The organism is Streptococcus sp. SP8, from assembly GCF_030440045.1.
In the GTDB taxonomy this organism is placed as follows: domain Bacteria; phylum Bacillota; class Bacilli; order Lactobacillales; family Streptococcaceae; genus Streptococcus; species Streptococcus parasanguinis_I.
In genome coordinates this window covers 1-57,671 of the sequence record NZ_JAQFJL010000008.1, presented here as the reverse complement: position 1 = coordinate 57,671, position 57,671 = coordinate 1, and the positions used below count along the sequence as shown (strand labels likewise).

Sequence of the window (57,671 nt, the reverse complement as noted above, 5' to 3'; positions counted from 1 at the left end):
TCTTCACATCTTTTAAAAGGACAGACGTTACTTTTGGTTCCCCCTTAATTTCTTCAACAACCGTATTCCAAGCAAAGTGAATTTTATCATTGGCAAAGGCACGGTCTTGAAGAACTTTTTGGGCACGCAACTGATCACGACGATGGGCAATGGTCACTGTTTTTGCAAACTGAGTCAAAAAGACAGCTTCTTCTACCGCAGAATCGCCACCACCAACGACCAAGAGATCCTCGTCTCTAAAGAAAGCTCCATCACAAACAGCACAGTAGGAAACCCCTCTACTATTCAGCTCCTCTTCACCAGGGACATTCAATGAACGGTGGTTAGACCCTGTTGCAATCACCACGGTTTTAGCTTCAAATTCCCCATCATCTGTGACAATCTTTTTGGTTGCTCCGAGGTCTTCGATGCGCTCTACCTGACCAAACAAATGTTCCACACCAAGATTTTCTAAAGGCTCAAACATTTTTTCAGCCAAGTCTGGGCCACTAATATTCGCATAGCCAGGATAGTTTTCAATGTCAGACGTATTGTTCATTTGACCGCCTGGAATTCCTCTCTCAATCAATGCGACCTTTAAATTGCTTCGTGCTGCATAAAGGGCAGCAGTCATCCCTGCAGGACCTGCTCCAATAATCACTGTATCAAACATACTCAACCTCTTTCTGTTTTGTTGTAACCATTATAATTCTAACACGGTCTTTTTGCAATTATCGTGCTTGAAAGATAAACAAAATCCCTATGACCGCAAAGGTTAAAATAGGAATCGTCATGATATCAATTAAGAGGATATCATACAAATGGGCTTGTCGTTGCTTGGCTGTTTTATCTTTCTTCTTAAGGGCACGGTAGCCAATCCAAATACAAGAAGCGATCCCAACTAAAATCGTTGTCGTCACTAAACTTTGTAAATATAAGGACAATAATTTATTTAACATCACGACTCCAAATATTTTTACATTTTCAGAAAACAAACCCAGCTAGCATCGCCAGCTGAGTCTTACCTCTCCTCTATTATATCAAACATAGGTCCGTTTGTAACTAGCAAAGAATTCTTTTGTCCGTTCTTCTTTTGGATGTTGCATGATTTCCTCTGGTGTTCCAGATTCAATAATCCGTCCTTTATCCAAAAATAGGACCTTATCTGCTACTTGCGCTACAAAAGACATATCATGGCTGACCAGTACCATGGTTTGTCCTGATTTTGCTGCATTGGCAATGGATTTTTCAACTTCTCCAACCAATTCTGGATCCAAGGCCGAAGTCGGTTCATCCAGCAAAAGAACCTCTGGTTTCATGGCCAAGGCACGGGCCAAAGCCACCCGTTGTTTTTGTCCACCTGAGAGGTGACGAGGATAGTGATTTTCACGATCCGATAAGCCGACTTTTGCCAGTTCTTCTCGAGCAATTTTCGTTGCTTCTTGGTCGGATAAGCCCTTCACAACAATGAGCCCTTCTTTCACATTTTCAAGAGCTGTTTTTCTACCAAACAAATTAAACTGTTGGAACACCATGGCCAATTTTCTTCTTAAGGTCAAGATTTGATCTTGGGTAATGTGCTCAAAATCAACCTCGAAATCATCAATCTTAATTCTACCACTGTCTGGAGCTTCCAAATAGTTTAAACTGCGTAAGAAGGTTGATTTACCAGCTCCCGAAGACCCGATTAAGGCCACGACTTCCCCTTTTTGAATTTCCAAACTTAGATTATTTAAAACCTTTTGACCTGAAAATGTCTTTGATAATTCTGAAATATAAATCATTAGATCCGGACCTCCTGATCTGGTAAATCAATTGCTACGGGAGTCTCAATATCCAGTCGACGTTCAATGTGACGGCCTAGTATTTCAATGAGAATGTTCACAATCCAGTAAACAATCGATACCGTGATAAAGCGTTCAAAGTACTTCAAATCGCTCCCCCCAATAATCCGTGCTTGGGCAAAAATTTCAACTACACTGGCACTAAAGGCTAGCGAGGTCCCCTTGGTCAAGCCAATGAGAGAGTTGATTAAAGTAGGAGTTGCAACGACTGCTGCATTGGGAATAATAATCCGGCGATAAACTTGACGGTTGGTCATTCCAAGACTACGCGCTGCCTCAATTTCACCAGGATCCACTGATAAAATGGCTGCCCGGATGGTCTCACTCGCATAAGCCGCCTCATTAAAGGCAAGAGCCACAATTGCAAATAACTCAGCTGGAATGGCATTAATATTAAAAGCTGTTCCATAAGACTGATTGATCGCTTTTAAAATAAGAGGAATCCCATAATAGGTCAACATCAACTGAACCAACAAAGGAGTCCCCCGCAAAAAACTGACAAAAACAGCTTGAATCGGGTAAAGAATTCGTACACGATTAATTTTGACCAGAGCAAAAATCATGGCAAAAATAATCCCAAAAAATGCGCCTCCTAGGGCTAATAAAATCGTCACAGGCAATTTCCCAATGACTGCCGGAAATGCATCCAATACGGCTCTCAAACTAAACAGCTTGCTATCTGGAACGTGTTTTAAAAAGTCAGCATACCAGTTGGCAGCTAAAAGATTAGTTGTAAACATTTTTGTTACTTCCTTTCTCGAACATAAACATTCTATCACATTCACTATCGGAATTCCAAAAATTGCTACAGAAATAGAAAAATGATAGACTACTCAAATTTAGTCTATCATAATTTTAGACAAGTTCCTAATAGTTTTTCTTTATGGAGTTCATAAAGAAAATCTATGTTTTCTTCTGAACATTTGAAAGAAGGGGTTAGAAAGTTTGGCGTTTGGCCTTACGTTCCGCCCGACCACGCGCACGGTTTTCAGCTCGCTTAGCTTTTCTCCGCTTTTCATCAACTGCCCATTTGATTTTTTTCTTGTAGCCTGGTTTGATTTTTTTCTTTTTCTTCTTCACCAGACCAATCATTTCGATGTCGAGTTTCTCTTGCTTTTTCTCACGATTCGCCCGTCTGTCCCGATCATAAGTATCTTCAATAACCCCATTTTTCAACACTTTCGGTACGAAACGAATGCCCATTTTTTCTAGTTCACGGATATCTGAATCATCACTCGGTTGATAAAGAGTAATAGCGACACCTGGTAGACCATTGCGTCCTGTCCGACCGACACGGTGGACAAAGAAAGAAAGATCTTGTGGAATAGCATCGTTGATGACATGACTCACCCCTTCGATATCAATTCCACGAGCCGCTAAATCTGTGGCCACAATATACTCAAAATCAAGATTTTTAACCTGATTCATGATCCGTTTCCGTTCACGTGGTGGGATATCTCCGTGAATCTTTGCCACTTTCAATCCCTGAGCCACCAAATAGGCATGGAGATCATCTGCTCTCGTTTTGGTATTAACGAAAATCATGGCCAAATAAGGTTGCAAGGTCTTGGTCAATTGGTAAATTTGCTCATTTTTATCCCGACCCTTGGTGGAAACCAGCCAATTATCGATGGTATCTGAAATCACCGTCTTAGTCTTAATTTGCTCCATGACTGGGTTTGAGAGATATTTTTTCAAGAAAGGCTGCAATTTTTGCGGAATGGTGGCTGAAAAAACTAAAAATTGCAGTTGTTGCGGAAGCCTTGAAGCAATCTTATCCACGGTAGACAAGAATCCCATGTCCAGTGTCATATCTGCCTCATCTACCACAAAAGTATGGGCCTTATGAATAGCAAAATCACCAGATGCAACTAGATCATAGATCCGGCCTGGAGTTCCAATCACGATATGTGGTTGTTTGACCTGCAGTTTTTCAATCTGACGGCTTTTATCCGTTCCTCCAACATAATTCACAATCCGAATCTCTTTGTCAGAATGACTAGCGATTTGACGAGCAGCTTGGTAAATTTGCGTCGCCAACTCCCGACTAGGAGCCGTGATGACCGCTTCAACTTGTTGGCTGTCTTCATTTAGAGTTTGAAAAATTGGCAAGAGGAAAGTATGGGTTTTCCCAGAACCAGTCTTTGACTCTCCTACCAAATCATTTCCAGCTAGGACAATCGGAATTAGTTTTTCCTGTACTTCAGTTGCTTCTCTAAAATTGATTTCTTTCAGTGCCTCTTGAATATAGGGCTTAAAATTAAACTCTGTAAATTTCATTTTCTCATTTCCTTTCATGATCTCTATTATTATATCAGAAAAGCTGTCTTCTTGCCTCTCTTATGAGTCATTTTTCCTAACCCGCAAAGTCTCTCTGAGTCAGCAAAAAAACGATGGGCAAGCCCACCGTCGTTTTATAGGTAGAGAAGGACTAGAGTCACGACACTTGTCACCAAGGCAATGCTCCACATAAAGGCATCCACTTTCCATTCTGACCAGTTTTGACCATTGCCAGAAAGGCCACCCAGTTCTAAATGATGGTGGAAAGGAGTCATTCGGAAAATCCGACGTCCTTCCCCGTACCGTTTCTTGGTCCATTTGAAATAGGTCACTTGTAGCATCACTGAACCTGTTTCAATGACATAGACCAGACCAATCAAGAGCAACGTCCACTCGACATGCAGAGCCATTGACAAGGCTGCAAGCATCCCTCCAAGAGCTAGACTACCGACATCGCCCATAAAGATTTTAGCCGGCTTGTGGTTGAAGACAAAGAATCCGAGCAAAGCCCCAATCATACTCAAAGTCACAAAGAGAATGTCCCATTTTCCTTGCATATAGGCAATAAAGGAATAGGCACTCAGGCTAATAGCAACGGAGATGCTGGCTAATCCATCAATTCCATCTGTTAAATTGACCGCGTTTGAAAATCCAACCAACCAAAACAAAGCAAAGAGAATGTAGAAATGGCCCAAGTAAAGATCGTAACCAAAGACATTTAAAAGGCTTCCTGCACCGTGGCGTTCAGAAAAAATATAGAAGATGATTCCACCAACAAGTTGAAGGGCCAGTTTTTGTTTTGGGTTGAGACCTTCATTAATCTTACGAAAAACTTTTAAAAAGTCATCCAAAAATCCAACAATTCCATATAGAATCAAGATAAATAGAATCAGTTGAACAGGGCGCGTGAAATTTCCAGTCAATACGGTAACGACAAAACTAACTAGAACGGCTGTAATGAGAAATACAACTCCACCCATGGTAGGAGTGCCCGCCTTGGCTTGGTGTTGCTTCACATCTTCGTGCATTTGTTGCCCTGAAATATGGGCTCGTTGATAGAAACGGATGAAGGCCGGAATGCCAATAACCGTCAGTATAAATGATACTACTAGGGTAGCAAGTAACATATCAATCTCCTAATGTAATTGTTATTTTCTTCGTCTTCTTTAAAGCAGTTTCTACTTTGACGTTTTGTTTGCTCACACGAGAACCTTCCCCTTTATAGGTGATCTCAATGCCCGTCCATTCTGCAAATTTATCAACATTTTCCTTGGTCCATCCGTACATATCCGGAACTGAATCCAAATCATCTGTCAACAATAACACTTGCTCATTTGCTTTTAATTTCGTTCCTGCTGAAACAGACATCTTTTTAATATTTTTTCCAGTACCTAGGACGACAGGCTGGATCAGATTGCGCCGCAGTTCATCTGCGAAGCCACCTGGGCTGATGGTCTGCTTCAACTTCAATTCTTTCGACAAGGATTCTGCCGACGGCATCTTATAGGTGGCCTCTTTGGTGACCCCATCCAAGGCCTTGGTTTCCGTTACTAGATTCAATTCATCCTTCAAAGCAACTGCATCTTCCAAAATAGGATTGACCAGCTCTTCCCAGCTGGTGAATGAGAATTTCACTTCTGGTTGTTGGACCGTCACATACATGATGAATTCAGGATCTTCTGCAGGTGTCATGGCTACAACCGAGTAGATATAATCATTTTCTCCTTGCAAGTATCCTTGATCTGTCGCCATTTGGGCAGTCCCTGATTTCACCGCAACGTTTTGACCGGGTACCTGAATGATGGGTCCATCACTGTACAAGGTTCCATACTCTGGATCTGTTCCGACGGTGATCATATAGTTCCGTGTCTGTTGTGCAGCTGATCCTGAAACTGGTTTTCCAACAACTTCTTTTTTTGATTTGCGGGCTGTGTCTGATTTTTTATCGTAAATAGCACTAATAAACTTCGGCTCCAACATTTGTCCATCATTAGCGATGGCACTAAAGGCCCGTAACATTTGAGTTTGACTGACGGAAATCCCTTGACCAAAGGCAGACATAGCTTGAGTAACATAGTTATCACCCGGAAGGCTTCCAAAACTCTCATCGCCCATGCCAAAACGGGTAGGGAGACCAAATTTGAAGCGGTGGAGGTAATTCATCCAGACGTTATTTCCCATCTTCTGCTCTAGCTTGGTCATCCCAATATTACTAGAAAAGGCAAAGCCCTGTGCAATATTCATATAGCGACCTTCAGACAGTCCCATATTGACATCCCAGTCACGGATGGTCGCATCTTTTACTTGTAGTTCGTTATTATAGTATCCCTCATTATAAGCTGGGAAGGTTCCATGATCAATCGCCGAAGCTAATAACATGACCTTCATGGTTGAACCCGGTTCATATTGATCTTGATAAAGGATGGTATTCCAGGTTTTCAAGTTTTTCAGATCCAGCCCTTGTTTGGTATCCGCATTATAGGAAGGACGTTGCGTTGTCGCAAGGATTTCTCCTGTTTTTGCACTCACAAGAGTCGCACTAACATACTTTCCTTTTACTTTTTCTTGGAAAACATCCATTCGCGTCTCAAGGTAGGTTTGTAATTCTGCTGAAATGGTCGTATAGACATCTTTTCCATCTTCTGTTTTGACAGAAACCTTATCTGAACCAGGAACGATATTGCCGTTTCGGTCTTTGTCATAGGTGATAACCCCATTTTGACCAGCGAGAATACGATCGAGGGATTTCTCCATCCCTGATTGTCCCTTCAGGGTTTTATTCCCCTCTTTATCTTCTTGAAGAGAGGCCTGACCTATAAATTGAGAGGCAAAAACTCCATTTTTATAGCTTCGATTTGGACTAGTTGTAAAGGCAACCCCTTCAATCTTCGCCGCTTCCATGGCCTCACGGATGGCTGTCATATTACTATAAGTAATGCCATTTCCGTTCGAGCCAAAAGAAACCTGTTTCAATTTCTTTTGCGACAACTGTTGAATGACGTAATCCTCATCCATCCCTAAGTACTGCTTAAAGATTTCTGCTACTTTTTTAAATTGGCTCTCTTCTACATAGAGGACTTTCCCAGTTGCTGATTTGTACTTTTTATCAATAACGGCATAAACGTTATAGGTCGTCGCATCTTCAGCAATTACTGCTCCATTTCGATCATAGATCGTTCCACGTTTTGCAGGAACAATGACCGTCTGCTCATGGACTTTTTTGGCTTGATCCGATAAGGTTACACCAAATTTTTTGTCAGTCCCAATGATCATTGCAAAATTAATCAGAAAGAGAAAAAAGAGGAAAATCGCCAGTACACTGAGATTTTTCCCAACTTGTTTTCGATTCTGATCCGGCAAGCGACGTTTCTTTATCGAATACCCGATCAAAAATTTTTTGAATTTATTCATCACTACTTGCACTCACTGTTTTTCGATTTTCTTTTTGCAGCTTCATTCCTTGGGAGCTAGCCAACTGTGATAAGCGGTCATAACGTGTTAATTCATTGACCTCTTGACGAACATCTGCTAATTCCGTCTTTTTGGCTTCTAGTTCCGTATTCAAATCCGTCAATTCACTCTGAACTTGTAAAATCCGTGTCTGCATAAAGACGATACTAATGGCTAAAATAACAGCTGTTAGGACAATCGACCCATAAAAAGCCTTTTCTACTCTAGAGAAACGGCGAAAGCGGTCTTGCAGTAGCTGTGTTCTTGTTCTCTCATCTCTTGCTGCCATATCAATTCCTCTTACTTGTGTATTTTTCGAGCAACCCGTAGTTTTGCTGAATGGGATCGATTATTATCCTCAAGCTCTTCATCACTTGGCAAAATAGGTTTCCGGTTGACTAACTCCATCTTTGGTTTCAAATCATCTGGAATAAAGGGAAGCCCCTTTGGAACCTCAACTGTCGAAGCTTCTTTAAACAATTGTTTGGTCAATCGATCCTCTAACGAATGAAAGGTAATCACAGAAATACGACCATCGAGGGCCAACAAATCCATGGCTTGCTGAATTGATTCATCTGCAGCTCCCAGTTCATCATTGACTTCGATACGAATGGCTTGGAAAATCTGTTTAGCAGGATGGCCCTTTTTCTTGAGCTCCTTAGCTGGTTTAGCAGATTTAATAATCTCTGCTAATTCAGTCGTCGTTTCAATCGGTTTAATTGCTCGTGCTTGCTCAATTTTCCGCGCAATTTGCTTGGAAAATTTGTCCTCTCCATATTTGAAAAAAATACGGACTAGATCATGGTAATCGTAGCTATTTACGACCTCATAGGCTGTCAAGGAAGCTTCTTGATTCATCCGCATGTCCAGTGGCGCATCTTTCTTGTAAGAAAATCCGCGTTCCCGTTCATCTAACTGAGGACTAGACACACCTAGGTCATAACAGATTCCATCAATTTCAGTCACACCCAATTCGTTTAGACGTTCCTTCAAATGACGAAAGTTATCCTTAATGAAGGTCACCATGCCTTTCTCGATGAAAGGTGCCAAACGAATCTTAGCATTCTCAATCGCATGCTGATCTTGGTCAAAGGCATAAAGATGGCCCGATTCATTTAATTTTGTTAACAAATATTCGCTGTGGCCTGCCCCACCCAATGTGGCGTCTACATAGATACCATCTGGCTTAACATCCAGCATATCGATCGTTTCATGAAGCAAAACCGTTACATGATGAAATTCTTTACTCATATCTTTACTATTTTACCACAAATGGGACCAAGATGCACTCCTGAAAGAAAATTCACTAACTAATCCTATCGGACCTTTTCGGATCCTTCAAAATACCTAGAAAGGCTTGATTTTATTTGTTTCCTCTAGGATTTATGATACAATATTCTTATGAAAATAAGAAAACAGATTCTCATCCCACTTTTATTGGTCGATGCTATCGCTCTCTACTTTTTTCTAACCACTATTGAGGCTTGGATTTTTTGGCTTGCTGCCCTGATCCTAGCCGGCTCACTTTGGTGGCTCAAAAAAGCCATTCAAGGACAAAAAACAGAGATGGAAGAAAAATAATTTCTTCCATCTCTGTTTTTCTTTTAATCACTCCAAGAAATTCCTTAAAAGAAAGCAAACTAGCTCTGAAATAATAAAGAGGCTGGGACAAAAGTCCTAGCCTCTTTATTGTTTTTGGATTGTCGAGCAAGACGCAGTAGTTGAGTGGGCTCTACTACGCTGATTTCATCAGCTTTTACAGCCCTACTCAACTGTGCGGAGGTGGGACGACGAAATCGAATTCTAACGAATTACCGATTTCTGTCCCACTCTCTTGCGGTTTATTTACTATGTTTCCAATTGCTGTAAATCCCAAAAAGAATGATCCAGATGGTTGCTCCAATCGCTCCAATGTATGTTGATTCTTGCAAAAAGAGACAAACGAATACGAAGAGGAAGAAAACAATGGTCAATGGATTCAACACTTTATAGGCTGGCATGACAAAACCATCTGGCATAAATTCTTTCGATTTACGGTACTTAAGATGGGCAAGCATAGTCAAAATGTAAATAGCAATGTAGACACCAGAAGAAGATGCTGTAATCAAGGCAAAGGCATCTGAGACACCTGGCAACACATTGATAAAGGCTGAAACAGCAACCACAATCGCAGAAAAAATAATCGCGCGACTTGGAATCCCCATACGAGATAAGCTATTCAGCTTCAAACGATTCATCACTTTACTGTTTGGAGTTTCTTTTGCAATCTGATACAAGTGACGCCCTGTTGAATAGAGGGTGGAATTCAAGGAAGATGCAGCAGCTGTCAGTACAACAAAATTAATCAATCCTGCTGCCCACTTGATTCCTACCATCTGAAAGACAGTTACAAACGGTGACTTATTGACAGGAAGCTGTTGCCAAGGGAAAATAGCCATAATCGCCAACAAAGCTCCTACATAAAAGATTACAATTCGGATTGGAATTTCTTTAATGGCTTTTGGCAATACTTGGCGGGGATTAGCTGTTTCAGAAGTAGTAATTCCGACAAACTCGATCGCTTGATAAGCAAAGAAGACCATTTGGAAGGCCATGACAAACTTGACCCAACCATTTGGAAACATTTGAAAACCACTGGTAATATTGGTTAAGCTAGCGTGTCCAGCTGGTGTTTCAAAATTCGTCGTCACCATAAAGATCCCTGTTGCGATCAAGGCTAAAATAGTGACAATCTTGATCATTCCAAACCAGAATTCAACCTCTCCAAAAACCTTCACAGCGATCAAGTTTACACAACTTAAGAGCGCTAAAAAGATAATTTGAATCTGCCAGGCTGGCCAATTTGGAAACCAAAGCTGGACATAGTTGGAAACAGCGGTGATCTCTGCCATTCCCAAAAATACCAAGGAGACCCAATAGGACCATCCTGAAAAATAACCCCAACCTTTTCCTATATACTTGGTGATAAAGTTGATAAAGGTGTGTTGATCAGGGTCCATATAGAGCATTTCTCCGATCGCCCGCATCATCAAGTACATGAAGGCGCCAGTCAGCATATAGACTAAAATAATAGAGGGACCTGTCAAAGAAAGGGAACGACCAGCTCCAAGAAAGAGCCCTGTCCCGATGGTTCCTGCAATAGCGATCAGCTGAACATGCCGATTTTGCAGACCACGAACCATCCCATTTTCGGTTTCTTGACTAGGATGATGTTTTTTTGACATATGATTACTCCAATTCTTTTTCTGTACATTTTCAGAAAAGTATACTTTAAATTTTCACACAATCTACTATACCATGTTTTTAAAAATTGGTCAATCTAGTCCAGAATATTCTGAATTTTATAGATTAAAAAGACTGCTGGAGTCTCTTCCAGCACTCTTTTGCTTATGAATTAGGGTCATCGAGGCTACGGCCATGCAAACCTTTTTCCCGTTGCACTTGGCGTAGTTTCTCAGGTGTTACATCGTTACCTTCTTCATCCACAATTTTGATCCCTTCAATGTGGTGACGAACCGAACGACGATAACCTTCAATATATTCTTCACGAAGTTTTGCTTGCTCCACTGTTTCTTCTGGCGTCAAACCTTCTGTTTTTTTCTTTTTAGCAAGCTCATTGATTCGAGCGATTTTTTCAGGTGTCATAATAAAACCTACTTTCTACCTGTCATCAGGTACTTATTTTGTGTTCAATTGATTAAAGGCTGCAACAGCATTAGCTTTCGCTACAAGGCCTGCAAGAAGGGTCAAACGGTTGTTTTTAACAGCCTCATTTTCTGCCATCACCATGGTATTGTCAAAGAAAGCATCAATGACTGGGCTAAGAGCAAAGAGTTGAGCCAATTTATCACTAGCTGAACCAGTCAATTCAAGCTCTTCAATCGCTTTAGAAAGGGCTTTTTCTTGATCATTTTCAAAGAGACTAGCATCGACCGCTACTGAAGCATCTGCTTTTTCTGCCAAGTTAAAGGCACGAGAGAGGGATTCAACAGCTGCCTTGTAACCATCCGTCTTCGCAGCTTCTGAAAGAGCTTCAGCTGCTTCCAGCATATCTGCCACGACAAAGTTTGAACTAGCAAGAACAGCTTCTTTGATATCTTTTGGTGTGCGTCCCATCATCTTGTCCACGCGCGCCTTGATGAAGTTGAGCACTTCTGCTTGATTGTCATAGGAAAGGCTATCAAATGAAAGTCCGTAGAGGCTGTCAATCAACTCATCCATAGGGATATGCCAACCAAAGGCATCCAAGATACGAACAATCCCTTGTGTTGCACGACGAAGCGCATAAGGGTCATTTGAACCTGATGGAATCAAGCCAACTGAGAAGAAGGAAAGGAGGGTATCCAATTTATCTGCAAGGGCAAGAATGGCACCAACCTTAGTCTCTGGAAGGGCTCCGTCTGCTGAATCAGGAAGGTAGTGCTCACGGATAGCTGTCGCAACCGCAGCATCTTCACCAGCAAGGAGGGCGTATTTTTCACCCATGATTCCTTGCAATTCATCGAACTCTCCGACCATACCCGTCAAGAGGTCAAATTTGTAGATTTCAGCTGCACGAGCGACGGCTGCCGTTTCTTCAGCAGTCAAACCAGCTTGCTCAGCTAGTGACGCTGCAATGACACCCGCACGCGCCATGTGTTCTGAAAGAGAACCAATTTTTTCATGGAAGGTCACGTTGGCCAATTTAGCAACGAGGTCTTCAATCTTAAGTTTTTGGTCTTCACGCCAGAAGAATTCACCATCTTCAAGACGCGCCACCAAGACTTTTTCATTTCCTCGGATAACATTTTCCAAGTGCTCAGCGTTCCCATTACGGACGGAGATGAAGTTTGGTTTCAGCTGACCATCAAGGTCGCGTACAACAAAGTACCGTTGGTGTGTTTCCATTGAGGTCACCAAGACTTCTTCTGGAACGTCCAAATATTTGGTGTCGAAGCTTCCCATAAAGGCAGTTGGGTATTCGACCAAGTTCAAGACTTCATTCAAAAGTCCTTCTTCGATTTGGACTTGAACACCTTGTTCTGCTTCGATGGCTTTAATTTGCTCACGAATCATGTTTTCACGTTCTTTGCTATCCGCAATCACGTAAACCGTGCGAAGGTCTTCTTCATACGAATCCGCATTGGTAATTTCTACTTCATGTCCAAGGAAACGGTGCCCACGACTCACACGACCCGACTTAATATCCAAGAAATCAAGGTCGAGTGCTTCGTCGCCCAAAAGAACGATCAAGGTGTGAACTGGGCGAATGTATTCAAAGGTGTTGTTAGCCCAGTGCATGCTAACAGGAAAGGTCAATGAAGCAAGCACCTCTGGAACGCCAGCCAAGACTTCTTTAGCTGGTTTTCCAGCTTCGTGCTTCGTAACATAAACGTACTCTTCCCCTTTGACTTCACGGAATTCGATATCATCAACCGTCAAGCCTTTCCCACGGACGAATCCTTGAGCCGCTTTTGAGAAGTTTCCATCTGCATCCAAGGCGATTTTCTTAGAAGGTCCTTTAAAATCTTCAGTCAAATCAGATTGTTGATCTGCTAAACCAATGACACGGACTGCCAAACGGCGTGGTGTTGAAAAGGTTTGAATGCTCTCGTATGAAAGACGGTTGTCATCCAAGAAGGCTGCCATTTTCTCACCGAGTTGTTTTTCACTTGGTGTGACAACGTAGGCTGGCAACTCTTCAAGTCCAAGTTCTACTAATAAGTTTTTTGTCATGTTTTTTCTCCGAAAAATATCTTTTTTTCCAGTTTGCCTTATGTGATTGGCACGCAAGCAACCGACTGCGTCGTTTCATTGCTAAAATCGGAGCCTAAGGTCTCCAATTTTGCCTGGTATCGTTAGTTTCTCTAACGATACCTCTATCACTGCGGCAACTGGTTCTGTAGGATCCCTCTATAACCCAATCCTATTTAATATACTCTCTTTATTCTTCCTCTTCTGCTAGGAGTTTGGCGCGTGTGGCTTCGTCAAGAAGTGGGTAACCGAGTTTCTTACGTTCTGCAACGAAGGTCTTAGCTACGACACGGGCCAAGTTACGGATGCGGGCAATGTAACCGGCACGTTCTGTAACGGATACTGCTCCACGTGCATCAAGCAAGTTGAAGGTGTGTGAACATTTCAAAACGTAGTCATAGGCAGGGTGAACAAGGCCTAATTCCAAAGCACGCCCTGCTTCTTTTTCAAATTTTTCGAAGTTTTCAAGAAGCATATCTTGGTCAGAAACTTCAAAGCTATATTTTGAGTGTTCATATTCTGGTTGAAGGAAGATTTCTCCGTATTTAACGCCTGGAGCCCACTCAATATCATAAACTGAGTCTACTTCTTGGATGTAAGAAGCCAAACGTTCCAATCCGTAAGTGACCTCAGAAGTTACTGGGCCAGTTGCCAAACCACCAACTTGTTGGAAGTAGGTGAACTGAGTGATTTCCATACCGTCCAACCAAACTTCCCAACCAAGACCAGCTGAACCAGTTGATGGATTTTCCCAGTTATCTTCAACGAAACGGATATCGTGCTCCAAAGGATTGATCCCCAATTTTTCCAATGACTCAAGGTAGAGCTCTTGGATGTTTGATGGTGATGGTTTCATCACCACTTGGAATTGGTGGTGTTGGTAAAGACGGTTTGGGTTTTCCCCGTAACGACCGTCCGCTGGACGACGAGATGGCTCTACATAAGCCGCATTCCATGGCTCAGGACCAATGGCACGAAGGAAAGTGTAAGGACTCATGGTTCCCGCACCTTTTTCATTATCATAAGCCTGCATGAGCATACAACCCTGGTCATTCCAGTATTGTTGCAAAGTAAGGATGATTTCCTGGAAAGTCAATTTTTTAGACATTATTTACTCCTTTTTCTATAATTTCTTGCGACACGAGTCTGCCTCGTCAATCGTACGGGGCAAGACGAGTTAGTACTGCGTTTAGCTCAGGCACCCTAGTGCTGAGCGTGGGGCAGTCCGACTGTAAGGAGCTCTCTGCCACTGACGCAGTGAAAGGTTAGTTTTTTTGACATTGAATACTCCTTATTCATAAAGTTTCTTGTGACTTAGGATACAAAAAGAACCGTGTCTCTGCTCCTAAGTCTATGACCTAGGGGCGTTAGAAACGCGGTTCCACCCTAATTTATTACTTCATTTTATTTTACTTTACTCAGCTTTTTACTGAGAGAAAGCGCCACTTGCTTACCTTGCTCTACTTGGCTCTCACTATCCCAAGCTCGCTAGAAAAACGCCGTAAGCCCTTCTTTCTTGACTAGTATTATAGCAGATTTTTAGTGACTTGTAAATTAAAATCCGCATGAAACAATCGTTTCATACGGATTTTAGGCTAACAAACAAGGTTGTTTTTCTTATGGACGTCTTGCAGCTTTTGGTTTTTTACCATGAAGTTTTTTCTTGGCATTCTTCAAGGCTGTCAAAGCATCTTTCACATCTTGTTGGCTTGCTCCTGGATTTGAAAGGATGGTTTGTGCATCCTTGAAGGCTACTAGGTAAGCTTCTTTTTCTTCATTTCCTGCATAGATGAATTTAGCATTCTTTTCTTGGAACTTCAATTCTTCCTTGATGTATTTTTCAAGACTTGAAAAATCAGTTGCTTTCCCGTTTAATTTTCCTTCTGCACGGCTAAGCTCAGCAAGTGCTTGATTGATTTGTTCTTGTTTCACAGTTGGATCAACTGCAAGCAAGGCTACTGTTTGGAAAGCACGATCGTAGTCGCGACGTACTTTTTCTTTGGCATTGGCATAACGACCAGTTTTTGTCGTAGCATCGTAAGCCTGCATAGCTTCTTTCAAGGCCGCAACGTTTGAATCTTTCCCATCCAAAGCTTGGCTGGCAGCTTCAAGACTAGCTAGAGCTTGGTTGACTTGCTCTTGACTAACCTTGTTGGTCAAGGCTGCTTGGGCCGCTTGCAAGGCTTGATCATAGGCTTCCTTCTTATCCGCACTGGCATTGAAGTATTGCGCTGTCTTTGTAATATCTGCTTGGTTGTTCAAAGCAGCTAAGAGATCCACTTTTGAGATCACTCCAATACGATAATTGTTGTTGCGTCCTGCGACAACTGAGATCACTGGTGCTTCCTCAGCTAGTTCATAGCCTGTAGGAAGAGTTGCAACCAAGGTATATTGACCAGTTGCTACAGATTTACCAAAGCCATTTTTACCATATTTTTCAGCTGGCAAGACAAAGTTTTCACCATCTGCCCCTTTTAATACGATCGTAGCTGCTTTTGAAACCGGTTGATCAAAGCTGATGCTAACTGGCGCGTATTCTAAAGTATTGGCAAGAAAAGCAATCGTTTGGAAACTATTATCCTCTGTCAAATCAAATTCTTGCGTCAAGCTGCTGACAAATTTCACTTCTGTACGATCATACGTAAAGATTTCAGCAGTATAATGACCAAAGTTCAAGAAGTTAATATCTTTTGTCTTATCAACTGACACGTATTGGCCCTTGCTATCTTTGATTCGGTAAACATACATAGTATCCAAATCTTTGTTCGTTTTAGCGTCACGAACTGCAATTTGAACCCGACCACTATTTTGATCCCGAACTAAATCAGCTAGTGAAACATAATCTACGTTCCCCGCAAAGTCTTCTACATAGTAGTAGATATTCTTCTTATCGATGTTTTCAGGAAGATCGAAGCTACCATCTGCATTGGCCTTGATCACATGGTAATTTTCAAGCGCACGTGTACCATTCTTATCTTCACTGGTTTGGACCATTGTCCCCTGATCATCAAATGGAGTCACATAGACGAGTTTTTCAGTTAAGATACCACCATCGCCAACATCTTTGGCTTTACGTGCTACAAACTGTTGAGCCCCATCTTTGAAACGGATATATCCAGATGTGATCACTGGTTTTTGAGTATCGACTTGAACCTTGAAGGTTGTTGATTGCTCCTCAGCTCCAGGAACCATTGGGGTGTAACGAATGACATAATCATATACACCATCTGCTACTGCTTTCCCATTTGCATCGGTACCATTCCAAGCAGTGTTATCTAGTGTATAGCTGCGTGGGTTCTTTTCATTGCCATCAAAGAAGTTCTTACGATGATCAGATGGAGTTCCTTCCCACAGTGGATTTTTATGTTCCGTATCGCTTGCTGCATAGACAGCTGCATGAAGGTTTTCAATGTTTCGAAGAGCAACCGTCTTGTATTCAACGAGGTCTTTATTTCCATCTTCATTTGGTGAAATGGCAATGCGAACATTTCCATTCTCATCTAGTTGAAGAGCATGAGTTCCTTCCGCATTTTCTTCAATACCAAGAACGGTAATCCGACGACCATCTCGTTTCCCTTGTGTAAGGAGAAGGTCATTTTGAAGGGTGACAAGCGCAGAAACATTGGCACTAGATGAGATATTCAAATTTTTTGGAACATGATAGTAGAAGCCATCTTTTCCTTCACGAACCAAATCATAGATTGGTTTTTCAACAGCTGGAAGGTTTTGGAATTCTCCCTTGAATCCCATAAATGGCAAGCTAACTACATCCCCATCATCTGCTGGATCGACAAAACGAACAAATCCTTCAAGGAAATAGCCATTTGGCATTTCTTTGCTTAATTCTTCTGTGAATTTACTTGTGTCGACTTTCACTGTAACTGTTTCAGAACTATGTGCTTTCACGGTTACTTCAGGCCAAGCAGTTTCTGTTAATTTACGTGGACGAAGGGTAAATTTACCATCCTTCACTTCATCTGTGTCAGTATTCACCAACATTTTCAAGGTACGATCGGTATCTGAAATATTGTGGACTGTGACATCAAAGGTAAAGCTATCTCCAACATTTCCAAGAGTGACGCTTGGATAGTTGTTTTCACCAGTCACATACAAGTCTGTTGAAACGGCTGCGGCTGTGTCGACAACCCCTGCTCCTTGTTGGCGTGGAGACGTATAGACACCGGTTTCTTTGTTAACATGTGGTTTAGCCGTAGACATAATCAAGGCTTTCACTGTTTCAGAAACTTGTTCTGGAGTTAATTCTGGGTGATGCTTCACAAGGTATTCTTTGACCAAGGCGGCGACACCTGCCACGTGAGGTGAAGCCATACTAGTACCACTCATATCCCCGTAGGTATTGTCATTTAAAGAAGAGAAGATATTCCCACCAGGTGCTGTGACATCTGGTTTCAACTGACCATCGGTTGTCACTCCCCAGCTTGAGAAATCAGACAATTGGTCTGCTTCTGGAGATGGACGGTTGGCCATGGTATTGTTAAAGACAACTTTGTAAGATCCAGCTTTCAGAGCTTCCCCATAGCGTTTTGAAATGAAGACAGATGGAATTTTCTTAGCATCTCCATCAATTGCCATTCCAAGATTCGATCCTTCCACATTATTGTAGACCAAAGCTCCTGCTGCACCATGATGGAAGGCATTGGCAATCTTTTCTGAGAATGGAATTTCCCCGCGTTGGATAAGCGCCAATTTACCAGTAAGATCTAGATCTTTGAAATCATCTTCTTTCCCAAGACCAACTGATACATACTCATATTCTTTACCTTTTTCAAAGTCTGTATCTGTTGCAGATTTACTGTAGTCAAACTTCCCGTTATCTACTTCTGCATTACCTTCCAAACCTTTGACTTCAAAAACCTCTGTGGTAATGATTTTATTATTGATTGAAGCAACAGAAATAGAGTCCTCTACTGTTGATGGGTTTCCGACCAAGCCGTAATCTGGATTTTCTGCAGCTGGTCTTGAATAACCATTCCCAAAAGTATTGCTATTTCCTGCAGAGATTAGGACAGATACACCTTTAGCACGCGCCCGTTTGATAGCATCAATGATGTCTGAACCTGCATTGACCGTAGAACCAGTAGAAGATCCAAGACTCATATTGATGGTATCGGCACCAAGAGCTACAGCATCATCAATTGCTTTTACATAAAGGGCAGAACCCGTTGTTTTTTGACGATCTGAAAAGACACGCATAAACATAACTTGCGCTTCTGGTGCTACACCATAGATCTTTTCACCGTTTCCTGCTTCTTTATCAGGATTCCCTGTTGCAATCCCTGTAACGTGCATCCCATGAGAATCTCTTTCGGCCTCTTTGATATTGTCGGTCCCATCAAAGTAGTCATAAGCGTAGACAACCTTGTCGTTGTACCATTTACCATAATCGATTCCTGCCGCTTTCTTAGCAGCTTCGATTTCTTCTTGGTTTTTAAACTTAGCTTTTGAAGGATCGGTAATCCGAAGAACCTCGTGGTTCACATCCAAGCCAGAGTCGATGACGGCGACAACCATCCCTTCCCCTTTATAGCCTTGCTTCCAGGTTTGGGGAACAGTAATAATTTCGTCACTTTCGATGCTTTGAGGTTTTTCAGCTGCCTCATGGCGATTCGTTGTTTCAGAACTTGTCGCAGTCGCCACTTCTGTTGCTTTTTCTACAGGTTTTTCCGCTACTTCCGGTTTTGTTTCTGGAACAGTAGCTGCTTCTTTCGGAGCTTCTATTTTTTCAACATGACCTGCTTCTGTTGCATTCGTTGTCTTTTCAGCAACTGTTGCTTCTTTTGCAACTTCTACTTTCTCACTAGCGACTGCTGTATTTGCTTCTGTTGCTTGTGAATGCTCTTCTTCAGCAGGTGCCTGTTGAGTAGTGGCTACAAGCTGTGTTCCAGCACTCGTTTGGCTGGCCGCTTGTTCTTCTGCACTCGCTTGTGCAGATCCAAATACCAAAACAGCCCCTAATAAAACTGAGGCTACACCAAATTTGTATTTTCTTAATGAAAAACGTTCTTGTCTATTCATAGAAACTCCCCTTTTATTTTAATAGTAACTATTATAACGCAAAATTATCTGAAAATTCATTCAAAAAACAAATTGTAACACAAATGTAACATTTACGAATATTACTAACTATTAACTAATTTTCGTTCGGAAAATTTTGAAGTTACATGGGAAAGTATTATAGAACATCTGTTTTTATTGGATTTTTAAAATTATTTAATCGTTGAAAGGATTTTAAAAACCGAGAACGAAACTGTCCTCGGTTTTCATTAATGAATAGAAATTCTCTTTTAAAAATCTTTGGTGTCTGGATCTGGTGCACCTGCTTCAACCGGAAGATGACGAAGGAGTTCCACATCATCTGCCGTCAATTCAAAATCAAAGCAATTTAAATTACTCGCAATCCGCTCAGGCGTAACCGATTTGGGCAATGGAAGGAAACCTTCTTGCAAACTCCAAGCCAGGGCTAGTTGAGCAACGGTCTTTCCATATTTAGTAGCCATTTCTTTTACTTGTTCATTTTGGAACAATTCTCCTTGGCCAAAAGGTCCCCAAGCCTCTAATAAAATGCCATGCTTGCGACTCGCTGCAATGGCTTCGCTTTGGTAAACCCCAGGTGCTAGACGAATTTGGTTCACAGACGGAATGACCCGAGCTGTTTCAAGGAGGGCTTCCAAATGATGAGGCAGAAAATTGCTAATACCAATAGCTCGAACCTTGCCAGCAGCTAGCATATCTTCCATTGCCCGCCAAACCTCAGCATTTCGTTGTTTCCAAGCATCATTTTCTCGAAGAGGTTTTGGATTTGGCCAATGAATCAAATAAAGATCTACATAGTCCAAGCCTAGTTTCTCAAGAGACTCTTCCAAAGCAGCTTGAGCGTCTTCATAGGTGTGATGAGTATTCCAAAGTTTGGTGGTAATAAACAGGTCTTCGCGCGCAAGACCACTGTCTTTAATGGCCCGACCCACACTCTCTTCATTCTGATAAATCGCAGCTGTATCGATATGGCGGTAACCTGCTTTTAAAGCAGCTAAGACAGCTTGATAGGCTTCTTCTCCATCTGCTGCTTTCCAGGTTCCAAATCCTAATACAGGAATCTCCACCCCATTATTTAAACGATAATTGTTCATTTTTTCTTTCCTTTCTTCGATTTCGGTTTCTTAGGCCCTCGAAGCTTGAGCTCTGGCTTAAAAATATTCTTCTTGGTTGGCTCCATCTTCTTGCTATAAAAACTATAGAGTAAAAATGCCCCACCAACAATCACAATAAAGATATTTTTTCTTACAATCCCATAGAGCAAGAAAAAAATTCCCATCAATAAAAAACGTATATCAATTGCCTTCATAAGCTACCTCACATTTCAATTCCCATTATAGCATGAAAAGACAGCATTCACAAAATTGCACTACCATCGGTAAACAAAAACCTCTCTAGGTATGACTTAGAGAGGAAGTATTCTATCTTTAATTCTTGAATCTAGTTCGTAGCCTGGTAACGTTTGACCCCATCGAGATAGGTCGCAACCAGATCCAAATTTTGATCAAGAACGATGAAGTCCGCATCATATCCTTCTCGAATTTGACCACAAACATCATCAATATGGACTGATTTTGCCGGATTGAGGCTGGCCATCATCACTGCTTCGTGAGGGTTAGCAATCCCCCACTCTACAACATTTTTTAATCCATCTTTCAATTTCAAGATTGAGCCAGCTAGATTACCAGTTGATTTCAAGCGAGCAGTCCCTTCAGCAACCACGACTGGGAATTCCCCAAGCATGTAGTCCCCGTCTTCTAAGCCCCCAGCTGTCATACAGTCCGTAATCAAGGCAACATTTTCTTTGCCTTTTTGTTTCATCAGGATATCACACGCTAGTGGATCCACGTGATGGCCATCACAGATCAACTCTGCTGTAGTATGAGGCAACTCATACATGGCACCAACCATACCGAGTTCACGGTGCGTCAAACCACGCATACCATTGTAGGCATGTACCCAGACACTCGCACCTGCATCAACCGCTTTTTTAGCTTCTTCAAAAGTAGCATTGGAGTGTCCCAGAGCGACAGTCACTCCTTCTCCTGTAATGGTCCGAACAAATTCTTCCACCCCTTCACGCTCGGGAGCAAGGGCAATCTTATTCAACAGACCATTGGCAGCTTTTTGCCAAGCCCGGAATTCTTCCATACTTGGATCCTTCATATAAGATGGGTTTTGAGCTCCCTTGTATTTTTCTGTAAAATAAGGGCCTTCAAAATAAATCCCGCGAATCTTAGCTCCTGTTGCTTCTTTGTATCGTGCACCGATATTTTCAGTTACTGCCAAAAGTTGTTCGTAAGAGGAAGTCAAGGTCGTAGGCAAAAAGCTCGTAACCCCTGTACTCAAGAGCCCTTCACTCATGGTATGGAGAGTGCCTTCGATATTATTATCCATCACATCTACCCCACCAAATCCGTGAATATGGGTATCTACGAGGCCAGGCGCAATGCTGTAACCAGAATAATCCAGCACATCCGCACCTTCTGGTAAGCTTTCCACATGTTTTCCAAACTTGCCATCAACAAGCTCCAAATAGCCTCCGCGGCGAACCCCATGTGGATAATAAAATTGATCTGCTTTAATATATGTAGACATAAAATCGTCCTTTCCATTGTAGGAACTGTGTTCCATTTATATTCATACATATTATAACGCTTTCACTTCCATTTGTAAATGGTCTAGACCTATTTTTGAATAGAATCCAACAAAAAACAGAGTAAGCTTCCTACTTACTCTGTTTGACGTTCCTTAAATTTGCTCGATTTGTACTTTTTCAGCGAGATTCATGGCATGGTCTGCAACACGTGTATAGTGAGAAATGATATCAATAAAGTTTACTCCGGCTTGAGGTGTACATTCGCCGTGGTTCAAACGACGAATATGGGTTTTCCGAAGTCTTTTCTCCAACTTTTCAATTGCCTCGTGACGTGCTACCAATTGGTTTGCAAGACTCACATCATTGTTCTCAACAGCTTTTAAGGCATCCTCTACAAATTGATGGGTTTGGTTGTAAATATCTTCCAATTCAGCCAAGGCCGCTTCTGAAAAGACCACTTTCTTACGAATTAAATAATCGGTCAGATTGATCAAGGCTTCCGCGTGATCTCCAATCCGCTCCAAATCCCGTGAAGAATCCAAGATATTGGTGAGAACTTCACTTTCTCTCGGACTCAAGGCTTCACTTGACAAACGAATCAGGTAGCGAGTCAAATCATCATCAATGGTATTGATGGCTTCTTCTGTCTTATGACCCTTTTCAGCTGTTTTCTCATTTTGATGAACAATATAATCATAAGAAAGATTAAAAGCTTTGTCTGCATATCCACCTAAATGAAGCAACTCTTTTTTCGCATTTCCAAGAGCAATCGAAGGCGCTTGGGTGATCAAGTTTTCATCCAAGTAGAGCGGTTCATATTTGACAACCTCATCCTCACCAGGAATCAGCTTGGTCACAAAGTATGCCAAAGCTCCAATGAATGGGAACTGGATGATGGTATTGGTTATATTAAAGGTTCCGTGAGCAAAGGCTATGGTCATTTCTGGGGATAAATGAAGAGTCGTTTCAAACCATTGAATCAAAGAGGTAAACGGAACAAGGAAGACAAGACAGATAATGGTTCCGATAACATTAAAGGCTACATGGGCACCTGCCACACGTTTGGCCGCAATATTAGCTCCCAAGGAAGCAATGATAGCTGTAATGGTCGTTCCGATATTATCACCAAAGAGAACTGGGAGGGCTCCTTTCAGGTCAATCAAATGACTAGCATAGAGATTTTGCAAGATACCAATGGTTGCAGAAGAGGCCTGAATCAAAAGTGTTAAGCCTGATCCAACAAAGACACCCAAGATAGGACTTTTACTTAACTGCACCATATAGTCACGAAAGACTTGCAAATCTTTAAGAGGTTCCATAGCCCCACTCATCAAGTTGAGGGCAAAGAAGATACCACCGACACCAAAAACGATTCGTCCAACATTATTAACCAAACGATTTTTGGTAAAGAAGAGACAAACCGCTCCGATAAAGAGCATGGGAAGAGCGTAGTCTCCTAATTTAAAACCAATGATAAAGGAGGTAATAGTCGTTCCAATATTGGCCCCCATAACAATACCAATAGCTTGACGGAGGGTTAGAAGTCCTGCACTCACCAGACCGACCGTAATCACTGTAACCCCTGAACTCGACTGAATCAAGGCAGTCATCCCAATCCCTACTAGAACCCCTAGAAAGGGATTACTCGTATATTTATCAATATAGTATCGAAGTCGATCTCCTGCAGCCTGTTGCAAGCCTTCTCCCATGGTTTTAATACTATAGAGAAAGAGCCCCAGGCCTCCCAAAAAGTTAAATACAATTTCCTGCCAGTTAATCGACATGTTCATTCCTCCAAATTTGAGATCAGAAATAAAACTCCTCTCCTATTGTAAAGGATAATTTCCAATCACACAAGAGATTTCTGTAAATTTCTATTATTTTTTGAAACCGTTTTTTTCTTTCTGTTTTATTTTCCTCATTTTAAGAGTCAAAAAAAGTTGGAAATTTCCAACCCGAGACTGTAGACAAACTATTCTTTTTTATAAATCTAATAAATTCTATAAAAAGAAATGTTACTCGTTAGAGTGATTCAATCATCTACTGAAACTTTTCGTCGTGAGAAAAGTACCTGAAACTTAATAGTTTCAGGTACTCGGAATTATTGAGACCTTAGGCTCAATAATTAGTCATGGAACTTCGAAGAAGTTCGCTGACGTCCGTACTCACCTAAGGAAAGTTTCTAAGAAGACTTTATCTTTCAATCTGGGCGTGGAAAATTTCCAACCTCTCTAGTCTTTGTTCAAATTGCGCAACATCTCATCGATCTTATTCCCGTATTCGATGGATTCGTCTTTCACAAAAGTAAGATCTGGAATCTTGTACAATTTCAGATTCCGACCTAATTCACGCTTGATGGTTCCTGTTGCTTTTTCAAGGCCTGTCTGAGCCTTTTGATTGTCTGAAGCCAAATCACTCATAATTGAATAATACACTTTGGCCATAGACAAATCACCTAGCATTTGAACATCCGTAATAGTAACGCCTTGAACACGCGGGTCACGGACTTTCTTTTGTAAAATCTCATTGACTTCACGCTTGATTTCCATCCCTACTCGATCTGTCCGAAAATGACTTGCCATAGGAACTCCTTTCTGCTTTGTGTTTAAAAACTAGGAAATCAGAGAAAATTCCTCTTTTTTCCTAGTCAGCCTCTTATTTTTTAATTTCTTCCATGATGTAGGCTTCAATGGTATCGTCTGTCTTGATATCATTGTAGCCTTCAATCATCAATCCACCTTCACGACCATTTGTGATCTCTTTGACATCATCTTTGAAGTGTTTCAAGCTTGCAAGAGCTCCGTCATAGATCACGACACCGTCACGAATGACACGGACTTTGGAATCACGTGTAACCTTACCACTAAGGACCATAAATCCACCAATGGTACCCACTTTTGAGACTTTAAAGGTTTCACGAATAACTGCTTCCCCGATCACTTTCTCTTCGAACTCAGGATCCAACATACCCTTCATGGCATCTTCCATTTCTTCAATCACTTTGTAGATGATTGAGTGAAGACGGATTTCCACCTCGTCAGCTTCAGCTTGTTGACGTGCTTGTGGAGTAGGACGGACGTTAAATCCGATGATGAAGGCATTTGAAGCTTCTGCAAGGGTCACGTCTGATTCGTTGATCGCACCAACTGCTGAGTGAACGATGGTCACTTTCACACCTTCTACTTCAATCTTTTGAAGGGAAGCAGCAAGAGCTTCAACCGAACCTTGTACATCGGCTTTAATGATGACATTAACGGATTTCACTTCCCCAGCCTTCAAGGTATCAAAGAGATTTTCAAGGCTGACGCGGTTGGTTGCTTGACGTTGTTTCATCAGAGCACGTTTGGCACGTTCTTCACCCGCTGCACGCGCTGATTTTTCATCTTCATAAACCGCAAAGTGGTCACCCGCCATTGGCGCTTCGTTCAAACCAGTGATAGAAACCGGAGTAGATGGTCCTGCAACCTTCACACGACGTCCAAGGTCATTGGTCATGGCACGGACACGTCCAAAGGTATTTCCGACAACGATTGGGTCTTGAACATTCAAGGTACCTTGTTGAACAAGGAGGGTTGCCACTGCACCTTTTCCTTTATCCAAACGCGCTTCGATAACGGTACCGATGGCACGAACAGTTGGATCTGCCTTGAGTTCTTGGATTTCAGCCACAAGAAGGACCGTTTCCAAGAGTTCATCGATATTTTGGTTGAACTTAGCTGAGATTTCTACAAACTCAGAATCGCCACCCCAGGCAGTTGACATAACCCCATGTTCCGCCAATTCACCGATGACACGTTCTGGGTTGGCACCTGGTTTATCAATCTTGTTAATAGCCACAATGATTGGGACATTCGCCGCTTTTGAGTGGTTAATAGCTTCGATAGTCTGAGGCATCACCCCGTCATCTGCCGCTACGACCAAGATGGTAATATCCGTAACAGATGCACCACGCGCCCGCATAGAAGTAAAGGCCGCGTGTCCAGGTGTATCCAAGAAGGTAATCTTCTTACCATTTTCCACGATTTGGTAGGCACCGATGTGCTGGGTGATTCCTCCCGCTTCACCTGTTGCTACACGTGAATTACGAAGAGTATCCAAAAGGGTAGTTTTACCGTGGTCAACGTGTCCCATGATGGTGACAACTGGTGGACGCTCTACCAACTCATCTGGATTCAAATAACCATCTTCAACGAAGAAGCGTTCGATATCGGCATTGTCCACTTCAACCTTTTTCTTGGCTTCAATTCCATAATCCACCATCAAGAGTTCAATCGTATCTCCATCCAGCGATTGATTTTGAGTCGCCATGACTCCCATCATAAAGAGTTTCTTGACGATTTCAGCCGGTTCACGCTTGATGCGTTTTGCGATTTCGGCAACCGTCATTCCATCCGTATACTCAAATTCACTTGGTAATTCATGGAATTTACGCTCTGTTACTGGTTTTGGAGCATCATTACGGTTGTTCTTTCCTTTTTTATTTTTCTTATTGTTATTCCAGTTACTATTTCTCTGATTTCTCACTTGATTTTGACTATTTCGATTCCTTTGTTGTTTTCTTGGACCATCTTCTTCACGATCAAAATCATCGCGTTTCTTATCTGGTCGCGCTTGTTTCTTCCGACGTGTATCGACTTGAGCTGGAGCAGCAGCAACAGCTGGTTTTGTATGGTTCTCAACAGCTGGCTCCTGTACAGGTGCTTTCACTTCTGGTGCTTCTACCCGTTTCCGGCGCTGTTGACGTTCTTGTTCTGCTTTTGCAGCTTGTTGTTTGTAGCGATCTTCACTTCCACGTGCGTATTCAGCATTTTGTTCAGCTTTCAGTGCTGCTGCACGCGCTTTGAAATCAACTTTTGGTGCCACTTGGGGTTGTGCACTACGTCTTTGATCTGGTCGGTTATTACGACGCTCAGAACCTTGATTTCGCTGTTCATTTCGCTCTTGTGGTCGTTGATTTCGGTTGTCACCATGACGCTGATTATCTTTGCGATCACGTTTTGGACGATTGTCTTGTTGTTTCCTACGTTCAGCCTGTTCTTTTGCACGCGCTTCTCGTTCCGCTTTAAAGTTACGACTCTTTGGTTTAGCAGCTGGCGTTACTGATTTTGTCTCAGTTGCTCCTTCTTTTTTGACAGGCGCTGCTTCTTTTTTCTCTGCGACAGCCGTTGTCTTGGCAGCCACTTCTGCTACTTTCTTTTCGACTGTTTCTTTTTTCGCTGCAAAGCTCTTGATCAGCTTTTCAGCAACATCAGTATCGACACTAGATGCATGACTCTTGACGTCAAAACCTAATTCTTTCGCACGAGTGACGACTTCCTTACTTTCCTTGCCCAATTCTTTGGCAATTTCGTATAATCTTTTCTTAGACAATTGCTGTCCTCCTCTTCTATTCCATAAGAGACCTCATTTTCTTTGAAAATCCAGCATCTACAACAGCGACGACCTTCCGGGCACGTCCAATTGCAGTGCTTAATTCTAGTGTTGAAAACACGGTAGATACTTGAACCTCATAATAGTGACCCTTATCTGTCACCTTTTTTGTCAGGTTACTAGCTGCATCATTTGCCAGAAAAACTAATTTTGCTTTTTCTTCCTGGATTGCTTTGATCACGAGTTCTTCTCCAGAAATTAGTTTTCCTGCTCTTTGCGCCAAGCCTAACAAATTACTTATCTTTTGCTTATTCAAGGCCTAACTCTCTTCTCTTCACCTTATGATCTACATAAGCAATCAATTCATCATAGAAAGCTTCTTCCACTTCCATATTAAAGCTACGATTAAAAACTTTCTTTTTCTTAGCAAGTGCCGCTTCTTCATTGTCTAGCTTGATGTAAGCGCCTCGACCATTGGCTTTGCCAGTTGGATCGATAAAGACTTGTCCTTCTTTATTTTTGACAATGCGGAGCAAATCGCGCTTATCAATAATTTCATTTGAAACGACAGATTTTCTTAAAGGGATTTTTCTTGTTTTTACCATGTTCCCTCCCTCTCTTAATCGACTTGCTCTTCGCCACTTTCTACTTGGTCTTCAAAAGTTTCTTGAGCTGCTTCCATTTCTTCGAACTCACTAGCAGATTTGATATCGATGCGGTAACCAGTCAAATGAGCTGCCAAACGAACGTTTTGACCACGACGACCAATGGCAAGAGATAGTTTATTATCTGGAACCACAACGAGAGCATGTTTGCTATCTTCATCATCAAAAATAACTTGGTCCACTTCTGCAGGGGCGATCGCATTGTAGATAAATTCAGCTGGATCTGGAACCCATTCGATGACATCGATATTTTCTTCTGTCGGAACCATACGGTCTAATTTCTGATCGTATCGAGCTGGGTGGAACTTGCTGGTAATCTTTTTAATATTCGATCCACCACGACCAACGATAGTCCCAATCGCATCTACGTTTGGGTTATGGCTACGAACCGCAACTTTTGTACGATCTCCAGCTTCACGCGCTACACTCATAATCTCAACAGTTCCATCATAGACTTCAGGAATTTCCTGTTCCATCAAACGTTTGATCATTTCAGGATGGCTTCGGCTAACAAAGACATTGACACCACGTGGATTATCTTCTACCTTGTAGACAAATACTTCAATTCGATCATGAGATTGGAACACTTCTCCTGGAATTTGGTCTTGCTTAGACAATTGAGCTTCGATTGAGCCAAGATTGACATAGATAAATCGATTGTCAAAGCGCTCCACCGTTCCACTCATGATTTCATTTTCATGTTCTTTATAAGTGTTATAGGTGATGGTGCGCGTTTGCTTACGCATTTTTTCCATGATCGTTTGTTTAGCAGATTGAGCTGCTACACGACCAAATTCAGCTGGTGCTTCTTCAAACTTGATCTTGTCCCCCAACTCATAAGCAGAGCTAATGGCTAAGGCATCCTTCAAGCTGATTTCTAAACGGCTATCAAAGACTTCATCCACCACTTCACGAACCGTATAAACACGGAAATCTCCAGTTTTTTCATTGAATTCAATCGCTGCACTTTCTGATTGTCCATAACGACGGCGATAAGCTGAACGCAATGATTCTGTGACGGCTTCGATGATATCTTCTTTTTTGATCCCTTTGTCTTCTTCCAAAATGCGGAAGGCTTCTAGCATTTCTTTACTCATGTTTTTCTTGCCTCTACTATAAAGGCATCCTTTCTTTCATTCTGTTACAATTTTACAGCCAACCTTGCTTTGGACACAAGGTTATAAGGAATTTCTACAGTTTTCTTTCGTGTTTTATCCATATACTCAATGGTCAAAACATCCTCTTCAAAACCTACCAAGTTCCCCTCAAAGACCTTTTGCTTTTCAACAGCCTTATACAAGCTGATATTGACATACTTGCCAACAGCTCTCTCGAGTGCTTCCTTGGTTTTCAAAGGTCTCTCCAAGCCAGGACTGGTAACTTCTAAAAAGTACTGTTCTGGAAATGGATCTGGTTTGATTTGATCCAATAGCGGGCTAATGATTTCTGTCAAATCCGCTGTATCATTCAGTGTGATCCCTTCTGGTTTGTCTACGAAAATGCTTAAGACGTAGTCACCACCCATTTTGCCATATTCAACATCAACCAATTCAAATGGTTCCTTTATAGCTGGCTGAATCACTTCTGTTACTAAGTCAACAATCGTTGCGATGGTTGCCACCTCCTCATAGATAAGAGGCGAAGATATTTCCCCGCCTCTCCTTTTCTATTCATTTAATGTATTATAGCACGATTTCCCAATGATTGCAAGGAATATGCTAAAACTGTGCTTCTACACGGTAAATGACCTGGCCTTTACTTGAGAACTTCTTCTCATATTCCGTCATGACATTGCCCTCAAAGTCACTAGCATGAAGGTCTAACCAGACTCCCTTCAAAGTCATTCCATATTGCGAAAAACTCACCAAACTGTATTCAAACAAACCTCGGTTGTCTGTTTTAAAGTGAATCTCCCCATGTTCTGGAAGAATTTGCTTGAAGGTATCCAAGAAGGTCTTGTATGTTAAACGACGCTTCTCATGACGTTTCTTAGGCCAAGGATCTGAAAAATTCAGATAGAGTTGATCGATTTCTCCATCTTCAAAATAGTTGGTCAAGCTATCCCCGTCTACCCAAAGCAATTTAATATTAGGAACATCAGCTTCTAAGACCTTATCTAAAGCATAACTCAAGACTGATTTTTGAATATCAATTCCGATGTAGTTGATCTCTGGATTGGCCTTGGCCATCCCAGTAATAAAGGCCCCTTTTCCGCTACCCACTTCGATATGAATAGGATGGTCATTCCCGAAAATTTCATGCCATTTTCCCTTGGCATCTTCTGGATTTAGGACCACATATTGCGGGTTCGCTTCTAATAATTCAGTCGCTCCCTTGCGATTTCTAACTCTCATATTTCCTTTCCATATTTCAACCGGAAATTGCGCAGAGCATAGATCTCGCGATTGACATTTTCTAAATCATTATTTTCATAGTATTTAGCAATTTGGCACAAGAAAGAGTATTGACCAAACCAATAGAGTTTATCAAATACTTTTTGATTGTACTTGTAGCCATAATAGCCTAACCAATCGCGCCAATTAGAATCTGGGATATAGTGACTCAAGATATGCGCCACATCCAACATCCGGTCTGTCAAACGAACAGAGTCCCAATCGACTAGATAAATCAAGCCGCTCTCTGTCTCAATCCAGTTACTATGACGAACATCTCCGTGGACGATCGTCGCATAATCCTCCCGAAAGGCAGGCACTGTCTTACGTAAATTCTTTACGACTGATTGGATATAGTGGTTCTGACGTAGGGCAATTGGCAACCGGTTGCTCCAAGAATTGAGCAATTCTAATGGAGATTCCACAGGATAGCCAAGTTTTTTCAATTGGGTCATCAAAGGTCTAGAACGGTGCAATCTCGTTAAAATATTGACCACTTGTTTTTTTGACATCCCATTTGGCGTGAGAATTTCCCCATTCAACCATTCTTGGGCACTCATCACATTTCCATCTGGCAATCGTCGACTCCATAACAATTGAGGAGCAATCTGTTCTTTTGCTAGACCCGCAAGGATTGGGGTCGTATTCATTTTTACAAAAACGCGCCCACCATCTGGGTAGGTCCCCATGTAGGCCTTCCCACTCTTCCCAGGAATTGGGGTGAGGCTTAGCTCTTTTTCATTCGAGTCCATCTTTTCCTCCGTAAAAAGTTTCCAATCTATTTTACTAATTTTAACGACTTTCGTCAACCAAGCGCGCCATCTTAAATGGAAGATAGAGTAGGATTAAAGCAACTGTATAAGCCAATAAGCCTAACAACAGGACTTTATCTGAAATAAAGACCAGGCCAATTCCCCCTTCTATCACCGTTATCATCCCCATGACCAGCTGAATCGTTTTGTTCAACCCTGCCTTTTTACTACCCTTTTTCATCGGGAAAAGGAGAGTCAAGGGTTGGTAATCAAAAGCACTGTAAAGCCCCAGTAATTGAAAAATAACCAAGTAATTGAGCAAGGCTACAAGGGCAATCACTACGAGAGGTTGGGGAATAAAGATGATAGCGAGAATGGAAAGAGCCAAGAGTCGGAGAGTCATAGAGAAAAGATCTCCATTCCGTAGGAAGGAGCGCGTATATAAGTGAAGCCACGTATTGCCATGTGTTTTGGGAAGAAGCCCTAAGAAACCATCCAAGTAAGCTCTTCTTTTGACACTATTAGTGATCCCTTTCACCGTTGTAAACAAGGCAAAGAAGCGAAGGATCAATTGTTTCCTTGCATTCTCACGAGCAATGGCTAAGGTCCAATTCAAATTTCCATCCTGGTAGAAGCGCGCTTTCTTCCAGCTAAAAACAGCCCCTTTAGCCACTCCTAAGACAAGGATATAGGCTACAATAGCAAGTTTATCCAGCCCCGTTGCCAGAAGAAGAGGCACAAATAATAGAAGGACAACACTTTGAATCAAAAACCAAAACACAAAAGACTTCTTGGCCTGCCCTTTGATATAACGTTTCACTTCCTCTTCCTTTACTAAAAGGAATAAAGCATCGGGCTTCTCTAAGTAGGTCGCAATGGAGCCTATCGGAACCAAGAGGAGCAAGCCAATCATGAGACTCCAGCGGATCAGGCTTGTATCTTTGGGTAGATCTTGCAAGAATTGGCTGTATTGAACCGCCAAAAATCCTATGAAAATCAGCATAAAGAGGACGAAATGATCATTGAGAACATAGCGGCTATATTTTACACATTGAGTTCGAAACGTTTCTTGCCGTTTTTTCATCAACTCTTTCATGCTGTTTCCTCTTCTGTCAAGGTCATGTAGATATCATTTAGACTTGCTTTCTCATCCCCAAAAGTTGAGCGCAGCTCGTCCAAGGTCCCTTTTGCTCGGATCTGACCCTTATGTAGGATCACAAAACCATCACACATCTTTTCAGCCGAATCCAGAACGTGGGTACTCATCAAAATCGATTTTCCTTTTGCTTTCTCATCGGCCAATAACTGAATCAAATCTGCAATCGCAACAGGATCCAATCCCAAAAAGGGTTCATCGACAATATAAAGACTTGGATCCACTGCATAGGCACAAATAATCATGACCTTTTGCTTCATCCCTTTTGAAAACTGGGTCGGGAACCAATCTAATTTTTCAGCCAAACGGAATCGTTCCAACAAAGGCTGGACGCGCACCATGACCTGATCCATGTCTAAATCATAGGCCATAGCTACGGTCTCGATATGCTCTCTCAGGGTTAATTCTTCATATAGGCTAGGGGTTTCTGGAATATAGCCGATTTTTTTACGATAGTCAGTTGGAGCTTCTTGAAGACTCAAGCCGTCAATCCGTACTTCCCCAGCATAAGGATGCAGGAGACCAATAATTTCATTAATCGTGGTTGACTTCCCAGCTCCATTTAGTCCAATCAAACCAATCAGTTGGCCATCCGGAACTGAAAAACTCACCTCTTTCAGGACAGGGATGTTGACATAGCCCCCTGTCAACTTGTTGATTTCTAACATATTTTCTCCGATTTCTGGTATAATGTTCTTATATTATAACAAAATTTAGTCTAAATGAGGTGTATTTATGGTTGATGATTGTATTTTTTGTAAGATTATAGCTGGTGACATTCCTTCCTCCAAAGTCTATGAGGACGAGGAAGTCCTCGCATTTTTGGACATCTCTCAGGTTACACCAGGTCATACGTTAGTGGTTCCAAAAAAACACGCTCGCAACCTCCTAGAGATGGACGAAACCACCACAGCTCAACTATTTGCACGTGTTTCTAAAGTTGCTAAAAAAGTAGAAGCTGCTACCCAAGCTAAGGGAATGAATATCATCAGCAACATGGAAGAAGTTTCTGGACAAACCGTTTTTCACACACATGTCCACATTATCCCTCGCTATTCCGATCAAGATGAGCTTGGCATTTCATTTACTGAACACGAGCCTAATTTTGAACAACTAGCAGTTCTCGCAGAAACCATCAAAAACAGTTAAAAAGGAGGCCATATGAAACTCAAAAATCTCTTTTGGTTTGCAACAGGAGCTAGCATTAGCTACCACCTAGTAAAAAACCGCAAAGAAATCAAAACAGAGGTGACTGAATCCAGCCAATTGGTCAAGGGAATTCAAGATAACCTAGCAAAAATCCAACGCAATCTGGATATTATCCAAGACCAAAAGACCAATCTTCAAGAATTGGTAACGGATTTCCAATACAAGACCAAATTATTTAGTCAACAAGCAACAGCCTCTCTAAAAGAAATTCAAGACATCTGGCAACCAAGTAAAAACGATTGAGAAAACTCAATCGTTTTTTTCTTATTCTGAAGGTACCGTAGGTGTCACACTGCTCGACTCTGTAGCTGCAGGAGCAACTGGTGTCACTGGTGCAACAGAACTTTGAGGCGTCACCACTCCCGTATCCTGGGTCGATGGTACAACTGGTAGTTGGTTAAACTCTTGGTAAACAGGTGCTTCCTCAGATGATGCCGCTGGCGTATCATTTTGAGAAGAAGTATTCTTCAACTCTTCATCTCCATCTAATAGGTAAGCATTGGTTTTCAATGTTTTAATTTCTTTCATCCCCAAAGCTTTGCGGATGATATTTTGAATTTTCAAGATATGTTTTGAAGTGACAATCTGATAACTTCCGCCATCTGCTAAGGTGGCATCTTCTCCTTTCAGCTGGTACTGATGAATCGTTGAAAGAGCATCTTTATATCCTAGCAATTGAAGAAGGCTATTACTGTCAAGCGCTATGTTGGTTTGCATATTGTCACTAACAGACTCAATGATTCCTTTGTAGTGACTCAAACTATTGAGGCTTAAAACTTTCTCAACAATCTTTTTGATCACTTCACGTTGGCGTTTTTGACGTCCGTAGTCTCCTTCTGGGTCTTGGTAGCGCATGCGTGAATAAACGAGAGCTTGATCCCCATTAATCTCCTGACGTCCTGGTGCGATCTTAGCCGAATATTCTGGCTCATTATCCTCGATCGAGATATCGAAGTCAAATGGATTGTTAACCGTGATACCACCAACCTTATCCACTAATTGAACCAATCCCTTCATATTGATCATGACATAGCGGTCAATATGGATATTCAAAAGATCTTGAATAGTCTTAATGGCTAACTTGGCACCGCCTTGAGCATAAGCCGAATTCAATTTTGCTTGGACTGTTTCGCCATCTGAAGTAATATTGGTTAGGATATCTCTTTCCAAGCTCGTCATGGTTGTTTCTTTTGTTTGAGGATTGACAGTCACCAAAATCATGGTATCACTATTTCCGGCCCAAGGATCTTCCCGAGAACCGCTACCTGTATCAACCCCCATCAAAAGGATGGTCATTGGCTTGTTTTCTGCAATGACATTGGTCTCATTTCCAAAGCCTTTATAGGTCTTACTGAGAGTCCCAGTCGTTTGGTTTAGGATGGTAAGGCCATAAGCCCCAATCCCAATCACTGTTACCGTCAATAAGCTCAAAAACATTAAAATAATTTTTTTAACCATATAGAATCTCTCTCTAATCTATCAGTTTCCCCATAAGGTAAACATCTAAGAATTCTCCTTCAGCTGAACAAGCTCCACGAGCTTGGCAACCTTCGATCTCAAAACCTAACTTTTTATACAGGTGAACCGCCCGTTCATTGCGCACTTGGACATTCAAGACTAGTTTCCTAAGAACACCGGTCGAGTGCGCCCACTCGATCCCTTCTTCCAACAGGATCTGTCCAAGCCCTTGATTCCAATAAGCTTTTTGAACCACAATAAAGACATCACCAATATGCCGAATGGACCGTTGAGAAGCTGCAGTGATATTTAGCAAAGCTGCCAGTTCCTGATCTAGAAATAGCAAGAGGCAAATCCTGTTTCCCGCCATCTCTTGCACCATCAGAAATTGCTCCATGTCTGCTGGAGACATGCCAATTCCAGCTTCATCTAGCGTCATGTAATCTGACTCTTTCCCAACTTGATTTAAGAAATCAACGACAAGAGCCGCGTCTACACTGTCAGCTTGCCGAATTTCTAATGTTACTTCCTTTTCCTTAGTCATCGGTTTTTTCCACCTGCTCAAAGGATGCCAGTAAAGCTTCTGCACGCGCTCCATGAGCTTCAAAAGCTAACTCTCGCCCATCTTCTAATTTTCGGATAAAAATTTTTAGATAAGCATCCGAGAGACTAGGCTCAATCAGCTCTCCCCATTCAATAATGGTAACACCATCTCCAAATAGAAAATCATCTAAATCAATAGAATCTGGATCATTCCCAATCCGGTAAACATCCAAATGGTATAAAGGCAAGCGACCTTCGTATTCACGAACAATGGTATAGGTCGGGCTTTTAATCATCTGATCAATCCCTAACCCCTTTGCAATTCCCTTGGTAAAGGTCGTTTTTCCTGCCCCTAGATCACCTGATAAGATGATCACGTCTTGCTTTTCTAAGAGTTTTCCTAGCTGTTTTCCTAGAGCGATCAGCTCCGTTTCATTGTGACTAATCATTTCTCTATTATACCAAACTTTTTAAAAATCTGCTCTTTCTTTTAGAAATTGTTCGACTCCGGTTTGATTTTTAGATAGATAGACAAACTATTTTAAAGTAAAATAAGTTAAGTGATTCTGCAAAAAAATAAATTTGAGTTCCAATTTTTAAATCGATTTAAGAAAATAATGAAACTTTCCGCTGTGAGAAAAGTGCCTGAAACAATAACGTTTCAGGCACTCGGAATTATTGAGACCTTAGGCTCAATAATTAGTCATGGAACTTCAAAGAAGTTCGCTGACGTCCGTACTCACCTAAGGAATGTTTTTGGTATAACTTTGTCTTCAATCTGAAAGGAATGGGAGACAACTCCCATTCCTTTTTGGCACTTTCCTGATGCTTAATTCAAGGCCATGCTAACGTAGTTTAAAATAAAGAGAACATCTAGGATCCAAATCATGCTGTGCACTTCTTTGGCTTGTCCTTTAACCACTTTCACCAAGCTATAGGTGATAAATCCAGCAGCGATCCCTTGAGTAATCGAGTAGCTGAAGCCCATAAAGATAGAGGTGAAGAAGGCAGGAACTGCTTCTGACATATCTTCCCAATGGATATTTTTCAAGCCACTCAACATCATGATCCCAACAACAATCAAAATTGGAGCTGTAGCAGCGGTCGGTACAATCGCCAACAAAGGACTAAAGAGACTTGAAATAGCAAAACAAATCGCTACAACCAAGGCTGTCAGACCAGTGCGTCCACCAGCTCCAATACCAGCTGCAGATTCAACATACGTCGTTACGTTTGAAGTTCCTGCAATAGCTCCGACTGAAGTCGCTACAAGGTCTGAATAGAGGGCCTTATCTAATTTCGCTGATTGATGGTTTTCCCCATTTGTCGCAACAATCCCAACTTTTTCACCCGTACCGATCAACGTTCCGATTGTATCAAAAATATCAGTCAAGGAGAAGGCTAAGATGGCCATTAAGGTCTCAGGCAAACGAGACGTATTGGAAATCAAAGATCCCAATCCTTTCGATCCCAAAGCTTGACCAAAGATCGTGCCTAAATCATTAAAGGCCGCTCCTAGATGGTTACTTGCAAAGTCAATTTTAGTGATATCAACCACATGGATGAGAATTCCAAGCACAGTCGTTACTAAGATAGAAAGGATAATCCCTCCCTTAATCCCTTTGACAACAAAGAAAATAGTAATTGCAAGACCAACAAGAGCCAAGAGGACCGACGGATTGTTAAAATCAACCAATCCAGGAACAGCAGATGCATTGGCTGAGATCGTTGCATTCGCCTTATCTGCTCCTTCTCCAACCACTGTATAGGTATGAGGGTCAATCGTGAATTTTAAAAATCCTGCATTCTTAATCCCAACATAGGCCAAGAAAATCCCGATCCCCGCAGAAATAGCAGAGCGAAGAGCAGTCGGAATCGATTCGATGATCATCTTCCGAACTTTTGTCAATGTGATAATCAATGAAATCACACCACAAATGAAGACCATTCCCAAAGCTTCCTGCCATGAGTATCCCATACCAAATACAACTGTAAAGGTAAAGAAGGCATTCAAGCCCATCCCAGGTGCTTGTGCATAAGGTAAATTGGCATAAAAAGCCATCATCAAGGTCCCGACAACGGATCCAATAATCGTTGCAAGGAAGACTCCTTGAGCTGGCATACCTGTTTGTGACAACATTTGAGGGTTTACGAAGAGGATATAACTCATCGCAAAAAAGGTTGTCAAACCAGCAAGAACCTCTGTCCGAACAGTGGTTCCATGTTCTGAAAGTTTAAAAAACTTATCCATTTCAGAATAAACTCCTTTTTCATCATTCTCGCTCCCAATCAATTTGCGAACGTTATATCTATTCTACCAAAAGATCTTTCGTCTTTCAAGAAATCCCGCTTCTCTTCTCGATTTTTGAGCGCTTTTCCGATTTTTCTGATATAATGGTCTCATTCTTCTCGAAAGGAACTGAAATATGCATAAAAAGATGATCGCTCTAGATCTAGACGGCACTCTCTTGAATTCCGAAAGCAAATTGAGCGACTTTACCATTGAGACCATTAAAAAAATTAGTGCTCTTGGCCATAAAGTCATTATTACAACAGGCCGCCCCTACCGTATGGCACATACCTACTACAAACAACTAGAGCTAGATACTCCGATGATCAATTTTAACGGCTCCCTTACGCATCTCCCAGAGAAAAAATGGGTGGATGAACAATGTTTGACTTTAGATAAAAAATACCTGCTAGATATGGTCGCCAACCGAGACACCATCCAAGCGGACTTTATAGCAGGCGAATACCGCAATAAATTCTTTATTACCGATCCCAATGAGCACGTCGCAGATCCTAAATTATTCGGTATTGAGGCTTTCCAACCAGAAAATCAATTCAACCCCGAACGGGTAACGAGCGACCCAAACTGTATCCTCTTTCAAACGAAAGCGGAAGACAAATATGCTCTGGCAGATGAAATGAATCGGCATTATGACTACAATCTGTCTATCAATACTTGGGGTGGTCCCTTAAATATTCTGGAATGCAATCCAAAAAATGTGACCAAAGCTTCTGCTCTGACCTACCTTCTGGATAAACTCAATATGGATCAGAAGGATTTGATTGCCTTTGGAGACGAGCACAACGATACCGACATGCTAGCACTAGCTGGTCATGGATACGCCATGAAAAATGCCAGCTCCGTCCTTCTCCCTTATGCAGACTCCGTCACAGATTTCACGAATAACGAAGATGGTGTCGCGCGACAACTCATTCAATTATTCTTATAATACTAATAGACATGAGCTATCCCTCATGTCTTTTTCTGAGCTAAATCCTTAATCAGTTAATCAATACCTTCCTATTTTTCCATTTTTTTCATTGCCTTGCCATCTGGTTTGTGATATTATTAACATAGTTATTAAAGAAGCGCTTTCAAAAAACTAAATCGCTTCTCGTTCACTTAAGGAGGAACAAAATGAAAGCTGTTGTTGTAAATCCAGAAGGTACTGGTGTTGAAATCGTTGCAAACAAAGACATGCGTCCACTTGAAACAGGGGAAGCACTTGTTCAAATCGAATACTGTGGTGTCTGCCACACTGACTTGCACGTTGCTCACGGGGACTTCGGTAAAGTTCCAGGCCGTGTTCTTGGACACGAAGGAATCGGTATTGTTAAAGAAGTTGCTCCAGATGTCAAGAGCCTAAAAGTTGGGGATCGTGTCAGTGTCGCATGGTTCTTCGAAGGATGTGGAACTTGTGAATACTGTACAACTGGTCGCGAAACTCTTTGCCGTACTGTAAAAAATGCTGGTTACTCTGTTGATGGAGGAATGGCTGAACAATGTATCGTTACTGCAGATTACGCAGTGAAAGTACCGGAAGGATTAGATCCAGCTCAAGCTTCTTCTATTACGTGTGCAGGTGTTACAACTTACAAAGCCATCAAAGAAGCCAAAGCTGAACCAGGACAATGGATCGTTATCTATGGAGCTGGTGGACTAGGAAACTTGGCTGTTCAATATGCTAAGAAAGTCTTCAACGCACATGTCATCGCTGTCGATATCAACAATGATAAACTAGAATTGGCGAAAGAAGTTGGTGCAGACTTTGTCATCAACGGTCGCGAAGTCGAAGATGTCCCAGGATTGATCAAAGAAAAAACAAACGGTGGAGCTCACTCTGCTGTCGTAACAGCCGTTTCTAAAGTAGCTTTCAACCAAGCAGTAGATTCTGTTCGTGCTGGTGGCCGCGTTGTCGCAGTTGGTCTTCCTTCTGAAATGATGGACCTCAGCATTGTGAAAACTGTATTAGATGGTATCCAAGTCATTGGTTCTCTTGTAGGAACTCGTAAAGACTTGGAAGAAGCTTTCCAATTTGGTGCAGAAGGCTTGGTAGTCCCTGTCGTTCAAAAACGTCCAGTAGAAGATGCTGTCAAAGTCTTTGACGAAATGGAAGCCGGAACCATTCAAGGACGTATGGTACTTGACTTTACAAACTAAACAACTGAACCTACAGGACTAGCCCAACTGGGCTAGTCTTTTTTGAGTGCTCTCAATCACTCTATTTTACAATTTATTATATATTTATTTTTGTTTTCGAGAATATCGTTTGATTGTCGGAATCTTTTCATTGAGAACAAAATCCTATAAAACATATCTATTATTGATTTTTTAAGCATCAACAAGTAATAAACAAAATGCATTCAAGAGCATTCTTTTTCTATCTAACGATAGTTTAATATAATAAATCAATGTTTTTACATCGAGATTTTGATAGAAAAATTGACTTAAGTGTGGAAACGATTTATAATAAAGTAGCTTAAAGTTTTCTTAAACTGAAAGTCAAACAAATTTTATAAGGAGGAATGTCAATAATGAGTATTGGTATCATTATTGCTAGCCACGGTGAATTTGCAGCTGGAATCCACCAATCCGGCTCGATGATCTTTGGGGATCAAGAGAAAGTTCAAGTGGTTACGTTCATGCCAAGTGAAGGCCCGGATGATCTCTATGCTAAATTTAATGCAGCTGTTGCCGCATTTGATGCAGAAGATGAAGTCTTGGTTTTGGCTGACCTTTGGAGTGGTTCTCCATTTAACCAAGCAAGTCGCGTCATGGGAGAAAATCCAGATCGTAAATTTGCGATCATCACAGGATTGAACCTTCCGATGTTGATTCAAGCTTATACAGAACGTTTGATGGATGCAAATGCCGGCGTTGATCAAGTCGCTGCAAACATCATCAAGGAAGCAAAAGACGGTGTCAAAGCCCTTCCAGAAGAATTGAATCCTGTTGAAGAAGCTAGTACAGCCGCTGCTGCTCCTGTAGTCCAAGCTGCTATTCCAGAAGGAACAGTTATCGGAGATGGAAAACTCAAGATTAACCTTGCCCGCTTAGATACACGTCTTCTTCATGGACAAGTCGCAACTGCTTGGACACCTGATTCAAAAGCCGATCGGATCATTGTTGCTTCAGATTCTGTTGCCAAAGATGAACTCCGTAAGGAATTGATCAAACAAGCGGCACCAAATGGTGTGAAAGCAAACGTTGTCCCAATTCAAAAATTGATCGACGTTGCAAAAGATCCACGTTTTGGAAATACCCATGCTTTGATCTTATTTGAAACACCTCAAGATGCTCTTCGCGCCATTGAAGGTGGTGTTCCGATTAAAACCTTGAACGTTGGTTCAATGGCCCACTCAACTGGTAAAACCATGGTGAACAATGTGTTGTCAATGGATAAAGATGACGTGGCTACATTTGAAAAAATGCGTGATCTTGGAGTTGAATTTGACGTCCGTAAAGTACCAAATGACTCTAAGAAAGATTTGTTTGACTTAATTAACAAAGCTAACGTTCAATAATCGATTACTTACGAAAGGATTTTAAACATGTCTATTATTTCTATGGTATTAGTGGTCGTTGTTGCCTTCTTAGCAGGTCTTGAAGGTATCCTTGACCAATTCCAATTCCACCAACCCCTTGTTGCTTGTACCTTAATCGGTTTGGTAACAGGTAATTTGACTGCTGGCATTATGCTTGGTGGTTCACTTCAATTTATTGCACTTGGCTGGGCAAACATTGGTGCCGCAGTTGCACCCGATGCTGCCCTTGCATCTGTCGCTGCTGCCATCATCATGGTACTTGGGGGAGACTTCAGTACAAAAGGAATCGTTGTCGCTCAAAGTGTCGCTATTCCACTTGCAGTTGCTGGTCTTTTCTTGACCATGATCGTCCGTACCCTTTCCGTTGGTTTGGTTCACACTGCCGACGCTGCTGCTAGAAAAGGGGATATCAAAGGTGTAGAACGCGCTCACTTTGTGGCCCTTCTTCTTCAAGGTCTTCGTATCGCCATTCCTGCAGCCCTCTTGTTGATGATTCCTGCTGAAACTGTCAAAACTGCTCTTGAACAAATGCCAAAATGGCTCTCTGATGGAATGCAAATCGGTGGTGGTATGGTTGTAGCCGTTGGTTATGCCATGGTTATCAACATGATGGCGAGTCGTGAAGTATGGCCATTCTTTGCCATCGGTTTTGCCCTTGCTGCCGTTAGCCAATTGACCTTGATTGCTCTTGGAGCAATTGGTGTTGCCCTTGCCTTGATCTACCTCACTCTTTCTAAGAAAGGTGGCAATGGAGGTGGCGGAGCCGCTACTTCTAACGATCCAATCGGCGACATTCTCGAAGACTATTAAGAAAGGTGTGACACTATCATGACTGAAAAATTACAATTATCTAAATCAGATCGTCAAAAAGTTTGGTGGCGTTCAACCTTCTTGCAAGGTTCTTGGAACTATGAACGGATGCAAAACTTGGGTTGGGCTTACTCATTGATCCCAGCTATCAAAAAACTCTACACGAAGAAAGAAGACCAAGCGGCTGCTCTTGAACGTCACATGGAATTCTTCAACACTCACCCATACGTTGCCGCTCCTATCATCGGGGTAACACTTGCTCTTGAAGAAGAAAGAGCAAACGGTGCTGCGATTGACGATGCTGCCATCCAAGGGGTTAAAATTGGTATGATGGGTCCTTTGGCAGGTATCGGAGATCCAGTCTTCTGGTTTACAGTACGTCCTATCCTTGGTGCCCTTGGTGCATCACTTGCTGCATCTGGTAACATCCTTGGCCCACTCATCTTCTTTATCGCATGGAATGCGATTCGTATGGCCTTCTTGTGGTACACGCAAGAACTTGGTTACAAAGCAGGTTCTGAAATTACCAAAGATATGTCTGGTGGGATCTTGCAAGACATCACTAAAGGGGCTTCTATCCTTGGGATGTTCATCCTTGCTGTCTTGGTAGAACGTTGGGTATCTATTAAATTCATCTTTAATGTTTCTTCTGTCAAATTAGACGACAAAGCTTATATCCACTGGGATAAACTTCCTGAAGGATACAAGGGTATCCAAGAAGCCTTCGCTCAAGTTGGCTCAGGCCTATCTCAAACACCTGAAAAAGTTACAACTTTCCAACAAAACTTGGATTCATTGATTCCTGGTTTGATGGGATTGCTTCTTACTTTTGCTTGTATGTGGTTGTTGAAGAAAAAAGTATCTCCAATCACTATCATCATCGCTCTCTTTGTAATCGGTGTATTAGCACACGTTGCTGGCTTGATGTAAGCAAAGATCAACTAAAAAGAAGGTTTCGGCCTTCTTTTTATTATGATATAATGGAGTGAACAGCAATACAGGAGGATCTCATGGCTCAATCATTGAATAAAACCGTTGAATTCCATACTACAGGGGTTTCTTACCTTGGAGTGGGGGGAAAGGTTGGAAAAATCCTAGTCGGGAATGCCGCTTTTGAATTTTATGCGGATGCAAATGTTGAAGACTACATCCAAATTCCCTGGCAAGAAATCGAGCGAATCGGAGCCAATGTATCCGGACGTAAAATTAGCCGCCATTTTGAAATCTATACCAGAGAATCAAAATTTCTCTTTGCTTCAAAAGACTCTGGAAAAATTTTAAAGATTTCTCGGGAACATCTAGGAAATGAGAAAATTGTCAAACTTCCTACGTTGATCCAAATCATCACGGCTAAAATTAAAAATCTATTTGCAAAATAGGATCTTTTCTTGTATAATAGACGCAAACGGATAAGTAAGTTAAGAGTCTCTTTCAGAAAGTCTGCGGTTGCTGCGAGCAGATAGAAATCTTAATTGAAATTCTACCGTTTCTTTAAAATACAATATCGAATCAAGTGCACACCTGTGAAGTTGGATGGAACCGTGGCTCTGCCACTCCAACACTCTAACAGGTGTGTTTTTTGTTAAAGGAGAAGCTATGTTAGATATTAAACGAATTCGTACAGACTTTGATACGGTTGCTAAAAAATTGGCAACACGTGGCGTAGATGCAGCTATTTTGAATGAAATGAAAGAAATCGATGCCAAACGTCGAGATATCTTAGTCAAAGTAGAAAATCTTAAAGCAGAGCGTAACACTGTATCTGCTGAAATCGCACAAGCTAAACGCAACAAGGAAAATGCAGATGATAAGATTGCTGCCATGCAAACCCTCTCTGCAGAAGTCAAAGCATTGGATACAGAATTGGCTGAAATCGATGCCAAATTAACTGAATTCACTACTACCCTTCCAAATATCCCTGCTGATAGTGTCCCTGTTGGAGCAGATGAGGATGACAACGTTGAAGTTCGCCGTTGGGGAACTCCTCGCGAGTTTGACTTCGAACCAAAAGCTCACTGGGATTTAGGTGAAGACCTTGATATCCTTGACTGGGAACGCGGGGCTAAAGTTACTGGTGCTCGTTTCCTCTTTTACAAAGGACTTGGAGCTCGCTTAGAACGCGCTATCTACAACTTCATGTTGGACGAACATGGCAAGGAAGGCTACACTGAAGTCATCCCTCCTTACATGGTCAACCATGATTCTATGTTTGGTACTGGACAATATCCAAAATTCAAGGAAGATACTTTTGAACTTAGCGATACTAATTATGTCCTCATTCCAACTGCTGAAGTTCCTTTGACAAACTACTACCGCGATGAAATTCTTGATGGGAAAGACCTTCCAATCTACTTCACCGCTATGAGTCCATCATTCCGTTCAGAAGCTGGTTCAGCTGGTCGTGATACTCGTGGATTGATCCGTTTGCACCAATTCCATAAGGTTGAAATGGTGAAATTTGCCAAACCAGAAGATTCATATGGTGAATTGGAAAAAATGGTTGTCAATGCTGAAAATATCCTTCAAAAACTGAACCTTCCATACCGTGTAGTAGCTCTCTCAACGGGAGACATGGGCTTCTCAGCTGCCAAGACTTACGACTTAGAAGTATGGATTCCAGCGCAAAACACCTACCGTGAAATCTCAAGCTGTTCCAATACAGAAGATTTCCAAGCTCGCCGTGCGCAAATCCGCTACCGTGATGAAGCAGATGGCAAGGTAAAACTCCTTCACACTTTGAACGGTTCTGGATTGGCAGTCGGACGTACCGTCGCTGCTATTCTTGAAAACTACCAAAACGAAGACGGTTCTGTGACCATTCCAGAAGTCCTTCGCCCATACATGGGTGGTGCAGAAGTCATCGCACCAAAATAAAGTTTAAAAAAACTGAGTCTTGCAATTTGCAAGCTCAGTTTTTTAATATTTACGAAAACGTTGGTAGCGTTGCTCCAGAAGCTCTTCGAGAGGTAAGGCTTGTAAAACCTTTAACTCTTCCTGTAATTCCTTCTTCACTTGAGCCAGTAGTTCTCCATTTGAAAATCCATGCTCGGGAATCACCTTATCGACAATTTCCATATTTAACAATTCGTGAGAAGTAATCTTCATCAACTCTGCTGCTTCCATGGCACGACTTCCATCTTTCCAAAGAATAGAGGCGAAACCTTCTGGACTCAAGACTGCATAGATGGAGTTCTCCAGCATCCAAACCTTGTCTGCTACAGCAAGAGCCAAGGCACCTCCAGAACCACCTTCTCCGATGATAATCGCGATAATTGGAACTTTTAGATCACTCATTTCCATGAGGTTGCGGGCAATGGCTTCCCCTTGTCCTCGTTCTTCAGCACCAACACCAGGATAAGCACCCGCTGTATTGATAAAGGTCACAACTGGACGGCCAAATTTCTCTGCTTGCTTCATGAGGCGCAAAGCTTTTCGATAGCCTTCTGGATGTGGTTGCCCAAAATTACGTTTTAGATTATCCTGAAGATTTTTTCCTTTTTGGATCCCAACGACTGTAACCGTTTGATCGCCTAAGCGTCCAATCCCACCAATCACCGCACCATCATCACGGAAGTTTCGATCTCCATGTAATTCGATAAAATCATCAAAGATTCCTTGAGCAAAATCAAGCGCAGTCAATCTTCCTTGGTCACGTGCCTCTTTAATAATCTGTGTTATTTTACTCATGTTTACCTCCATGAAGGGCCAATAATTGTCCAACTGTTGCTCGGATTTGGCTTCTCTCCACGATCAAGTCTACAAATCCATGTTCTTGTAGAAATTCTGCTTTTTGGAAATCATCTGGCAATTTTTCACGCACAGTTGATTCGATCACACGCCGACCGGCAAAACCAACCAAGGCCTGACTCTCTGCCATGATAATATCACCTTCCATAGCAAATGAGGCTGTCACCCCACCAGTTGTCGGATCTGTCAATACCGTCAAATAGAACAATTTTTCTTTAGAATGACGTTGAACAGCCGCAGAAATTTTTGCCATTTGCATCAAACTCACGATTCCTTCTTGCATCCGAGCACCACCGGAAGCGGTAAAGAGAACAACTGGCAATTTTTCTTTTGTCGCAAATTCAAATAAACGAGTAATTTTTTCGCCTACTACAGAACCCATTGAAGCCATGATAAAGTTGGAATCCATGATCCCAAGCGCAACTTTTTGACCTTTAATCAAGGCAGTTCCAGTCAGGACAGCTTCATCCAGTCCTGTCATTTCCCGCACTGCTGCTAGTTTCTTCTTATAATTTGGGAAATTCAAAGGATCTGTCGTTTCGATTCCTGTAAACATTTCTTCAAAGCTAGCTGGATCCACTGTCAGCGCCAAGCGTTCTTTAGCAGAAATACGGAAGGTATAGCCACAATTCGGGCAGACACGCTCACTACCTAAATCCTTTTGGTAAATGGTATGTTTACAACCTGGGCATTGTGAAAATAGTTCATCAGGAACTTCAGGTTTTGGCTGAGGCTCCTTCCAGGCTGACCTATTCGGATTGATCCGAATATATTTATCTTTTTTAGAAAATAATGCCATTACTTACTCCTTATAATATGCTACAGTATCTGCAGCATTACTATAAAAGCCTGAAACTGTGAAGATGATGTTCATACTTCCCTCACAAGTCCAGGCTTTTTCATCATTCCTTATTATAATTTGGAAGGAATTGTTCCATCAAAAATGCAGTGTCATAATCACCAGCGATCACATGTGAATCTGAAATCAAATCCAACTGGAAACTGCTATTGGTGGTGACACCATCGATTTCCAACTCATAAAGAGCACGCTGCATTTTCATCAGTGCATCAAAGCGATTTTCACCATGGACAATGATCTTGGCAATCATACTATCATAGTATGGCGGAATCGTATAACCAGGATACACAGCAGAATCCACACGCAAGCCAACCCCACCACTTGGAAGATAGAGATTAGTGATCTTACCTGGGCTTGGTGCAAAGTTGAAGGAAGGATTTTCCGCATTGATCCGGCATTCAATCGCATGGCCTTTAATGACAATATCCTCTTGAGTAACGGATAATTCTTGGCCAGCTGCGATTTTAATCTGTTCCTTAACGATATCAACTCCTGTTACAAATTCTGTGACAGGATGCTCCACTTGCACACGGGTATTCATTTCCATAAAGTAGAACTCACCCTTGCCTTCATCATACAAGAATTCAATCGTTCCAGCATTCTCATACCCAACTGATTCAGCAGCCCGAACAGCAGCAGAACCAATTTGATTACGAAGAGTTTTTCCGATAGCAATTGAAGGGGATTCTTCTAGAACTTTTTGATTGTTCCGTTGAAGAGAGCAATCGCGTTCACCTAAGTGAATGACATGTCCATGCTGATCCGCTAAAATCTGTACTTCAATGTGGCGTGCCGGATAAATCACCCGCTCCATATACATGGCACCATTCCCAAAAGCAGCTTGAGCTTCTGAGGAAGCAGATTCAAAAGCAGCAACCAAATCTTCTGGTTTTTCAACCTTCCGAATTCCCTTACCACCGCCTCCTGCAGATGCTTTCAACATCACAGGGTAACCAATACGTTCTGCAATCTCGAGGGCTTCTTCAGCAGTATACACTTCACCATCTGATCCAGGAATAACAGGCACTCCTGCTTTGATCATCTGTTTACGAGCATTAATCTTATCCCCCATCAAATCCATGACTTTAGCAGAAGGACCAATAAATTTAATGCCCACTTCCTCACACATGGTCGCAAATTTTGAGTTTTCACTTAAAAATCCAAAACCAGGGTGGATAGCTTCTGCTCCTGTTAAAACAGCCGCAGACAAGACAGCGCTCATATTCAAATAAGATTCTGTTGATTTAGCAGGTCCAATACAGACCGCTTCATCCGCTAGTAAGGTATGCAAGGCTTCTTTATCAGCAGTAGAATACACCGCAACCGTCTCGATGCCAAGTTCACGAGCCGCACGAATAATGCGCACTGCAATCTCACCACGATTGGCGATTAAGATCTTACGAAACATAGATAGGCCTTTCTTAATTTCCAATTGCAAAAGTAAGTGTTCCTGAAGCTGCAAGCTTACCGTCTACCTCTGCTTTCGCTTCAACAACAGCAATGGTTCCACGACGTTTGACAAAAGTAGCTGTCATCACCAGTTGATCTCCTGGAACGACTTGTTTTTTAAACTTCACCTTGTCCATCCCTGCATAAAAGACTAATTTCCCTTTATTTTCAGGTTTTGACAACTCTAGTACACCTGCTGTTTGTGCCAAAGCTTCCATGATAAGAACACCTGGCATAACAGGATATTGTGGAAAATGTCCATTAAAAAATGGTTCATTAATTGTCACATTTTTAATGGCAACAATCGTATCTTCGCTTGTTTCCAATACGCGATCCACCAAAAGCATTGGGTAACGATGTGGCAAAGCCTCACGAATAGCATTAATATCAATTGTCATTTGATTCGAACCAATCCTTTTCCAAATTCAACCATTTCTTCATTCGTTACCAAAATTTCAGTGACTACCCCATCTTTAGGCGCTGGGACTTCATTCATCACTTTCATGGCTTCGATAATCAAGAGTGTTTGACCCTTAGTAACTTTGTCTCCTACAGATACAAAGGCTGGTTTATCCGGAGCTGGCGACAAGTAAGCCACCCCAACCAATGGACTTTCAACCACATCACCTTCTGCAGCCTGAGCTGGAGCAGCAACTGGTTCAGCCGCTACAGCTGGAGTTGCTGGTGCTTCAACAACAGGGGCTACTACAGGAGTTTGAGGAGTTGCTACCACTTCAACTGCAGGAGCAACCGGTGTAGCCGCAACTGAACTCGTTTGGTTTTTACTCAAATTCAATTCTTCGCCATTATTTTTATATGAGAATTCACGCAAAGTTGACGCATCAAATTGAGCCAACAAATCTTTGATTTCAGAAATATTCATGAATTAACCCTCCCAACGTTTAAAGGCCAGAACAGCATTGTGTCCTCCAAAACCAAAGGTATTTGAGATAGCGTACTGAATATCCGCTTCTTGACCTTCACCATAAACAACGTTTGCTTCGATATAGTCAGACAATTCTTTAGTACCAGCAGTTTTTGGTACAAAGCTGTGACGAATCGCTTCGATGGTAGCAATCGCTTCAACCGCACCAGCAGCACCAAGCAAGTGTCCTGTAAATGATTTCGTAGATGATACAGGAACTTCTTTACCAAGTACAGAAACAATAGCTCCGCTTTCACCTTTCTCATTGGCAGGTGTAGATGTACCATGAGCATTGACATAATCGACGTCTTCAGGCTTAATACCAGCTTCATTGATCGCTAATTTAATTGCTTTGGCCGCACCTGAACCATCTGGTGTCGGTGTTGTCATATGGTAGGCATCACAGTTTGAACCATAACCAACAATCTCAGCCAAAATGTTAGCACCACGTTTTTGGGCATGTTCCAAACTTTCGATGACAAGAACCCCTGCACCTTCCCCCATCACAAAACCATTACGGTCTTTGTCAAATGGAATAGATGAACGTTCTGGGTCTTCCGTTGTTGAAAGGGCCGTAAGGGCATTGAAACCACCGATACCAATCTTAGTAATCGAAGCTTCAGCACCACCTGCCAAAACAACATCATGCATACCAAATTTAATTTCACGGAAAGCTTCACCAATTGCATCATTGGCAGAAGCACAAGCAGTTGTCACGGATTTACATACCCCTTGAGCCCCAATCTTAAGTGCGATGTTTCCAGCACCCATGTTTGAAAGAGCTTTCGGAATAAACATGGGTTGGATTCTCTTCATCCCACGTTCATGCATCCGGATAATTTGGTCTTCCAATTCTTGCAAACCACCGATACCAGATGATACAATCACACCTACACGATCGCGGTCTTCTTCTTCCATATTCAAGCCTGAATTTTCAATAGCTTCCATCGCAGCATAGATTGCATACAATGAGTACGTATCCATACGATTTTGATCTTTTTTCACGAAATATTTATCGAATGGGAAATCTTGAATTTCACCAGCATTAAAGACTGGAATTTCAGAAGCATCAAATTTCGTAATGGGTTTGATCCCAATTTTTCCTTCATGAAGGCTATTCCAAAATTCTTCTGGTGTATTTCCGATTGGTGAGGTTACACCATAACCTGTAACAACAACACGATTTGTAGACATATATATTCTCCTTTTGTCGGATGGATATTTAAGTAAGTGATTTTCGATCAGTGAGCATTCATTATTGCATAGTCATTCCGCCATCAATGGCAATTGTTTGACCAGTTAAATATTCTTGACCTGCTAAGAAAGCCGCAACTTCTGCCACTTCTTCAGCTTGACCAATTCGTTTCATTGGCACTTGAGCTAGCATGGCATCTTTCATTTTCTCTGGAATAGCATCAGTCATATCTGATTCAATGAAACCAGGTGCAATGGCATTCACACGAACGCCACGAGCCGCAACTTCACGCGCTACTGATTTAGTGAAACCAATCAAACCAGCTTTTGAAGCCGCATAGTTAGCTTGACCGATATTCCCCATTAGACCAACAACAGAGGACATGTTGATAATGGCCCCTTGACGAGCTTTAGACATCGGTTTTAAGACAGCTTGAGTCATATTAAAGGCACCTGTCAAGTTGATTTTCAAGACACGTTCAAAATCTTCTTCAGTCATCTTCAACATCAACTTGTCGTTTGTAATCCCAGCGTTATTGACCAAAACATCAACACTTCCAAGCTTTTCAATTGCTTCAGCTACCATACGTTGAGCATCTTCGCCATTAGAAATATCCCCAGAAATACCAACAACAGTCACACCATAGTCAGCAAACTGTGCAAGCAAGTCCTCAGAAATTTCAGAACGTCCATTTAGGACAACATTGGCACCGAGACTCGCAAATTTATGAGCCACAGCCAATCCAATTCCTCGTGTTGAACCTGTTACAAAAACATTTTTATTTTTAAGTTCCATCTTTACCTCGTTTTAAGCATTCAGAAGTGCATCTAGACTAGCCTGATCTTCGACGTTATGAGTTGGAAGAGTTTTATCAATTTTCTTCAAGAATCCTGACAAGACTTTTCCAGGTCCGATCTCGATGACTTCATCTACACCAAAGTCTTGAATCGTAGCAATTGAATCATAGAAACGAACCGGTTCTTTTACTTGACGGGCCAACAGTGCTTTCACATCTTCCGACTTCATGATCGTAGCTTCTGTATTCCCAACTAAAGGAAGATCAAAATCATTAAATGATACTTTTTCTAGTTCAGTCGCCAATTTTTGACTAGCAGATTCCAGTAAGGCTGTGTGGAATGGACCTGAAACATTAAGAGGAATCAGACGTTTAGCACCAGCTTCTTTAAGCAATTCCACAGCGTAATCCACAGCCGCAACTTCACCACCAATCACAATTTGTGCTGGCGTATTGTAGTTAGCTGGTGTTACTACACCCTTTTCAGATGCTTGTTGACAGATTTCTTCAATCAAACTTGGATCTGTATTCATGACAGCAACCATTTTCCCACTTCCAGCAGGAGCAGCTGTTTCCATAAATTCACCACGTTTTGCAACCAAAGCTACTGCATCTTCAAACGAAAGAGCTCCAGCCGCAACCAGGGCAGAATATTCCCCTAAAGAAAGGCCGGCAACAATATCAGGAGTGATACCATTTTCTGCTAAGAGACGATAAATGGCTACTGACGTTGTCAGAATAGCCGGTTGAGTATAGCGTGTCTGATTCAGTTTTTCTTCGTTAGAATCAATCAATTCACGCAAATCATAACCTAGAATACGACTAGCCGTATCAAAGGTCTCTTTAACAACGGGATAAGCCGCATACAAATCGCTCGCCATGCCCAATTTCTGAGCCCCTTGACCAGCAAATAAGAACGCACGTTTTGTCACTATCCTAATCCTTTCGACGTTTTTAGACGTTTACATCTGCCCAACGAGCAGCCTCTTTTTGAATTACCTTGGCTGCACCATAATAGATATCTTCTAGAATTTCAGCACAAGTTTCTTCCTTGCTTACAAGTCCAGCAATTTGACCCGCCATTACAGATCCATTGTCAACATCTCCATCAACGACGGCATTGCGAAGAGCACCTGCACCTAATTCTTCAATTTCTTCTTGAGTCTTCTTACCTGCCAAGAAATCTCTTTCAGCTTGGTTATAGGCTGAAGCCAATTTATTCTTGATCGCACGAACAGGGTGTCCAACAACTGATGCAGAAACCACCGTATCAATATCTTTCGCTTTCAAGATTTTATTCTTAAAGTTTTGGTGAGCATTAGATTCTTTTGCAACCACGAAACGAGTTCCCACCTGAACAGCTTCGGCACCTAACATAAAGACAGCTGCAGCACCGGCACCATCAGCGACTCCTCCAGCACCAATTACTGGAATAGAAATAGCTTCAACCACTTGGCGAACCAAGGTCATAGTCGTCAATTTACCAATGTGACCTCCAGCTTCCATTCCTTCTGCAATCACTGCATCAGCGCCCAATTTTTCCATCCGTTTTGCAAGTGCGACAGACGGAACCACTGGAATTACAGTGATCCCTGCTTCATGGAAACGATCCATGTATTTCCCTGGATTTCCAGCACCAGTTGTAACAACCTTTACACCTTCTTCAATCACCAGGTCAACAATGTCATCTGCAAATGGGGACAAAAGCATGATATTTACACCAAAAGGTTTATCTGTAATAGACTTCACCTTATCGATGTTAGCCTTTACAACTTCTTTTGGAGCGTTCCCACCACCAATGATTCCAAGACCTCCAGCATTTGATACTGCTCCAGCCAAATCACCATCAGCAACCCATGCCATCCCACCTTGGAAGATTGGATATTTAATATTCAATAGTTCAGTAATTCGTGTTTGCATTATACCTACCTCTTTTTTCGCTTAAGTAATAGTTTGAGTTCGAAAGATTGTTTCTTTGAGCCTCAAACTATTACCTAAACAAGAGAGAATATCTTTCGATACTCTCATCTATCATTATTTTGTTTTTTCTTCTACGTAAGCGACAAGATCACCAACTGTAGATAATCCTTCTTCAGTTTCGATTTGAATATCAAAAGCATCTTCGATTTCAGAGATCACTTGGAACAAATCCAATGAATCAGCTTCTAAATCTTCGAATGTAGATTCAAGAGTTACTTCTGATGGTTCTTTACCAAGTTCTTCAACGATAATTTCTTGTACTTTTTCAAATACTGCCATGATAGGCCTCCTTAAAAAATAATATATAAATTTTTAAAATGTGTTTCCACATGTTTAACTAGATTGTAACAAGAAGTGTGCCCCATGTCAAACCTCCACCGAATCCTGTAAGAAGAATTTTTTGACTTCCATCCATCTTGATTCGATGATTCTCGACACACTCCGATAATAGAATGGGGATACTAGCAGCACTAGTGTTCCCATATTCCATCATATTTGCTGGGATCTTCTCTCTAGAGACACCCAGTTTTTTTGACATCTTATCTAACATTCGGTCATTCGCCTGATGTAAAAGAAAATAGTCAATCTCTTCTGCTTCCATAGAGGCGTCTGCTATAATCTTTTGAATGCTTTTCGTGACATCACGAATAGCAAAATCAAAAACCGCCCGTCCATCCATCGTCAGATATCTTCGATCGGTAATTTCCTCTGAATAAGGAGAAGACAGACCCAAATAGCAAGATTCAAGACTAGAACCTCGGCTACCATCCGTAAAGAGATTTTCAAACAAAAACGATTTTTGATCGCTCGCTTCAAGCAAAACACCGCCAGCTCCATCTCCAAAAAGTACTGAAGTAGAGCGATCTGACCAGTCTAATACTTTTGAAAGCGTCTCACTACCGATCACAATCCCTCGCCGGTACATCCCTGAAGAAATGTATTTTTCAGCAGTGGCTAATGCAAATACAAATCCGCTACATGCTGCAGTCAGATCAAATGCAAAAGCTCGAGAAGCTCCAATATTAGCTTGTACCCGGGCTGCAGTTGATGGCATTAAGCTATCTGGTGTAATCGAAGCAACAACGATGAAATCAATTTCCTCAGCATCTAAGTTTGCTTTTGCTAATAATCTTTGTGCAACAACTGTTGCTAGGTCACTTGTTGTCTCATCTTTTGAAATGTGACGCCGAAGGATACCTGTCCGACTACTGATCCATTCATCACTTGTATCCATGATCTCAGCCAAATCATCATTTGATACGACTTGGTCAGGTGCATAATGAGCAACTTGACTAATTTTAGCAAAGACCATTATTTAATTTCCTCCAAGAAACGATACAGATTTTGCAATCCTTTTTGCATCACTTTCTTCTCTTCGGGACTCATATCTCCAATAATCTGGTTGACCATCCGTTTATGGAATTGCTGATGAAGACGATAAAGTAGACGACCGTTCTTCGTTAAACTCAAGTGTACAACCCGGCGATCAACTTCCGATCTTCTTCTTTCGATATACCCTTTGCGCTCAAGATTATTCAAACTTGTCGTGACAGTCCCCAAAGTCACCATCAACTCCCGTGAAATATCACTCGGGGTTGCATTCGGTGTCGAACCAATCACATCGATCGTATGCATTTCTTTAATAGAAACATCTTTGAATCGACTTGCTCTTAGACTCGACTCCTCAATAACCAAAACATTATTAAAGATGGATGTTAAATAGTCGTTAACTAATTGGTAATTCAAAACTCCACCTCCTAATTTTACTTTGATAGTCAAATTTTATCAAAAATGAAAATAATTTGCAAGCATTTTTTCACAAAATATAGAAAAATTACAAATTTATTTTCCTTTAAATTGTGGCCGACGTTTCTCAGAGTAGGCAATAACCCCTTCCTTGAAATCTTCTGTAAATGCTAGTTTCTTTTGCAAATCCAATTCAAGACCCGCATATTGGTCCCATTCTTTCAAGAATGCTTCCCAAACCATTTCTTTCATGGCAGCATAAGAATTTGAAGATCCTCTTCTTAATTTTTTAAGCAATTGCTCAACTGTTTTATCGAGTCTTTCAGATTCACAAACACGATAAGCTAGACCATAATCAAATGCCTTTTCAGCAGTCAAGGCTTCACCCGTCATTACTAAATGAGTAGCCCGAGACATGCCAATGGCTTTTCCTAACAAGAATAACCCACCCGCATCCGGTGCTAAACCAACCCCAACAAAGGCTTGGATAAATTTAGTACGATCACTAATAATACAAAAATCAACAGCTACTGCAATATTAGCAGCTGCTCCAGCAACCGCTCCATCTGCCACCATAATAACCGGTTTTGGCAATTGCTTGATTTTCTTTGAAATCGTATTAACTAATTCGGCAATTAAAACAAGAGACTCGATGTCATCCGCATCGACTGCGCGTTTCATTTCGCTCAAATCTCCACCAACTGAAAAGATTTTCCCTTCTGCTGATAGAATAATGAATTTTACTTCCTCATTTTTTTCTGCATCTTCCAGGGCAGCTAAAATTTCCTGACACATTGGAATGTTAAAACCATTGGATACTTCAGGACGATTTAAAGAGATTGTCGCGAGGTCGTTTTCGACAGAATACAAAATTGTTTCAAACATCACAGACTCCTTTTGTTTAAATATAAAATATTTTGATATTAAAACTTTTGAATTATAACATATCATACCACAAAAAAGTAAAATAGTAAAATATATCTATAAGATGTAACAAAATTGTAAAATTTGAATAATTACAATTTCTCTCCTCTACAGAATCAATTATTTTATGCCCTATCTGTAAATACATTGTATCAATAACTGAACTTTGGTATAATGTATTAATGAAACTATTAAGGAGAAAATATGAAAGTAACTAAATTCGGTGGAAGTTCTCTAGCATCAGCTTCTCAATTAAAAAAAGTACTTGATATCATTAAAGATGATCCAGAAAGAAGATTTGTAGTTGTATCAGCTCCAGGTAAGCGCAACGCTGAAGACACAAAAGTAACAGATGCTCTGATCCGCTATTATAAAGAATATACTTCAGATAAGGATGTCACACAAACACAACAGTGGATTATTGAACGTTATCGTGCCATTACAGAAGAATTGGGTCTCAAAGATTCCATTATTCAAGAAATTGCTGAAGATATCTATGATTTAACAAATTTACCTAAAAAAGGGAATCCATTCACATACGATGCATTCTTAGCAGCAGGCGAAAATAACAATGCTAAACTCATTGCTGCTTATTTCAATCAAAATGGATTAGAAGCAAGATATATCCATCCAAAAGAGGCAGGAATTACGGTCACTGCAGAACCATCCAACGCTCGTATTTTACCATCTAGTTACGATAAAATTGAAGAACTAAAAGATTCAAGTGAAGTGATTGTCATTCCAGGTTTCTTTGGTGTTACTCAAGATGGTGACATTTGTACATTTTCTCGTGGTGGATCTGACATTACAGGATCGATCATTGCAGCAGGTGTAAAAGCAGACTTATACGAAAACTTTACAGACGTAAATGGTATTTTTGCGGCACATCCAGGTATTATTAAACACCCACATTCTATTCCTGAATTAACCTACAAAGAAATGCGCGAATTGGCCTATGCTGGTTTTTCAGTCTTGCATGATGAAGCACTCGTTCCAGCATACAGAGGTAAAATTCCATTAGTCATTAAAAATACTAATAATCCAGACCACCCTGGAACCCGCATTGTTTTGGAACATTCAAATGATCATGTGACTGTTGTAGGAATTGCAGGTGATTCAGGATTCGTTAGTATTAACACTACAAAATACCTTATGAACCGTGAAGTCGGTTTTGGTCGAAAAGTCCTTCAAATTTTAGAAGATCTAAATATCAGTTGGGAACATATGCCAACAGGAATCGATGACTTGTCCATCATTTTGCGTTCACGTGAACTGACTCCAATCAAAGAACAAGAAATTTTAAAACAATTAACGCAAAAACTCGAAGTTGACACAGCCGAAATTGAACATGATCTTTCCATCATTATGATTGTTGGGGAGAAAATGAAGAGTCAGGTAGGGGTTACTGCCACTGCAGCCAAAGCACTATCAGAGAATGAAGTGAATATTCAAATGATCTCTCAAGGTTCTAGTGAAGTTTCCATTATGTTCGTTGTAAGTAAAGATCAAGAAGAAAAAGCAATTAAAGCCTTATATCAAGCATTTTTCCCAAATAACTAAATAGAGAAAAGCTCCGTTAACTAAACGGAGCTTTAATTAACATTAAAATCAAAAGCAAAAAAAGAGACCAATTACTTGATCTCTTTTATTCTATACTCCGCCAGTAGGACTCGAACCTACGACATCATGATTAACAGTCATGCGCTACTACCAACTGAGCTATGGCGGAATAAAGCTAAGCGACTACCTTATCTCACAGGGGGCAACCCCCAACTACTTCCGGCGTTCTAGGGCTTAACTGCTGTGTTCGGCATGGGTACAGGTGTATCTCCTAGGCTATCGTCACTTAACTCTGAATGATTAAACATTCAAAATTGAACATCTATATTCTAACAAGTTAAACTCACGTTGTCAATATCT

General features: G+C 41.5%; 56 protein-coding genes, 1 tRNA gene and 1 rRNA gene (1 of these 58 running past the window's edge). 11 read left to right on the top strand and 47 right to left on the bottom strand.

Annotated features, from left to right (window positions below; all coding sequences use genetic code 11):
* The 9 genes from trxB to rsmH all read right to left on the bottom strand — a co-directional run.
* A protein-coding gene (gene trxB, locus PCY11_RS06920; protein ID WP_301362609.1) for a thioredoxin-disulfide reductase crosses the window boundary here: on the bottom strand, window positions 1-652 show its 5' portion. It extends 260 nt beyond the left edge of the window; 652 of the gene's 912 nt are visible here — the first part of the coding sequence; the start codon lies at window positions 650-652; its stop codon lies off the left edge, out of view.
* Between the two features lie 58 nt (window positions 653-710).
* On the bottom strand, window positions 711-938 hold the full coding sequence (locus PCY11_RS06915) for a DUF4059 family protein (RefSeq protein WP_003003995.1): 228 nt from the start codon (window positions 936-938) through the stop codon (window positions 711-713).
* Window positions 939-1,019: 81 nt separating this feature from the next.
* A complete protein-coding gene (locus PCY11_RS06910; RefSeq protein WP_003003991.1) occupies window positions 1,020-1,763 on the bottom strand; it encodes an amino acid ABC transporter ATP-binding protein in 744 nt (247 codons plus the stop codon).
* On the bottom strand, window positions 1,763-2,563 hold the full coding sequence (locus PCY11_RS06905; protein ID WP_024054761.1) for an amino acid ABC transporter permease: 801 nt from the start codon (window positions 2,561-2,563) through the stop codon (window positions 1,763-1,765). The genes PCY11_RS06910 and PCY11_RS06905 overlap by 1 nt, the downstream gene beginning before the upstream one ends.
* Window positions 2,564-2,759: 196 nt before the next feature.
* Window positions 2,760-4,103: a DEAD/DEAH box helicase gene (locus PCY11_RS06900; protein WP_301362607.1), complete on the bottom strand. Its 1,344-nt coding sequence runs from the start codon at window positions 4,101-4,103 to the stop codon at window positions 2,760-2,762.
* Window positions 4,104-4,237: 134 nt separating this feature from the next.
* Window positions 4,238-5,230: a phospho-N-acetylmuramoyl-pentapeptide-transferase gene (gene mraY, locus PCY11_RS06895; RefSeq protein WP_301362606.1), complete on the bottom strand. Its 993-nt coding sequence runs from the start codon at window positions 5,228-5,230 to the stop codon at window positions 4,238-4,240.
* Between the two features lies 1 nt (window position 5,231).
* Window positions 5,232-7,514: a penicillin-binding protein PBP2X gene (gene pbp2X, locus PCY11_RS06890; RefSeq protein WP_301362605.1), complete on the bottom strand. Its 2,283-nt coding sequence runs from the start codon at window positions 7,512-7,514 to the stop codon at window positions 5,232-5,234.
* Complete coding sequence (ftsL, locus tag PCY11_RS06885; protein WP_003014937.1) at window positions 7,507-7,842, bottom strand: cell division protein FtsL; 336 nt, start codon at window positions 7,840-7,842, stop codon at window positions 7,507-7,509. The genes pbp2X and ftsL overlap by 8 nt, the downstream gene beginning before the upstream one ends.
* 11 nt (window positions 7,843-7,853) lie before the next feature.
* The gene (gene rsmH, locus PCY11_RS06880) at window positions 7,854-8,804 is read right to left on the bottom strand and encodes a 16S rRNA (cytosine(1402)-N(4))-methyltransferase RsmH (protein WP_024054758.1); all 951 of its coding nucleotides are present in this window, start codon (window positions 8,802-8,804) and stop codon (window positions 7,854-7,856) included.
* Between the two features lie 150 nt (window positions 8,805-8,954).
* Here rsmH and PCY11_RS06875 point away from each other — a divergent pair, with 150 nt between their 5' ends.
* Window positions 8,955-9,134: a hypothetical protein gene (locus PCY11_RS06875; protein WP_037599920.1), complete on the top strand. Its 180-nt coding sequence runs from the start codon at window positions 8,955-8,957 to the stop codon at window positions 9,132-9,134.
* Window positions 9,135-9,394: 260 nt separating this feature from the next.
* On the opposite strand, the gene PCY11_RS06870 is transcribed toward PCY11_RS06875, so the two are convergent.
* The 19 genes from PCY11_RS06870 to PCY11_RS06780 all read right to left on the bottom strand — a co-directional run bounded on the left by PCY11_RS06870 (window position 9,395) and on the right by PCY11_RS06780 (window position 32,943).
* A complete protein-coding gene (locus PCY11_RS06870) occupies window positions 9,395-10,777 on the bottom strand; it encodes an amino acid permease (RefSeq protein ID WP_301362604.1) in 1,383 nt (460 codons plus the stop codon).
* 163 nt (window positions 10,778-10,940) lie between these two features.
* Entirely contained in the window at window positions 10,941-11,198 is a 258-nt protein-coding gene (locus PCY11_RS06865; protein ID WP_003010384.1) for a DUF896 family protein, read from the bottom strand.
* 33 nt (window positions 11,199-11,231) lie between these two features.
* The gene (glyS, locus tag PCY11_RS06860; RefSeq protein WP_301362603.1) at window positions 11,232-13,268 is read right to left on the bottom strand and encodes a glycine--tRNA ligase subunit beta; all 2,037 of its coding nucleotides are present in this window, start codon (window positions 13,266-13,268) and stop codon (window positions 11,232-11,234) included.
* Between the two features lie 208 nt (window positions 13,269-13,476).
* A complete protein-coding gene (gene glyQ, locus PCY11_RS06855) occupies window positions 13,477-14,394 on the bottom strand; it encodes a glycine--tRNA ligase subunit alpha (protein WP_002886077.1) in 918 nt (305 codons plus the stop codon).
* Window positions 14,395-14,903: 509 nt separating this feature from the next.
* Window positions 14,904-19,322, bottom strand: a complete 4,419-nt coding sequence (locus tag PCY11_RS06850) for a S8 family serine peptidase (RefSeq protein ID WP_301362602.1) — start codon at window positions 19,320-19,322, stop codon at window positions 14,904-14,906.
* A gap of 269 nt (window positions 19,323-19,591) precedes the next feature.
* A complete protein-coding gene (locus PCY11_RS06845) occupies window positions 19,592-20,434 on the bottom strand; it encodes an aldo/keto reductase (RefSeq protein WP_049490978.1) in 843 nt (280 codons plus the stop codon).
* Window positions 20,431-20,649, bottom strand: a complete 219-nt coding sequence (locus PCY11_RS06840) for a hypothetical protein (protein WP_003018530.1) — start codon at window positions 20,647-20,649, stop codon at window positions 20,431-20,433. Before PCY11_RS06840 ends, PCY11_RS06845 begins: the two co-directional genes overlap by 4 nt.
* Before the next feature lie 131 nt (window positions 20,650-20,780).
* Window positions 20,781-21,938 carry an N-acetylglucosamine-6-phosphate deacetylase gene (nagA, locus tag PCY11_RS06835; RefSeq protein WP_042760248.1) on the bottom strand — a complete coding sequence of 386 codons (1,158 nt, stop codon included), beginning with the start codon at window positions 21,936-21,938 and terminating at the stop codon, window positions 20,781-20,783.
* A 153-nt stretch (window positions 21,939-22,091) separates the two neighbouring features.
* Window positions 22,092-23,723 (bottom strand): Na/Pi cotransporter family protein, encoded by a 1,632-nt coding sequence (locus PCY11_RS06830; RefSeq protein WP_301362601.1) that lies wholly within the window; start codon window positions 23,721-23,723, stop codon window positions 22,092-22,094.
* A 447-nt stretch (window positions 23,724-24,170) separates the two neighbouring features.
* On the bottom strand, window positions 24,171-24,521 hold the full coding sequence (rbfA, locus tag PCY11_RS06825; RefSeq protein WP_003003976.1) for a 30S ribosome-binding factor RbfA: 351 nt from the start codon (window positions 24,519-24,521) through the stop codon (window positions 24,171-24,173).
* Between the two features lie 73 nt (window positions 24,522-24,594).
* The gene (infB, locus tag PCY11_RS06820) at window positions 24,595-27,309 is read right to left on the bottom strand and encodes a translation initiation factor IF-2 (protein WP_045760254.1); all 2,715 of its coding nucleotides are present in this window, start codon (window positions 27,307-27,309) and stop codon (window positions 24,595-24,597) included.
* Between the two features lie 16 nt (window positions 27,310-27,325).
* Window positions 27,326-27,625 carry a YlxQ-related RNA-binding protein gene (locus PCY11_RS06815; protein ID WP_003010399.1) on the bottom strand — a complete coding sequence of 100 codons (300 nt, stop codon included), beginning with the start codon at window positions 27,623-27,625 and terminating at the stop codon, window positions 27,326-27,328.
* Window positions 27,618-27,914, bottom strand: coding sequence for a YlxR family protein (locus PCY11_RS06810; RefSeq protein WP_003010401.1), 297 nt, complete (start codon window positions 27,912-27,914; stop codon window positions 27,618-27,620). The genes PCY11_RS06815 and PCY11_RS06810 overlap by 8 nt, the downstream gene beginning before the upstream one ends.
* A gap of 14 nt (window positions 27,915-27,928) precedes the next feature.
* Window positions 27,929-29,071: a transcription termination factor NusA gene (nusA, locus tag PCY11_RS06805; RefSeq protein ID WP_003010402.1), complete on the bottom strand. Its 1,143-nt coding sequence runs from the start codon at window positions 29,069-29,071 to the stop codon at window positions 27,929-27,931.
* Window positions 29,072-29,115: 44 nt separating this feature from the next.
* On the bottom strand, window positions 29,116-29,595 hold the full coding sequence (gene rimP, locus PCY11_RS06800) for a ribosome maturation factor RimP (RefSeq protein ID WP_070845547.1): 480 nt from the start codon (window positions 29,593-29,595) through the stop codon (window positions 29,116-29,118).
* A gap of 97 nt (window positions 29,596-29,692) precedes the next feature.
* Window positions 29,693-30,328 carry a tRNA (guanosine(46)-N7)-methyltransferase TrmB gene (gene trmB, locus PCY11_RS06795; RefSeq protein ID WP_024056398.1) on the bottom strand — a complete coding sequence of 212 codons (636 nt, stop codon included), beginning with the start codon at window positions 30,326-30,328 and terminating at the stop codon, window positions 29,693-29,695.
* Window positions 30,325-31,119 carry a cell cycle regulator CcrZ gene (ccrZ, locus tag PCY11_RS06790; RefSeq protein WP_003003852.1) on the bottom strand — a complete coding sequence of 265 codons (795 nt, stop codon included), beginning with the start codon at window positions 31,117-31,119 and terminating at the stop codon, window positions 30,325-30,327. The genes trmB and ccrZ overlap by 4 nt, the downstream gene beginning before the upstream one ends.
* Before the next feature lie 40 nt (window positions 31,120-31,159).
* Window positions 31,160-32,215: an ABC transporter permease gene (locus PCY11_RS06785; protein ID WP_024056397.1), complete on the bottom strand. Its 1,056-nt coding sequence runs from the start codon at window positions 32,213-32,215 to the stop codon at window positions 31,160-31,162.
* Complete coding sequence (locus tag PCY11_RS06780; RefSeq protein WP_024056396.1) at window positions 32,212-32,943, bottom strand: ABC transporter ATP-binding protein; 732 nt, start codon at window positions 32,941-32,943, stop codon at window positions 32,212-32,214. Before PCY11_RS06780 ends, PCY11_RS06785 begins: the two co-directional genes overlap by 4 nt.
* Before the next feature lie 67 nt (window positions 32,944-33,010).
* On the opposite strand from PCY11_RS06780, the gene PCY11_RS06775 reads away from it, so the two are divergent.
* Window positions 33,011-33,424 (top strand): HIT family protein, encoded by a 414-nt coding sequence (locus PCY11_RS06775; RefSeq protein ID WP_024056395.1) that lies wholly within the window; start codon window positions 33,011-33,013, stop codon window positions 33,422-33,424.
* 12 nt (window positions 33,425-33,436) lie between these two features.
* On the top strand, window positions 33,437-33,727 hold the full coding sequence (locus PCY11_RS06770; RefSeq protein ID WP_003012641.1) for a hypothetical protein: 291 nt from the start codon (window positions 33,437-33,439) through the stop codon (window positions 33,725-33,727).
* A 21-nt stretch (window positions 33,728-33,748) separates the two neighbouring features.
* On the opposite strand, the gene PCY11_RS06765 is transcribed toward PCY11_RS06770, so the two are convergent.
* The 4 genes from PCY11_RS06765 to PCY11_RS06750 form a co-directional block, all read right to left on the bottom strand.
* The gene (locus PCY11_RS06765) at window positions 33,749-34,942 is read right to left on the bottom strand and encodes an LCP family protein (RefSeq protein WP_024056394.1); all 1,194 of its coding nucleotides are present in this window, start codon (window positions 34,940-34,942) and stop codon (window positions 33,749-33,751) included.
* A gap of 13 nt (window positions 34,943-34,955) precedes the next feature.
* Window positions 34,956-35,486, bottom strand: a complete 531-nt coding sequence (locus tag PCY11_RS06760; RefSeq protein ID WP_049522805.1) for a GNAT family N-acetyltransferase — start codon at window positions 35,484-35,486, stop codon at window positions 34,956-34,958.
* Window positions 35,479-35,934 (bottom strand): tRNA (adenosine(37)-N6)-threonylcarbamoyltransferase complex ATPase subunit type 1 TsaE, encoded by a 456-nt coding sequence (tsaE, locus tag PCY11_RS06755; protein WP_049485569.1) that lies wholly within the window; start codon window positions 35,932-35,934, stop codon window positions 35,479-35,481. The genes PCY11_RS06760 and tsaE overlap by 8 nt, the downstream gene beginning before the upstream one ends.
* Window positions 35,935-36,314: 380 nt before the next feature.
* Window positions 36,315-37,736, bottom strand: coding sequence for an NCS2 family permease (locus PCY11_RS06750; protein WP_301362600.1), 1,422 nt, complete (start codon window positions 37,734-37,736; stop codon window positions 36,315-36,317).
* A gap of 175 nt (window positions 37,737-37,911) precedes the next feature.
* Between PCY11_RS06750 and PCY11_RS06745 the strand changes: the two genes are divergently transcribed.
* From PCY11_RS06745 to serS, 7 genes are all read left to right on the top strand, one after another.
* Window positions 37,912-38,724, top strand: coding sequence for a Cof-type HAD-IIB family hydrolase (locus tag PCY11_RS06745; protein ID WP_031575197.1), 813 nt, complete (start codon window positions 37,912-37,914; stop codon window positions 38,722-38,724).
* 188 nt (window positions 38,725-38,912) lie between these two features.
* Entirely contained in the window at window positions 38,913-39,935 is a 1,023-nt protein-coding gene (gene adhP, locus PCY11_RS06740) for an alcohol dehydrogenase AdhP (RefSeq protein WP_003003874.1), read from the top strand.
* Between the two features lie 374 nt (window positions 39,936-40,309).
* Entirely contained in the window at window positions 40,310-41,299 is a 990-nt protein-coding gene (locus PCY11_RS06735; protein ID WP_070845551.1) for a PTS sugar transporter subunit IIB, read from the top strand.
* Window positions 41,300-41,326: 27 nt separating this feature from the next.
* Complete coding sequence (locus PCY11_RS06730; RefSeq protein ID WP_003018496.1) at window positions 41,327-42,130, top strand: PTS mannose/fructose/sorbose transporter subunit IIC; 804 nt, start codon at window positions 41,327-41,329, stop codon at window positions 42,128-42,130.
* Window positions 42,131-42,148: 18 nt separating this feature from the next.
* Complete coding sequence (locus tag PCY11_RS06725; RefSeq protein WP_003010435.1) at window positions 42,149-43,060, top strand: PTS system mannose/fructose/sorbose family transporter subunit IID; 912 nt, start codon at window positions 42,149-42,151, stop codon at window positions 43,058-43,060.
* A gap of 80 nt (window positions 43,061-43,140) precedes the next feature.
* Window positions 43,141-43,509 (top strand): DUF956 family protein, encoded by a 369-nt coding sequence (locus tag PCY11_RS06720; protein WP_049482595.1) that lies wholly within the window; start codon window positions 43,141-43,143, stop codon window positions 43,507-43,509.
* Between the two features lie 217 nt (window positions 43,510-43,726).
* On the top strand, window positions 43,727-45,004 hold the full coding sequence (gene serS, locus PCY11_RS06715; protein WP_070845553.1) for a serine--tRNA ligase: 1,278 nt from the start codon (window positions 43,727-43,729) through the stop codon (window positions 45,002-45,004).
* 42 nt (window positions 45,005-45,046) lie between these two features.
* Here the strand turns inward: serS and PCY11_RS06710 are convergent, their stop codons facing one another.
* The 13 genes from PCY11_RS06710 to PCY11_RS06650 all read right to left on the bottom strand — a co-directional run bounded on the left by PCY11_RS06710 (window position 45,047) and on the right by PCY11_RS06650 (window position 55,715).
* Complete coding sequence (locus tag PCY11_RS06710) at window positions 45,047-45,817, bottom strand: acetyl-CoA carboxylase carboxyl transferase subunit alpha (protein WP_021154504.1); 771 nt, start codon at window positions 45,815-45,817, stop codon at window positions 45,047-45,049.
* A complete protein-coding gene (gene accD, locus PCY11_RS06705; protein ID WP_003003810.1) occupies window positions 45,810-46,676 on the bottom strand; it encodes an acetyl-CoA carboxylase, carboxyltransferase subunit beta in 867 nt (288 codons plus the stop codon). The genes PCY11_RS06710 and accD overlap by 8 nt, the downstream gene beginning before the upstream one ends.
* Before the next feature lie 103 nt (window positions 46,677-46,779).
* Window positions 46,780-48,144 carry an acetyl-CoA carboxylase biotin carboxylase subunit gene (locus PCY11_RS06700; protein WP_003003860.1) on the bottom strand — a complete coding sequence of 455 codons (1,365 nt, stop codon included), beginning with the start codon at window positions 48,142-48,144 and terminating at the stop codon, window positions 46,780-46,782.
* Window positions 48,145-48,157: 13 nt separating this feature from the next.
* The gene (gene fabZ, locus PCY11_RS06695) at window positions 48,158-48,583 is read right to left on the bottom strand and encodes a 3-hydroxyacyl-ACP dehydratase FabZ (protein WP_003004019.1); all 426 of its coding nucleotides are present in this window, start codon (window positions 48,581-48,583) and stop codon (window positions 48,158-48,160) included.
* The gene (accB, locus tag PCY11_RS06690; RefSeq protein ID WP_049482591.1) at window positions 48,580-49,068 is read right to left on the bottom strand and encodes an acetyl-CoA carboxylase biotin carboxyl carrier protein; all 489 of its coding nucleotides are present in this window, start codon (window positions 49,066-49,068) and stop codon (window positions 48,580-48,582) included. Before accB ends, fabZ begins: the two co-directional genes overlap by 4 nt.
* A gap of 3 nt (window positions 49,069-49,071) precedes the next feature.
* Window positions 49,072-50,304, bottom strand: a complete 1,233-nt coding sequence (gene fabF / locus PCY11_RS06685) for a beta-ketoacyl-ACP synthase II (protein WP_003010454.1) — start codon at window positions 50,302-50,304, stop codon at window positions 49,072-49,074.
* A gap of 61 nt (window positions 50,305-50,365) precedes the next feature.
* Entirely contained in the window at window positions 50,366-51,100 is a 735-nt protein-coding gene (gene fabG / locus PCY11_RS06680; protein WP_003010456.1) for a 3-oxoacyl-[acyl-carrier-protein] reductase, read from the bottom strand.
* Window positions 51,101-51,112: 12 nt separating this feature from the next.
* Window positions 51,113-52,033: an ACP S-malonyltransferase gene (gene fabD, locus PCY11_RS06675; protein ID WP_049482589.1), complete on the bottom strand. Its 921-nt coding sequence runs from the start codon at window positions 52,031-52,033 to the stop codon at window positions 51,113-51,115.
* 22 nt (window positions 52,034-52,055) lie between these two features.
* Window positions 52,056-53,021, bottom strand: a complete 966-nt coding sequence (fabK, locus tag PCY11_RS06670) for an enoyl-[acyl-carrier-protein] reductase FabK (RefSeq protein WP_049482587.1) — start codon at window positions 53,019-53,021, stop codon at window positions 52,056-52,058.
* A 114-nt stretch (window positions 53,022-53,135) separates the two neighbouring features.
* The gene (locus tag PCY11_RS06665; RefSeq protein WP_003003892.1) at window positions 53,136-53,360 is read right to left on the bottom strand and encodes an acyl carrier protein; all 225 of its coding nucleotides are present in this window, start codon (window positions 53,358-53,360) and stop codon (window positions 53,136-53,138) included.
* Window positions 53,361-53,418: 58 nt separating this feature from the next.
* The gene (locus tag PCY11_RS06660) at window positions 53,419-54,393 is read right to left on the bottom strand and encodes a beta-ketoacyl-ACP synthase III (RefSeq protein ID WP_049482585.1); all 975 of its coding nucleotides are present in this window, start codon (window positions 54,391-54,393) and stop codon (window positions 53,419-53,421) included.
* The gene (locus PCY11_RS06655; RefSeq protein ID WP_003003993.1) at window positions 54,393-54,827 is read right to left on the bottom strand and encodes a MarR family winged helix-turn-helix transcriptional regulator; all 435 of its coding nucleotides are present in this window, start codon (window positions 54,825-54,827) and stop codon (window positions 54,393-54,395) included. The genes PCY11_RS06660 and PCY11_RS06655 overlap by 1 nt, the downstream gene beginning before the upstream one ends.
* Window positions 54,828-54,923: 96 nt before the next feature.
* Window positions 54,924-55,715 carry an enoyl-CoA hydratase gene (locus PCY11_RS06650; protein ID WP_037608326.1) on the bottom strand — a complete coding sequence of 264 codons (792 nt, stop codon included), beginning with the start codon at window positions 55,713-55,715 and terminating at the stop codon, window positions 54,924-54,926.
* Between the two features lie 240 nt (window positions 55,716-55,955).
* Between PCY11_RS06650 and PCY11_RS06645 the strand changes: the two genes are divergently transcribed.
* Window positions 55,956-57,311: an aspartate kinase gene (locus tag PCY11_RS06645; RefSeq protein WP_049522749.1), complete on the top strand. Its 1,356-nt coding sequence runs from the start codon at window positions 55,956-55,958 to the stop codon at window positions 57,309-57,311.
* Between the two features lie 95 nt (window positions 57,312-57,406).
* Here the strand turns inward: PCY11_RS06645 and PCY11_RS06640 are convergent.
* A tRNA-Asn gene (locus PCY11_RS06640) sits at window positions 57,407-57,480 on the bottom strand.
* 5 nt (window positions 57,481-57,485) lie between these two features.
* Window positions 57,486-57,601: ribosomal RNA gene (gene rrf / locus PCY11_RS06635) — 5S ribosomal RNA — on the bottom strand.
* Window positions 57,602-57,671: the final 70 nt, after the last annotated feature.

Excerpts from the sequence above, each read along its gene's own strand:
- PCY11_RS06915 (WP_003003995.1), bottom strand. The coding sequence starts at position 938 with ATGTTAAATAAATTATTGTCCTTATATTTACAAAGTTTAGTGACGACA.
- PCY11_RS06910 (WP_003003991.1), bottom strand. The coding sequence starts at position 1,763 with ATGATTTATATTTCAGAATTATCAAAGACATTTTCAGGTCAAAAGGTT.
- PCY11_RS06905 (WP_024054761.1), bottom strand. The coding sequence starts at position 2,563 with ATGTTTACAACTAATCTTTTAGCTGCCAACTGGTATGCTGACTTTTTA.
- PCY11_RS06900 (WP_301362607.1), bottom strand. The coding sequence starts at position 4,103 with ATGAAATTTACAGAGTTTAATTTTAAGCCCTATATTCAAGAGGCACTG.
- mraY (WP_301362606.1), bottom strand. The coding sequence starts at position 5,230 with ATGTTACTTGCTACCCTAGTAGTATCATTTATACTGACGGTTATTGGC.
- pbp2X (WP_301362605.1), bottom strand. The coding sequence starts at position 7,514 with ATGAATAAATTCAAAAAATTTTTGATCGGGTATTCGATAAAGAAACGT.
- ftsL (WP_003014937.1), bottom strand. The coding sequence starts at position 7,842 with ATGGCAGCAAGAGATGAGAGAACAAGAACACAGCTACTGCAAGACCGC.
- rsmH (WP_024054758.1), bottom strand. The coding sequence starts at position 8,804 with ATGAGTAAAGAATTTCATCATGTAACGGTTTTGCTTCATGAAACGATC.
- PCY11_RS06875 (WP_037599920.1), top strand. The coding sequence starts at position 8,955 with ATGAAAATAAGAAAACAGATTCTCATCCCACTTTTATTGGTCGATGCT.
- PCY11_RS06870 (WP_301362604.1), bottom strand. The coding sequence starts at position 10,777 with ATGTCAAAAAAACATCATCCTAGTCAAGAAACCGAAAATGGGATGGTT.
- PCY11_RS06865 (WP_003010384.1), bottom strand. The coding sequence starts at position 11,198 with ATGACACCTGAAAAAATCGCTCGAATCAATGAGCTTGCTAAAAAGAAA.
- glyS (WP_301362603.1), bottom strand. The coding sequence starts at position 13,268 with ATGACAAAAAACTTATTAGTAGAACTTGGACTTGAAGAGTTGCCAGCC.
- glyQ (WP_002886077.1), bottom strand. The coding sequence starts at position 14,394 with ATGTCTAAAAAATTGACTTTCCAGGAAATCATCCTTACTTTGCAACAA.
- PCY11_RS06850 (WP_301362602.1), bottom strand. The coding sequence starts at position 19,322 with ATGAATAGACAAGAACGTTTTTCATTAAGAAAATACAAATTTGGTGTA.
- PCY11_RS06845 (WP_049490978.1), bottom strand. The coding sequence starts at position 20,434 with ATGAACAATTATCGTTTAAATAATGGGGTGGAGATTCCTGTATTAGGA.
- PCY11_RS06840 (WP_003018530.1), bottom strand. The coding sequence starts at position 20,649 with ATGAAGGCAATTGATATACGTTTTTTATTGATGGGAATTTTTTTCTTG.
- nagA (WP_042760248.1), bottom strand. The coding sequence starts at position 21,938 with ATGTCTACATATATTAAAGCAGATCAATTTTATTATCCACATGGGGTT.
- PCY11_RS06830 (WP_301362601.1), bottom strand. The coding sequence starts at position 23,723 with ATGTCGATTAACTGGCAGGAAATTGTATTTAACTTTTTGGGAGGCCTG.
- rbfA (WP_003003976.1), bottom strand. The coding sequence starts at position 24,521 with ATGGCAAGTCATTTTCGGACAGATCGAGTAGGGATGGAAATCAAGCGT.
- PCY11_RS06810 (WP_003010401.1), bottom strand. The coding sequence starts at position 27,914 with ATGGTAAAAACAAGAAAAATCCCTTTAAGAAAATCTGTCGTTTCAAAT.
- nusA (WP_003010402.1), bottom strand. The coding sequence starts at position 29,071 with ATGAGTAAAGAAATGCTAGAAGCCTTCCGCATTTTGGAAGAAGACAAA.
- trmB (WP_024056398.1), bottom strand. The coding sequence starts at position 30,328 with ATGAGAGTTAGAAATCGCAAGGGAGCGACTGAATTATTAGAAGCGAAC.
- ccrZ (WP_003003852.1), bottom strand. The coding sequence starts at position 31,119 with ATGGACTCGAATGAAAAAGAGCTAAGCCTCACCCCAATTCCTGGGAAG.
- PCY11_RS06785 (WP_024056397.1), bottom strand. The coding sequence starts at position 32,215 with ATGAAAGAGTTGATGAAAAAACGGCAAGAAACGTTTCGAACTCAATGT.
- PCY11_RS06780 (WP_024056396.1), bottom strand. The coding sequence starts at position 32,943 with ATGTTAGAAATCAACAAGTTGACAGGGGGCTATGTCAACATCCCTGTC.
- PCY11_RS06775 (WP_024056395.1), top strand. The coding sequence starts at position 33,011 with ATGGTTGATGATTGTATTTTTTGTAAGATTATAGCTGGTGACATTCCT.
- PCY11_RS06770 (WP_003012641.1), top strand. The coding sequence starts at position 33,437 with ATGAAACTCAAAAATCTCTTTTGGTTTGCAACAGGAGCTAGCATTAGC.
- PCY11_RS06765 (WP_024056394.1), bottom strand. The coding sequence starts at position 34,942 with ATGGTTAAAAAAATTATTTTAATGTTTTTGAGCTTATTGACGGTAACA.
- PCY11_RS06760 (WP_049522805.1), bottom strand. The coding sequence starts at position 35,486 with ATGACTAAGGAAAAGGAAGTAACATTAGAAATTCGGCAAGCTGACAGT.
- tsaE (WP_049485569.1), bottom strand. The coding sequence starts at position 35,934 with ATGATTAGTCACAATGAAACGGAGCTGATCGCTCTAGGAAAACAGCTA.
- PCY11_RS06750 (WP_301362600.1), bottom strand. The coding sequence starts at position 37,736 with ATGGATAAGTTTTTTAAACTTTCAGAACATGGAACCACTGTTCGGACA.
- PCY11_RS06745 (WP_031575197.1), top strand. The coding sequence starts at position 37,912 with ATGCATAAAAAGATGATCGCTCTAGATCTAGACGGCACTCTCTTGAAT.
- adhP (WP_003003874.1), top strand. The coding sequence starts at position 38,913 with ATGAAAGCTGTTGTTGTAAATCCAGAAGGTACTGGTGTTGAAATCGTT.
- PCY11_RS06735 (WP_070845551.1), top strand. The coding sequence starts at position 40,310 with ATGAGTATTGGTATCATTATTGCTAGCCACGGTGAATTTGCAGCTGGA.
- PCY11_RS06730 (WP_003018496.1), top strand. The coding sequence starts at position 41,327 with ATGTCTATTATTTCTATGGTATTAGTGGTCGTTGTTGCCTTCTTAGCA.
- PCY11_RS06725 (WP_003010435.1), top strand. The coding sequence starts at position 42,149 with ATGACTGAAAAATTACAATTATCTAAATCAGATCGTCAAAAAGTTTGG.
- PCY11_RS06720 (WP_049482595.1), top strand. The coding sequence starts at position 43,141 with ATGGCTCAATCATTGAATAAAACCGTTGAATTCCATACTACAGGGGTT.
- serS (WP_070845553.1), top strand. The coding sequence starts at position 43,727 with ATGTTAGATATTAAACGAATTCGTACAGACTTTGATACGGTTGCTAAA.
- PCY11_RS06710 (WP_021154504.1), bottom strand. The coding sequence starts at position 45,817 with ATGAGTAAAATAACACAGATTATTAAAGAGGCACGTGACCAAGGAAGA.
- accD (WP_003003810.1), bottom strand. The coding sequence starts at position 46,676 with ATGGCATTATTTTCTAAAAAAGATAAATATATTCGGATCAATCCGAAT.
- PCY11_RS06700 (WP_003003860.1), bottom strand. The coding sequence starts at position 48,144 with ATGTTTCGTAAGATCTTAATCGCCAATCGTGGTGAGATTGCAGTGCGC.
- fabZ (WP_003004019.1), bottom strand. The coding sequence starts at position 48,583 with ATGACAATTGATATTAATGCTATTCGTGAGGCTTTGCCACATCGTTAC.
- accB (WP_049482591.1), bottom strand. The coding sequence starts at position 49,068 with ATGAATATTTCTGAAATCAAAGATTTGTTGGCTCAATTTGATGCGTCA.
- fabF (WP_003010454.1), bottom strand. The coding sequence starts at position 50,304 with ATGTCTACAAATCGTGTTGTTGTTACAGGTTATGGTGTAACCTCACCA.
- fabG (WP_003010456.1), bottom strand. The coding sequence starts at position 51,100 with ATGGAACTTAAAAATAAAAATGTTTTTGTAACAGGTTCAACACGAGGA.
- fabK (WP_049482587.1), bottom strand. The coding sequence starts at position 53,021 with ATGCAAACACGAATTACTGAACTATTGAATATTAAATATCCAATCTTC.
- PCY11_RS06665 (WP_003003892.1), bottom strand. The coding sequence starts at position 53,360 with ATGGCAGTATTTGAAAAAGTACAAGAAATTATCGTTGAAGAACTTGGT.
- PCY11_RS06660 (WP_049482585.1), bottom strand. The coding sequence starts at position 54,393 with ATGGTCTTTGCTAAAATTAGTCAAGTTGCTCATTATGCACCTGACCAA.
- PCY11_RS06645 (WP_049522749.1), top strand. The coding sequence starts at position 55,956 with ATGAAAGTAACTAAATTCGGTGGAAGTTCTCTAGCATCAGCTTCTCAA.